The sequence below is a fragment of the Agrobacterium pusense genome, assembly GCF_900102105.1.
Lineage (GTDB): Bacteria > Pseudomonadota > Alphaproteobacteria > Rhizobiales > Rhizobiaceae > Agrobacterium > Agrobacterium pusense.
Genome location: NZ_FNBB01000003.1, coordinates 173,015 through 230,034, shown reverse-complemented (window position 1 = coordinate 230,034; position 57,020 = coordinate 173,015). Strand labels below are relative to the sequence as shown.

The 57,020-nt window shown below is 59.1% G+C and carries 54 protein-coding genes and 1 other RNA gene (2 of these 55 running past the window's edge); 30 read left to right on the top strand and 25 right to left on the bottom strand.

Going from position 1 to position 57,020, the window contains the following annotated elements:
• The 5 genes from BLU28_RS10065 to BLU28_RS10040 form a co-directional block, all read right to left on the bottom strand.
• On the bottom strand, nt 1-474 hold the 5' portion of the coding sequence (locus tag BLU28_RS10065; protein ID WP_022563048.1) for a 5-formyltetrahydrofolate cyclo-ligase. The gene continues 144 nt to the left of window position 1, outside the view; 474 of the gene's 618 nt are visible here — the first part of the coding sequence; its start codon is at nt 472-474; the stop codon falls past the left edge of the window.
• Entirely contained in the window at nt 474-1,736 is a 1,263-nt protein-coding gene (locus BLU28_RS10060; protein ID WP_004445761.1) for a hemolysin family protein, read from the bottom strand. The genes BLU28_RS10065 and BLU28_RS10060 overlap by 1 nt, the downstream gene beginning before the upstream one ends.
• Nucleotides 1,737-1,965: 229 nt before the next feature.
• Nucleotides 1,966-2,124, bottom strand: a non-coding RNA gene (gene ssrS / locus BLU28_RS10050) — 6S RNA.
• 75 nt (nt 2,125-2,199) lie between these two features.
• Nucleotides 2,200-2,577, bottom strand: a complete 378-nt coding sequence (locus BLU28_RS10045; RefSeq protein ID WP_004445763.1) for a cell division protein ZapA — start codon at nt 2,575-2,577, stop codon at nt 2,200-2,202.
• Between the two features lie 10 nt (nt 2,578-2,587).
• Nucleotides 2,588-2,860: a DUF4164 domain-containing protein gene (locus BLU28_RS10040; RefSeq protein ID WP_004445765.1), complete on the bottom strand. Its 273-nt coding sequence runs from the start codon at nt 2,858-2,860 to the stop codon at nt 2,588-2,590.
• 324 nt (nt 2,861-3,184) lie between these two features.
• Here BLU28_RS10040 and tkt point away from each other — a divergent pair, with 324 nt between their 5' ends.
• From tkt to BLU28_RS10015, 5 genes are all read left to right on the top strand, one after another.
• Nucleotides 3,185-5,167 carry a transketolase gene (gene tkt, locus BLU28_RS10035; protein WP_077985788.1) on the top strand — a complete coding sequence of 661 codons (1,983 nt, stop codon included), beginning with the start codon at nt 3,185-3,187 and terminating at the stop codon, nt 5,165-5,167.
• Between the two features lie 62 nt (nt 5,168-5,229).
• Entirely contained in the window at nt 5,230-6,240 is a 1,011-nt protein-coding gene (gene gap / locus BLU28_RS10030) for a type I glyceraldehyde-3-phosphate dehydrogenase (RefSeq protein WP_004445768.1), read from the top strand.
• Nucleotides 6,241-6,555: 315 nt separating this feature from the next.
• Nucleotides 6,556-8,421: a potassium/proton antiporter gene (locus tag BLU28_RS10025; RefSeq protein WP_077985923.1), complete on the top strand. Its 1,866-nt coding sequence runs from the start codon at nt 6,556-6,558 to the stop codon at nt 8,419-8,421.
• A 67-nt stretch (nt 8,422-8,488) separates the two neighbouring features.
• Nucleotides 8,489-9,691, top strand: coding sequence for a phosphoglycerate kinase (locus tag BLU28_RS10020; RefSeq protein ID WP_004445771.1), 1,203 nt, complete (start codon nt 8,489-8,491; stop codon nt 9,689-9,691).
• Between the two features lie 191 nt (nt 9,692-9,882).
• Nucleotides 9,883-10,908, top strand: a complete 1,026-nt coding sequence (locus BLU28_RS10015; protein ID WP_004445772.1) for a class I fructose-bisphosphate aldolase — start codon at nt 9,883-9,885, stop codon at nt 10,906-10,908.
• Between the two features lie 54 nt (nt 10,909-10,962).
• Here BLU28_RS10015 and BLU28_RS26305 read toward each other — a convergent pair whose 3' ends face one another.
• On the bottom strand, nt 10,963-11,118 hold the full coding sequence (locus BLU28_RS26305) for a hypothetical protein (RefSeq protein ID WP_004445774.1): 156 nt from the start codon (nt 11,116-11,118) through the stop codon (nt 10,963-10,965).
• A gap of 137 nt (nt 11,119-11,255) precedes the next feature.
• On the opposite strand from BLU28_RS26305, the gene BLU28_RS10010 reads away from it, so the two are divergent.
• The 3 genes from BLU28_RS10010 to rcdA all read left to right on the top strand — a co-directional run bounded on the left by BLU28_RS10010 (nt 11,256) and on the right by rcdA (nt 13,650).
• Nucleotides 11,256-12,545, top strand: a complete 1,290-nt coding sequence (locus BLU28_RS10010; protein WP_004445776.1) for an MFS transporter — start codon at nt 11,256-11,258, stop codon at nt 12,543-12,545.
• A complete protein-coding gene (locus BLU28_RS10005; RefSeq protein WP_004445779.1) occupies nt 12,542-12,733 on the top strand; it encodes a DUF1192 domain-containing protein in 192 nt (63 codons plus the stop codon). Before BLU28_RS10010 ends, BLU28_RS10005 begins: the two co-directional genes overlap by 4 nt.
• A gap of 401 nt (nt 12,734-13,134) precedes the next feature.
• Nucleotides 13,135-13,650: a protease adaptor protein RcdA gene (rcdA, locus tag BLU28_RS10000; RefSeq protein WP_003506184.1), complete on the top strand. Its 516-nt coding sequence runs from the start codon at nt 13,135-13,137 to the stop codon at nt 13,648-13,650.
• 152 nt (nt 13,651-13,802) lie between these two features.
• Here the strand turns inward: rcdA and rpmE are convergent, their stop codons facing one another.
• A complete protein-coding gene (gene rpmE, locus BLU28_RS09995) occupies nt 13,803-14,024 on the bottom strand; it encodes a 50S ribosomal protein L31 (protein ID WP_003497640.1) in 222 nt (73 codons plus the stop codon).
• A 260-nt stretch (nt 14,025-14,284) separates the two neighbouring features.
• Here rpmE and BLU28_RS09990 point away from each other — a divergent pair, with 260 nt between their 5' ends.
• A complete protein-coding gene (locus BLU28_RS09990) occupies nt 14,285-16,084 on the top strand; it encodes an ABC transporter transmembrane domain-containing protein (protein WP_077985924.1) in 1,800 nt (599 codons plus the stop codon).
• Between the two features lies 1 nt (nt 16,085).
• Here the strand turns inward: BLU28_RS09990 and BLU28_RS09985 are convergent, their stop codons facing one another.
• From BLU28_RS09985 to BLU28_RS09960, 6 genes are all read right to left on the bottom strand, one after another.
• A complete protein-coding gene (locus BLU28_RS09985; protein ID WP_077985789.1) occupies nt 16,086-17,732 on the bottom strand; it encodes an FAD-binding dehydrogenase in 1,647 nt (548 codons plus the stop codon).
• Nucleotides 17,733-17,821: 89 nt separating this feature from the next.
• Entirely contained in the window at nt 17,822-18,853 is a 1,032-nt protein-coding gene (locus BLU28_RS09980) for a peptidoglycan -binding protein (protein ID WP_004445789.1), read from the bottom strand.
• A gap of 2 nt (nt 18,854-18,855) precedes the next feature.
• Complete coding sequence (locus BLU28_RS09975) at nt 18,856-19,872, bottom strand: hypothetical protein (protein WP_004445790.1); 1,017 nt, start codon at nt 19,870-19,872, stop codon at nt 18,856-18,858.
• A gap of 202 nt (nt 19,873-20,074) precedes the next feature.
• Nucleotides 20,075-20,875, bottom strand: a complete 801-nt coding sequence (locus BLU28_RS09970) for an inositol monophosphatase family protein (protein ID WP_004445792.1) — start codon at nt 20,873-20,875, stop codon at nt 20,075-20,077.
• 164 nt (nt 20,876-21,039) lie between these two features.
• On the bottom strand, nt 21,040-22,140 hold the full coding sequence (locus BLU28_RS09965; RefSeq protein WP_022563054.1) for a tetratricopeptide repeat protein: 1,101 nt from the start codon (nt 22,138-22,140) through the stop codon (nt 21,040-21,042).
• 8 nt (nt 22,141-22,148) lie between these two features.
• The gene (locus tag BLU28_RS09960) at nt 22,149-22,802 is read right to left on the bottom strand and encodes a thiamine phosphate synthase (protein WP_034497636.1); all 654 of its coding nucleotides are present in this window, start codon (nt 22,800-22,802) and stop codon (nt 22,149-22,151) included.
• A 104-nt stretch (nt 22,803-22,906) separates the two neighbouring features.
• Here BLU28_RS09960 and BLU28_RS09955 point away from each other — a divergent pair, with 104 nt between their 5' ends.
• Nucleotides 22,907-23,671, top strand: coding sequence for a sulfite exporter TauE/SafE family protein (locus tag BLU28_RS09955; RefSeq protein ID WP_004445798.1), 765 nt, complete (start codon nt 22,907-22,909; stop codon nt 23,669-23,671).
• Nucleotides 23,672-23,773: 102 nt separating this feature from the next.
• Here the strand turns inward: BLU28_RS09955 and BLU28_RS09950 are convergent, their stop codons facing one another.
• Nucleotides 23,774-23,950 (bottom strand): YdcH family protein, encoded by a 177-nt coding sequence (locus tag BLU28_RS09950; RefSeq protein ID WP_003506164.1) that lies wholly within the window; start codon nt 23,948-23,950, stop codon nt 23,774-23,776.
• A gap of 234 nt (nt 23,951-24,184) precedes the next feature.
• On the opposite strand from BLU28_RS09950, the gene BLU28_RS09945 reads away from it, so the two are divergent.
• The 5 genes from BLU28_RS09945 to BLU28_RS09925 all read left to right on the top strand — a co-directional run bounded on the left by BLU28_RS09945 (nt 24,185) and on the right by BLU28_RS09925 (nt 26,985).
• Nucleotides 24,185-24,388 (top strand): YdcH family protein, encoded by a 204-nt coding sequence (locus BLU28_RS09945; protein ID WP_003497661.1) that lies wholly within the window; start codon nt 24,185-24,187, stop codon nt 24,386-24,388.
• A 48-nt stretch (nt 24,389-24,436) separates the two neighbouring features.
• Nucleotides 24,437-24,904: a 5-(carboxyamino)imidazole ribonucleotide mutase gene (gene purE / locus BLU28_RS09940; RefSeq protein WP_034497641.1), complete on the top strand. Its 468-nt coding sequence runs from the start codon at nt 24,437-24,439 to the stop codon at nt 24,902-24,904.
• A gap of 11 nt (nt 24,905-24,915) precedes the next feature.
• Nucleotides 24,916-25,992 carry a 5-(carboxyamino)imidazole ribonucleotide synthase gene (locus BLU28_RS09935; RefSeq protein WP_022563057.1) on the top strand — a complete coding sequence of 359 codons (1,077 nt, stop codon included), beginning with the start codon at nt 24,916-24,918 and terminating at the stop codon, nt 25,990-25,992.
• 146 nt (nt 25,993-26,138) lie between these two features.
• Entirely contained in the window at nt 26,139-26,264 is a 126-nt protein-coding gene (ykgO, locus tag BLU28_RS09930) for a type B 50S ribosomal protein L36 (protein ID WP_003497670.1), read from the top strand.
• Nucleotides 26,265-26,364: 100 nt separating this feature from the next.
• Nucleotides 26,365-26,985, top strand: coding sequence for a tetratricopeptide repeat protein (locus tag BLU28_RS09925; RefSeq protein WP_034497310.1), 621 nt, complete (start codon nt 26,365-26,367; stop codon nt 26,983-26,985).
• A 67-nt stretch (nt 26,986-27,052) separates the two neighbouring features.
• On the opposite strand, the gene BLU28_RS09920 is transcribed toward BLU28_RS09925, so the two are convergent.
• From BLU28_RS09920 to BLU28_RS09910, 3 genes are all read right to left on the bottom strand, one after another.
• Nucleotides 27,053-27,310 (bottom strand): DUF2312 domain-containing protein, encoded by a 258-nt coding sequence (locus BLU28_RS09920; RefSeq protein WP_006314683.1) that lies wholly within the window; start codon nt 27,308-27,310, stop codon nt 27,053-27,055.
• Between the two features lie 147 nt (nt 27,311-27,457).
• Nucleotides 27,458-27,763 carry a DUF1244 domain-containing protein gene (locus BLU28_RS09915; RefSeq protein ID WP_006697181.1) on the bottom strand — a complete coding sequence of 102 codons (306 nt, stop codon included), beginning with the start codon at nt 27,761-27,763 and terminating at the stop codon, nt 27,458-27,460.
• A 15-nt stretch (nt 27,764-27,778) separates the two neighbouring features.
• Complete coding sequence (locus BLU28_RS09910) at nt 27,779-28,567, bottom strand: N-formylglutamate amidohydrolase (protein WP_077985791.1); 789 nt, start codon at nt 28,565-28,567, stop codon at nt 27,779-27,781.
• Between the two features lie 196 nt (nt 28,568-28,763).
• On the opposite strand from BLU28_RS09910, the gene BLU28_RS09905 reads away from it, so the two are divergent.
• Nucleotides 28,764-29,246 carry a DUF1036 domain-containing protein gene (locus tag BLU28_RS09905; protein ID WP_175477679.1) on the top strand — a complete coding sequence of 161 codons (483 nt, stop codon included), beginning with the start codon at nt 28,764-28,766 and terminating at the stop codon, nt 29,244-29,246.
• Nucleotides 29,246-30,685, top strand: a complete 1,440-nt coding sequence (gene pyk, locus BLU28_RS09900; protein WP_004445813.1) for a pyruvate kinase — start codon at nt 29,246-29,248, stop codon at nt 30,683-30,685. The genes BLU28_RS09905 and pyk overlap by 1 nt, the downstream gene beginning before the upstream one ends.
• 82 nt (nt 30,686-30,767) lie before the next feature.
• Here pyk and BLU28_RS09895 read toward each other — a convergent pair whose 3' ends face one another.
• Both BLU28_RS09895 and BLU28_RS09890 read right to left on the bottom strand, forming a co-directional pair.
• Entirely contained in the window at nt 30,768-32,672 is a 1,905-nt protein-coding gene (locus BLU28_RS09895) for a peptidoglycan L,D-endopeptidase MepK (RefSeq protein WP_072493307.1), read from the bottom strand.
• 176 nt (nt 32,673-32,848) lie between these two features.
• Entirely contained in the window at nt 32,849-34,393 is a 1,545-nt protein-coding gene (locus BLU28_RS09890; RefSeq protein WP_006697184.1) for a sigma-54-dependent transcriptional regulator, read from the bottom strand.
• A 170-nt stretch (nt 34,394-34,563) separates the two neighbouring features.
• Here BLU28_RS09890 and BLU28_RS09885 point away from each other — a divergent pair, with 170 nt between their 5' ends.
• Together BLU28_RS09885 and BLU28_RS09880 are read left to right on the top strand one after the other, a co-directional pair.
• Nucleotides 34,564-36,414 carry a M3 family oligoendopeptidase gene (locus BLU28_RS09885; protein WP_077985793.1) on the top strand — a complete coding sequence of 617 codons (1,851 nt, stop codon included), beginning with the start codon at nt 34,564-34,566 and terminating at the stop codon, nt 36,412-36,414.
• 101 nt (nt 36,415-36,515) lie between these two features.
• Nucleotides 36,516-37,151, top strand: coding sequence for an aminotransferase class IV family protein (locus BLU28_RS09880; protein ID WP_037092115.1), 636 nt, complete (start codon nt 36,516-36,518; stop codon nt 37,149-37,151).
• Here the strand turns inward: BLU28_RS09880 and BLU28_RS09875 are convergent.
• Nucleotides 37,148-38,056, bottom strand: a complete 909-nt coding sequence (locus tag BLU28_RS09875) for a GGDEF domain-containing protein (RefSeq protein WP_077985794.1) — start codon at nt 38,054-38,056, stop codon at nt 37,148-37,150. The two genes, BLU28_RS09880 and BLU28_RS09875, sit on opposite strands and share 4 nt — an antisense overlap.
• 252 nt (nt 38,057-38,308) lie before the next feature.
• Between BLU28_RS09875 and BLU28_RS09870 the strand changes: the two genes are divergently transcribed.
• The 6 genes from BLU28_RS09870 (at nt 38,309) to BLU28_RS09845 (ending at nt 45,372) form a co-directional block, all read left to right on the top strand.
• A complete protein-coding gene (locus BLU28_RS09870; RefSeq protein WP_004445823.1) occupies nt 38,309-39,754 on the top strand; it encodes a homospermidine synthase in 1,446 nt (481 codons plus the stop codon).
• A gap of 146 nt (nt 39,755-39,900) precedes the next feature.
• Complete coding sequence (gene omp10 / locus BLU28_RS09865; protein WP_003506132.1) at nt 39,901-40,275, top strand: outer membrane lipoprotein Omp10; 375 nt, start codon at nt 39,901-39,903, stop codon at nt 40,273-40,275.
• A 217-nt stretch (nt 40,276-40,492) separates the two neighbouring features.
• Nucleotides 40,493-42,409: a 5'-nucleotidase C-terminal domain-containing protein gene (locus tag BLU28_RS09860; RefSeq protein WP_077985795.1), complete on the top strand. Its 1,917-nt coding sequence runs from the start codon at nt 40,493-40,495 to the stop codon at nt 42,407-42,409.
• Nucleotides 42,410-42,762: 353 nt separating this feature from the next.
• A complete protein-coding gene (gene hemH, locus BLU28_RS09855; RefSeq protein ID WP_077985796.1) occupies nt 42,763-43,797 on the top strand; it encodes a ferrochelatase in 1,035 nt (344 codons plus the stop codon).
• A gap of 58 nt (nt 43,798-43,855) precedes the next feature.
• Complete coding sequence (locus tag BLU28_RS09850) at nt 43,856-44,905, top strand: SPFH domain-containing protein (RefSeq protein WP_077985797.1); 1,050 nt, start codon at nt 43,856-43,858, stop codon at nt 44,903-44,905.
• 2 nt (nt 44,906-44,907) lie between these two features.
• Nucleotides 44,908-45,372 carry an NfeD family protein gene (locus BLU28_RS09845; RefSeq protein ID WP_004445832.1) on the top strand — a complete coding sequence of 155 codons (465 nt, stop codon included), beginning with the start codon at nt 44,908-44,910 and terminating at the stop codon, nt 45,370-45,372.
• Nucleotides 45,373-45,407: 35 nt separating this feature from the next.
• On the opposite strand, the gene BLU28_RS09840 is transcribed toward BLU28_RS09845, so the two are convergent.
• Together BLU28_RS09840 and BLU28_RS09835 are read right to left on the bottom strand one after the other, a co-directional pair.
• Entirely contained in the window at nt 45,408-46,403 is a 996-nt protein-coding gene (locus tag BLU28_RS09840; protein WP_004445833.1) for a KpsF/GutQ family sugar-phosphate isomerase, read from the bottom strand.
• Nucleotides 46,404-46,461: 58 nt separating this feature from the next.
• Nucleotides 46,462-46,827 (bottom strand): PAS domain-containing protein, encoded by a 366-nt coding sequence (locus tag BLU28_RS09835; RefSeq protein WP_022563069.1) that lies wholly within the window; start codon nt 46,825-46,827, stop codon nt 46,462-46,464.
• Nucleotides 46,828-47,240: 413 nt separating this feature from the next.
• Between BLU28_RS09835 and uppP the strand changes: the two genes are divergently transcribed.
• Nucleotides 47,241-48,734, top strand: a complete 1,494-nt coding sequence (gene uppP, locus BLU28_RS09830) for a polysaccharide biosynthesis protein UppP (RefSeq protein WP_022563070.1) — start codon at nt 47,241-47,243, stop codon at nt 48,732-48,734.
• A 58-nt stretch (nt 48,735-48,792) separates the two neighbouring features.
• On the opposite strand, the gene galU is transcribed toward uppP, so the two are convergent.
• Nucleotides 48,793-49,680, bottom strand: coding sequence for a UTP--glucose-1-phosphate uridylyltransferase GalU (gene galU, locus BLU28_RS09825; protein ID WP_077985798.1), 888 nt, complete (start codon nt 49,678-49,680; stop codon nt 48,793-48,795).
• A 195-nt stretch (nt 49,681-49,875) separates the two neighbouring features.
• On the opposite strand from galU, the gene BLU28_RS09820 reads away from it, so the two are divergent.
• From BLU28_RS09820 to BLU28_RS09805, 4 genes are all read left to right on the top strand, one after another.
• Nucleotides 49,876-51,099, top strand: coding sequence for a lytic murein transglycosylase (locus BLU28_RS09820; RefSeq protein ID WP_004445839.1), 1,224 nt, complete (start codon nt 49,876-49,878; stop codon nt 51,097-51,099).
• Between the two features lie 65 nt (nt 51,100-51,164).
• Nucleotides 51,165-52,400 (top strand): SGNH/GDSL hydrolase family protein, encoded by a 1,236-nt coding sequence (locus BLU28_RS09815; RefSeq protein ID WP_077985799.1) that lies wholly within the window; start codon nt 51,165-51,167, stop codon nt 52,398-52,400.
• 245 nt (nt 52,401-52,645) lie between these two features.
• Entirely contained in the window at nt 52,646-53,320 is a 675-nt protein-coding gene (locus tag BLU28_RS09810) for a response regulator transcription factor (protein ID WP_004445841.1), read from the top strand.
• Nucleotides 53,317-54,672 carry a sensor histidine kinase gene (locus tag BLU28_RS09805; protein WP_042935488.1) on the top strand — a complete coding sequence of 452 codons (1,356 nt, stop codon included), beginning with the start codon at nt 53,317-53,319 and terminating at the stop codon, nt 54,670-54,672. Before BLU28_RS09810 ends, BLU28_RS09805 begins: the two co-directional genes overlap by 4 nt.
• Before the next feature lie 82 nt (nt 54,673-54,754).
• Here the strand turns inward: BLU28_RS09805 and BLU28_RS09800 are convergent, their stop codons facing one another.
• Together BLU28_RS09800 and gltB are read right to left on the bottom strand one after the other, a co-directional pair.
• On the bottom strand, nt 54,755-56,209 hold the full coding sequence (locus BLU28_RS09800; protein ID WP_077985800.1) for a glutamate synthase subunit beta: 1,455 nt from the start codon (nt 56,207-56,209) through the stop codon (nt 54,755-54,757).
• A 179-nt stretch (nt 56,210-56,388) separates the two neighbouring features.
• Nucleotides 56,389-57,020 carry the final stretch of a glutamate synthase large subunit gene (gltB, locus tag BLU28_RS09795; protein WP_006697197.1) on the bottom strand. Its footprint extends 4,114 nt past the window's final position, so only the last 632 of its 4,746 coding nucleotides appear in the window; its start codon lies beyond the right edge, outside the window; its stop codon occupies nt 56,389-56,391.

Here is a 57,020-nt window from a genome sequence, read left to right as displayed (position 1 = left end):
GATGAGAACGGGCTGTTTGCCCTTCGCGTGCAACCGCGCGATGGCGCGGTCATAATGGCCTGCGCCATAACCAACCCGTTGCCCGTGTCCATCGAAGACGGACAGAGGTACGAGCAGTATATCGGGATCGAGAAGCTCCGCATCCTCACCCGGACCGGTCGTGCCGAAGCCGGTCTTCACCAGCGGCGTATCCCTCTCGAAAGCCCTGAAGACAATGGTTTCACGATCCAGCACAACGGGAAGGACGAGACGTCCACCCCTTGCCCGCAACGCTTCCATCAGCGGACGGGTATCCGCCTCCGAGCGGATCGGCATGAAGCCGGAGATGACGGTCCCCGGCACAAGGGGAATATCCGCGGCACCGTGGGCGGTAATGGACTGGCTCTTCTCGTGCCGTTCCGCCAGCGTCAGAGCATCTCGCGCGGCGAGCCGTTCGCCGCGCAACCTTGCTTTTTCGGCAACGTCACCGGGCATCAGGCGGCCCGGCTCACGAGAACCTTGTCGATGCGGTGACCATCAAGGTCGATGACCTCGAAACGCCAGCCGTTGCGGGTTACATGTTCACCCAGTTCCGGCAGGCGACGGAACTCGTCCAGGACAAGTCCGGCGACGGTCTCGAACTCGGCGTCCTCATTGATCTGGAAGCCCATGCGATAAGCGAACTCATCGGCAGGCATCCAGCCGGCAACGAGGAACGAACCGTCCTCGCGCTCGACCATGGCCGGCTCTTCGTCGTCATCTTCCTGAAAGGCACCGGTAATGGCCTCCAGCACGTCGCCGGAGCTGATGATACCTTCGAAATGGCCGTACTCGTCATAAACGAGGACCATGTGCACGGTGGAGCGACGCAGCGACTGAATGACGTCAACGGCGCTCGTCAGGTCGGACACGACGGGCACCTCGCGCAGAAGCTCACGAATGTTGAGCTCCTTGCCGGAGGCCAGCGCATCGAAGGCGTCCTTGGCGAAAAGCACGCCAAGAATTTCGTCGGACGCGCCGTTGCGCACCGGAAGACGCGAACGCTGCGTCCCGCGAAGCTGCTCGCGGATTTCTTCGGCGCTGTCTTCGATATCGACCACTTCCACGTCGCGACGCGGCGTCATCAGGCCGCGCGCGTTGCGGTCAGCAAGGCGCATGACGCTGGTGATCATCGCCGATTCTTCGGTCTCGATCACGCCGGCGCTATGGGCTTCGGCCAGAACGGTGCGAATTTCATCGTCGGTAACCGACGCGTTGGATTCGCCACTATGGCCGAGAAGCGCCAGAATGGCCTTACCCGACCGGTCGAGCAGCCACACCAGCGGCGCGCCGACCTTGGACAGTAGCATCATGGTAGGCGCAACACGCGCGGCAATCTTTTCAGGATCGCGCAACGCAATCTGCTTTGGCACCAGTTCGCCGACGATCAGTGACAGGTAAGTAATGGCGACGACGACCGAGCCGACGCCAATCGCATCGGCCGCACGGTCAGGAACACCCTGCTCCAGAAGCCACGCCGTAAAGCGGGCACCGAGCGTGGCGCCGGAAAATGCGCCCGAGAGAACGCCGACCAGCGTGATGCCGATCTGCACTGTAGAAAGAAAGCGTCCGGGGTTTTCGGAAAGGCTGAGCGCCTGTGTGGCGCCCTTGCTGCCTTGCGTGGCAAGCACCTTTAGCCTCGCCGGTCTGGAGGAGACAACGGCAAGCTCGGACATGGCAAGCACACCGTTCAATACGGTGAGCAGGACCACGATCATAATTTCAGTAAACAAGTTTAGCTCTTTGGGCTGTTGAACGGCACGTCGCGGTTTTGGCCGCAGCGCCCCTTTTTAAAGGGCATGACAGACATACCAATCCGGATAATAGGGAATTGTTCCGCCATTGCAATGACAGGAATATAAAAAAGCCGTGCCCGGCAGTTATGAAAAATGACTGTCGACTATATCGAGGGTACAGGGAAGCATCGGAATTGTCCCGAAACTTCAAGCGCGTTCCACGGCGACCGATGGAGATTTACGATCCTGGGTGCCTACAAAAGTAGGTGGGCACCGTGTGTCCAGCCCCACGGGACTGGCCAGGGACAGCTCCCTTTGGATCGAGTATGGCCCCAGGGATTGTGGTTCCTGTCGAGAAGCGCAGAACGCATTCAAGATATAGGACGGATCGGGAAAAACCGCCAGAGGCGCAGAGCGAAATTTTATCGCTTCGGATTCCGGACAATCAGTGTGCCGCCGGTTTTGGGCGGTCCAGCAATTTTTCGGTAATGCCGTTCAGCCGGTCGGCCAGATCGCCGATGGCAAGCGCCACCATCTCATCCGACTTCGCCTTGTGCTCGGCCATGCCATCGCGATTGCGGGAGAGGGATGCGACCTCACCTTCCAGCTTCTCGATCTTGCGGTTGAGCTCGGAAAGCTCGTCCATCACCATGATACCAGCCATCACCGTTAGCCTCAGGTCGCCGATTTCTCCGAACTGGCTCTTGAGATGCCCGACATACCGGTCGAAACGGGTGGCAAGGTCGGTCAGGTGGTCTTCCTGGCCTGCTTCGCACGCCATGCGATAGGCCTTTCCGTCGATCATAACAGTAACTTGCGCCATGATACCGCTCCTATCGATCCAGCACCGCGCGGATCGTCTCCATGGCCGTCACCAGCCGGCGCGAAACCTCGCGATTGACTTCTTCAAGACGGTTAGCGCGAAACTCGGCCTGGTCCAGTTCCTGCGCCAGTCTGGCGCGGTCGACATGGACGCGCTTCACCTCGTTATCGATCTCGCCGGTCTCTCTCTGCCGCTCGATACGCATATCGATGGCATTTTCGAGATTTGTGATGGCAGCATTCAGCTCCGTCAGCGCAGATTGTAAGGTCTTCTCAGCCGACATCGTTTTTTCCAACTCGCACGCCACCGGCCGAATCGTCCGGTTTCAGGCCATTTAAACGCTCGCGAGGTTATTACCCGATTTACCATCCCGTCAATCAAACCAGTGCATTGTGGCGTTTTGCTCTGTGGATGAACGAAGAAACCGGGCCGGGCGGGACACGAAATCCGTTCCAGCCCCCGCTTTGCGAAACGATTTTTATCGACCGCAGAACCGCAATTGCCCGTCGATTTATTGACTTGCCTGCCTCACCTGCTATGGATCAACCCGCTTTTTGGATAGTTGCGTAAAACTATCTCCTTTCACCCGGAAACAGACGGAAAAGCCATGATTTCTCGCGACAAACACAACCGGATGGCAAATGCGATCCGCTTTCTTGCCATGGATGCAGTGGAGAAGGCCAATTCAGGCCATCCCGGTCTGCCGATGGGCGCCGCTGATGTCGCCACCGTTCTCTTCACCCGTTATCTGAAATTCGATCCCAAGGCGCCGCTCTGGCCGGATCGCGACCGTTTCGTGCTGTCGGCAGGTCATGGTTCGATGCTTCTTTACTCGCTGCTCTATCTTACGGGCTACGAGGACATGACGATCGACGAGATCAAGCGTTTCCGTCAATTCGGTTCCAAGACCGCCGGCCATCCTGAATATGGCCACGCCACCGGCATCGAAACGACCACCGGTCCGCTCGGCCAGGGCATCGCCAACGCCGTGGGCATGGCAATCGCCGAACGCAAGCTGGAAGAGGAGTTCGGCTCCGACCTGCAGAGCCACTTCACTTATGTACTGTGCGGCGACGGCTGCCTCATGGAAGGCATCAGCCACGAAGCCATCGCGCTTGCCGGCCATTTGAAGCTTAACAAGCTCGTTCTCTTCTGGGATGACAACAACATCACCATCGACGGCGAAGTTGGCCTCTCCGACAGCACCGATCAGATTGCCCGTTTCCAGGCGGTTCACTGGAACACCATCCGTGTTGACGGCCATGATCCGGATGCGATCGCCGCTGCCATCGAAGCCGCGCAGAAATCGGACCGCCCGACCTTCATCGCCTGCAAGACCGTCATCGGTTTCGGCGCGCCCAACAAGCAGGGCACCCATAAGGTTCATGGCAACCCGCTCGGCGCAGAAGAAATCGCTGCGGCCCGCAAGAGCCTGAACTGGGAAGCCGAAGCTTTCGTCATTCCGGAAGACGTGCTGGATGCATGGCGTCTTGCCGGTCTGCGCTCCACCAAGACGCGTCAGGACTGGGAAGCCCGCCTAGAAGCCGCTGAGGCCGGCAAGAAAGCCGAGTTCAAGCGCCGCTTCGCCGGCGACCTGACGGGCAATTTCGATAGCTCGATCGATGCTTTCAAGAAGAAGATCATCGAGAACAACCCGACCGTTGCGACCCGCAAGGCCTCGGAAGACTCGCTCGAAGTCATTAACGGCGTGCTGCCGGAAATGATCGGCGGTTCTGCCGACCTGACGCCGTCCAACAACACCAAGACCAGCCAGATGAAGTCCATCACGCCGACGGACTTCTCCGGCCGTTACCTGCACTACGGCATCCGCGAACACGGCATGGCTGCTGCCATGAACGGCATCGCACTGCATGGCGGTCTCATTCCTTATGCGGGCGGCTTCCTGATCTTCTCGGACTACTGCCGTCCGTCGATCCGTCTTGCCGCGCTCATGGGCATCCGTGTCGTCCACGTTCTGACGCATGATTCCATCGGCGTTGGTGAAGACGGCCCGACCCACCAGCCGGTGGAGCAGATCGCTGCCCTTCGCGCCATTCCGAACCTGCTCGTCTTCCGCCCGGCGGATGAGACCGAGACGGCGGAATGCTGGCAGCTGGCGCTGGAACAGAAGCATCGTCCGTCTGCGCTGGCCCTAACCCGCCAGAACCTTGCACCTTCGCGCAAGGAATATGAAGAGAAGAACCTGTCTGCTTACGGCGCCTACGAACTCGTTTCCGCCAGCGACGCCAAGGTTTCGATCTTCGCTTCCGGTTCGGAGGTCGAAGTGGCTCTGAAAGCGGCCGCAACGCTGAAGGACAAGGGCGTATCCGCCCGCGTCGTTTCCGTTCCCTGCTTCGAACTCTTCAAGGAACAGCCGGAAACCTATCGCAACGCCATCATCGGCAAGGCTCCGGTCAAGGTCGCGGTGGAAGCCGCCATCCGCCAGGGCTGGGATTATTTCATCGGTAACGATGGCGCTTTCGTCGGCATGCACTCCTTTGGAGCGTCCGCCCCGGCGAAGGATCTCTTCAAGCACTTCGGTATCACGGCGGAAGCTGTCGTCGCCGCAGTCGAGGCAAAACTTGCGTAAGGGCTTCCCAAGCCCTCACCATTCAGCAAAGACCAAGCCCATTCTTGATCGGGAGACTGTAAATGACTGTAAAAGTTGCCATTAACGGCTTCGGCCGCATCGGCCGCAATGTTTTGCGCGCCATCGTCGAATCCGGCCGCACCGATATCGAAGTCGTCGCCATCAACGACCTCGGCCCGGTTGAAACCAACGCTCACCTGCTGCGCTACGATTCGATCCACGGCAAGTTCCCGGCCGACGTCAAGGTCGAAGGCGACACCATCATCGTTGGCGGTGGCAAGCCGATCAAGGTGACGGCCGTTCGCGACCCGGCAACGCTGCCGCACAAGGAACTGGGCGTCGATATCGCGCTTGAGTGCACCGGCATCTTCACAGCCCGCGACAAGGCTGCTGCCCATCTGACGGCCGGCGCAAAGCGCGTCATCGTTTCGGCTCCCGCTGACGGCGCCGACCTCACCGTCGTCTTCGGTGTCAACCATGACCAGCTGACGAAAGATCACCTCGTCATCTCCAACGCATCCTGCACCACCAACTGCCTCGTGCCGGTCGTGAAGGTTCTCGATGACGCCGTTGGCATCGATCATGGCTTCATGACCACGATCCACTCCTACACCGGCGACCAGCCGACGCTGGACACCATGCACAAGGATTTGTACCGCGCCCGCGCCGCAGCCCTGTCCATGATCCCGACCTCGACAGGCGCCGCAAAGGCTGTTGGCCTCGTCCTGCCACACCTCAAGGGCAAGCTTGACGGCACGTCGATCCGCGTTCCGACCCCGAATGTGTCGGTTGTCGACTTCAAGTTCGTGGCCAAGAAGAGCACGACCGTTGCCGAAATCAACGCAGCCATCAAGGCGGCTTCCGACGGCCAGCTGAAGGGCATCCTCGGCTATACCGACGAGCCGCTGGTTTCCCGCGATTTCAACCACGACAGCCACTCGTCGATCTTCGCCAATGACCAGACCAAGGTCATGGAAGGCAACTTCGTGCGCGTCCTGTCCTGGTACGACAACGAGTGGGGCTTCTCCAACCGCATGTCGGATACGGCTGTCGCCTTCGCGAAGACCATCTAACGAATACTCATCAGTCGATGCATTCCGGCGGGAGCGATCCCGCCGGATTTTTTATTCCCGGTTTTCCTCTACAGTGCCGCCATGTTTTCAATTTCCTGCCTTTGTCTGGTCCATTTTGAAACGGACAAGGGACGCAGGGATAACGGTCGTGCGCAATGCACTTCGGCCCTGCCGTATCTTTCGATACACCCCGCCTTGCGTTACCTTTCAACGCCGCCGACCGAGCGCTGACAGACCGCAACCCGTGGCGCATTGACTGCGAACGTGCAGAGCAATCATTGCGGTGGCCAGCGCGGCGTGAAAGAGGCGGTGGACGTGGAATCATTTTATCTGTTGTTGCTGGTGGCAACTGTTCTTGTCCTCGTCGCCGCCTTCTCGAGCCTCATCGCCTACCGCTTCGGCGCGCCGCTGCTGCTGCTTTTCCTTGTGATTGGACTTGCGGCGGGTGTGGACGGACTCGGTATCGAATTCACCAACAACCCTCTCGCCTATATGCTCGGTTCGCTGGTACTTGCCGTCATCCTGTTCGACTCCGGGTTTGGCACGTCGATCCAGTCATTCCGGCTTTCCGCGGCACCGGCAATGGCGCTTGCCACGGTCGGCGTTATTCTCACATCCGTCTTTTTCGCGGGCGCAGCCGCCCTCCTGCTCGGGCTCTCCTGGCTAGAGGGCCTGCTGCTCGGTGCCATCGTCGCCTCCACCGATGCGGCAGCGGTGTTTTTCCTGCTGCGCATCGGCGGCATCCACATCCGCGATCAGGTGCGCTCCACGCTGGAGGTCGAATCCGGCACCAACGATCCAATGGCCATCTTCCTCACAGTCGCCCTGGTCGAGATCATCGCCAAAGGACAGGGCCTGGCCGGTATCGACAGCGGTTTTCTGCTGCTTTTTGTTGAGGAAATGGGCCTCGGTGTGATCGTCGGCGTGCTGGGCGGTCTCATGATCGCCGCCGTGGTCAACCGTTTTGCCGCCGATCGCGGGCTGGCGCCGATCTTTGTGCTTGCGCTGGCGCTGCTCGTGTTTTCCTTCACCGGCACGATTGGCGGCAGCGGCTTTCTGGCGGTCTATGTCGCCGGCATTGTCGCCGGCAATCGCAGGATCTTCGCCAAGGAAACGATCCGTCGCTTCCACGAAGGGCTGACGTGGCTGGCACAGATCATCATGTTCCTGATGCTCGGCCTGCTTGCCACGCCGTCGCAGTTTCCTGCAATCGCAATTCCAGCCATCCTGCTGGCGCTGTTCCTGATCTTCGTCGCCCGTCCGCTCGCGGTCTGGCTCAGCCTCATGCCGTTTAACTACACCCAACAGGAAACCTCTTTCGTCGCCTGGGTGGGCCTGCGCGGCGCCGTCTCCATCCTGCTTGCCATCATGCCCATCCTCGGCGGACTTGATGACGCCCAGATATATTTCAATGCCGCCTTCATCATCGTGCTGGTATCGCTCCTCGTGCAGGGCTGGACCATCAAACCAGTGGCAACAAGGCTGGGGCTGATCGTGCCGCCGCGCATGGGCGATGTGGACAAGCTGGAGGTTGACCTTCCCGGCACGGCCAATCACGAACTGATTTCCTACCGCGTGGCAAAGGGCAGCGCCATCCTGCAGGGCGAACGCATTCCCCGCTGGGCGATGCCTTCGCTGGTGGTGCGTGACGGCAAATCGATTCGCTACCAATATGCCGGGCGGCTGCGTGAAAATGATCTTGTCTATCTCTTCATCGCCCCCGGTTATTCCCGCCTGATCGACCGGCTCTTCGCGAGCGCCCTGCCCGTCGCCGATGACGACGCCGATTTCTTCGGCACCTTCGCGATCTCTCCCGCCCGGCCGGCGAAGGAGCTTGATGCCGCCTATGGTCCCGGCCTGCTTGCGCCAGCAGAACATGCAATGAGCATCGCAGAACTCATCGAGACACGTCTTGCCGGACGGGCCGATTATGCCGACCGCGTGCGCCTCGGCTCCATCGTCCTGATCGTGCGAACTTTGGACGAACATGAGGCGATAGCGGGTGTCGGAATTTCGCTGGAGCCGGTCGAACCGGCTACCACCCTGCCGATCTTCATCAGCTTCTCGGAAATTTTCAAACGGGTGCGCGACTATCTGGCGCAGCGGCGTCAGTCGCGTTCCACCGCTACCGCACAAGACGTGGTCGCACCTTCAAACACCGTGAGAGAAAATGAAGCCTGACCGGCTTGCGTCGGCAATCAGGCATAGTATGGTCCCTGCCGAACTCGCAACAAATCAGGATCGACCTATGCCCGCTTTCAAGACCATCGATGACCTCAACGACATTGCCGGAAAGCGCGTTCTCGTCCGCGTTGATCTCAACGTGCCGGTCGCGGATGGCAAAGTTACGGACAAGACCCGTATCGAGCGGGTCGCGCCGACCATTCTGGAACTTTCCAAGAAGGGCGCAAAGGTCATTCTGCTTGCCCATTTTGGCCGTCCGAAGGGCGAACCCGTGGCTGACATGTCGCTTTCCCAGATCGTACCAGCAGTTGAGGAAGTGCTGGACCATGCCGTCTCCTTCGCGTCCGACTGCATCGGCGCGCCGGCGGCGGAAGCCGTTGCGAAACTGAATGACGGCGATATCCTGCTTCTGGAAAACACGCGCTTCCACAAGGGCGAGGAAAAGAACGATCCCACCTTCGTCGAGGCTCTGGCGGCCAATGGCGATATCTATGTCAATGACGCCTTCTCCGCCGCGCATCGCGCCCACGCCTCCACCGAGGGCCTCGCCCGCCACCTGCCCGCCTATGCCGGCCGCACCATGCAGGCCGAGCTTGAGGCTCTGGAAAAGGGCCTCGGCCAGCCGGTGCGTCCCGTCGTCGCCATCGTCGGCGGCGCGAAGGTTTCAAGCAAAATCGATCTTCTGATGAACCTCGTGAAGAAGGTCGATGCCCTCGTCATCGGCGGCGGCATGGCCAACACCTTCCTCGCCGCCCGTGGCGCCCAGGTTGGAAAATCGCTCTGCGAGCACGATCTGGCCGAAACCGCAAAGCAGATCATGATCGAGGCCGCGACTTCCGGCTGTGCCATCGTGCTGCCGGAAGACGGCGTCGTTGCCCGCGAATTCAAGGCCGGTGCGGCCAGTGAAACGGTCGACATCAATGCCATTCCCGCTGACGCCATGGTGCTTGATGTCGGCCCGAAATCGGTTGAAAGCATCAAGGCCTGGATTTCACGCGCGGAAACGCTGGTCTGGAACGGGCCGCTCGGCGCCTTCGAAATCGAACCCTTCGATGCAGCCACCGTGGCTGCCGCAAAACATGCCGCGGAATGCACGAAGGCCGGCAAGCTCGTCTCCGTCGCAGGCGGCGGCGACACCGTGGCCGCGCTCAACCATGCCGGCGTTTCCGAGGATTTCTCCTATGTTTCGACCGCCGGCGGCGCCTTCCTTGAATGGATGGAAGGCAAGGAACTGCCGGGCGTTGCCATCCTGACCGCCGCCAAGTAAACTTATCTCACTTGCCTGACACGAGGCCGGACAAGCGATGCTTGTCCGGCCTTGTTTTTTGGTAAGTGCACGCGGGAGGAAAAGTTTCAAACGATTGAAATCATTTCAATCGTTTCAATGAGTTAGCGTGCCATTTCCCTGCCCTGGAACTTCTGTTATCGGAAATTTATTGTGCCTTGGGAGAATAGCAAATGACCGAACGTCTCGAAGACATCGCAATCAAAATGGTCGCCGACGGCAAGGGCCTGCTCGCCGCCGACGAATCCACGGGAACGATCAAAAAGCGTTTCGACAGCATCAATCTGGAGTCCACCGAGACCGCCCGCCGCGACTATCGCGAGATGCTGTTCCGTTCCGACGACGCCATGAAGAAATATATCTCCGGCGTCATTCTCTATGAAGAGACCCTGTTCCAGAAGGCTGCCGACGGCACACCTTTCGTTGATATCATCAAGGCGGCTGGCAGCCTGCCGGGCATCAAGGTGGATATCGGCGCCAAGCCGATGGCCTTCCACCCGCATGAATTCATTACCGAAGGCCTCGACGGTCTTTATGAGCGCCTGCGCAAGTACCACGAAGCCGGTGCGCGCTTCGCTAAGTGGCGTGGCGTCATCACCATCGGTGAACAGCGCCCGAGCTGGGGTTCGATCAAGGCAAACTCCCAGTCGCTCGCCCGCTATGCCGCTCTCTGCCAGCAGGCGGATATCGTGCCGATCGTGGAGCCTGAAGTCCTGATGGACGGCGAGCCGGGCACGCATGACATCGACCGTTGCGCGGAAGTCACGCAATGGGTTCTGCAGACCGTCTTCGCGGACCTGTTCGACGCCCGCGTGAACCTCGAAGGCATGATCCTCAAGCCGAACATGATCATCGACGGCAAGAAGGCCCGCAAGGCTTCCGTCGAGGAAGTGGCGGAAAAGACCGTGAAGGTCCTGAAGGCGACCGTACCTTCCGCCGTTCCGGGCATTGCCTTCCTTTCCGGCGGCCAGTCCTCCGAAGAAGCAACGGCGCATCTCTCCGCCATGAATTCCGGCTATGACCTGCCCTGGTCTCTCACCTACTCCTACGGCCGCGCGCTTCAGGATACGGCCCTCAAGACATGGGGCGGCAAGCAGGAGAATGTCGCTGCCGGCCAGCGCGCCTTCACGCACCGCGCCGCCATGAACAGCCTGGCGGCCAAGGGCAACTGGAAGCAAGAACTCGAAAAGGCAGCCTGAGGCTTCGCTCCAGAGCTTTAGTGAATGAAAGCCGCCTCCCGGGGCGGCTTTTTCTTATGGGCGCAGAAGCAGCGTTACCGACCAGATGACAAAGGCGGCAACCGCTATCTTCCAGCAATCGCCCCGTTTCTTCAGCCCCGGCAGGCCGAGCGGCCGGATAATCTGGACGGCCATGGCCAGCAGTAAAAAAAGGCCGATCGCCTTCGTCATTTATTGAGCCTTTTCTTTATTTCTGCATCGTCACAGGCTGGACATTTTTACCGTTCACCAGAAGAGTGCAACTCATTCGGGTAACTCCCGTTGTATGACCTGTCCGACCGTCCGTCCGAACGCATGAGAGTGTTGTCATGAGCAGAAATCTTCTACCCGTATTCGCTCTTTTATCCAGCACTCTGTTTCTCTTTCTCGGCAACGGTCTTCAGGGCCTCGTGCTGCCAGTGCGTGGCTCGGCAGAGGGTTACTCCAACGAGATCCTTGGTTTCCTCGGAACCTCCTGGGCTGCGGGCTTCGTTGTTGGTTGTTTTGTCGCGCCGGCCATCGTGCGCCGTGCTGGCCATGTCCGGGCTTTTGCGTCCTTCGTCGCATTGGTATGCCTGACCGTGCTCATGACCGGTCTCATCGTTGATGACGTCTGGTGGATTACGCTACGTGCGCTTACCGGCTTCTGCACCGCCGGCACCTCAATGATCATCGAAAGCTGGCTGAACGAGCGCGCCACGAACGAAAGCCGCGGCATGATCTTTTCGCTCTATATCGCCATCACGCTTCTGGGCGTCGTGGCAGGACAGATGATCGTGCCGATGGGAGATATCAGCAATACCTCGCTGTTCATGATCTGCGGCATCATTTATTGCATCGCCATTCTGCCGGCAACGCTTTCAAAGGCGGCCAGTCCACAGCCCTTGCAGAAGGTGAAACTGGATTTGCCGGCGCTCTATCGCAACTCCCCGGTCTCCTTCGTCGGCATTTTGATGATCGGCATCGCCAACGGTGCTTACGGCACGCTCGGCGCGGTCTTCGGTGCCCGGGCAGGCCTGGATCCGACCATGATCGCCATCATGGTGTCCGTCACGATTTTCGTCGGCGCATTGGCGCAGTTCCCGGCGGGTCGCCTTTCGGACAGGATAGACCGTCGTTACGTGCTGGCCGGCCTCGCGGGGCTTGGCGCGGTCGCGGGACTTGCGGTCGCAGCCGTGCAGCCGCATCACGTCTACGTTCTGATTCCGATGATCGCCGTTTACGGTGCAGCCGCCAATGCGCTCTATCCCATAGCCGTGGCGCACGCCAACGACTTTGCGGCGTCCGAGGATTTCGTCAAGGTTTCAGGCGGGTTGCTGTTGCTTTACGGCGTCGGCACCATTATCGGACCGACGCTCGGCGGCGCTGTCATGACCTATTCCGGGCCCTATGCGCTTTTTCTGGTCACAGCCGTCGCCCATATTTTGATTACTGCCTATGCCATTATCAGAAGCCGCAGGCGCGCCGCGCTTTCAACCGACGAGAAGGACAATTTCTCGACGATGATGCCGACGACGCCTTCGCCGCTGGTGACACCGGAGAGTATTGCGCTTGACCCGCGCGCGCCGCAATATCCCGGCGAGGATGGGGACTACGTGGAAAAAGGAGCAGGCATATGAGCCTCTTTGACGACGACCGCCCGCAAAAACCCGCTGCACACCAGATTGGCAGCGATCTCAGCCTCCTCTCCGTGGACGAACTGGACAGCCGGATCGAGCTTCTCCAGGCCGAGATCACCCGACTCGAAGAGGAAAGAAAGCGGAAATCCGCGGGAAGACAGGCGGCGGAGAATCTTTTCCGATCCTGATGCGCGGTGACCAATAAACCCGGCCCGCACGTGCCTAACGGCAGACTCGGTTCAACGTGCGTTCCAAAACAAGAGGTTTTGGGTCAGTCTTTCGTTTACCATTAACCAAAAATTAAGCTTTCTGAGAGATTACTATACATATCCAGTTCTTCTGGATTTCAGGCATCTTCTCCATTCGGCGAATTGGTCTGATTTTTCTCCCTGTTTTACCTTGAGAGCCGCTTTCGCGGCTCTTTTTTTGCCGCCGCCGGCTTCGGTAAAACTGTGGGTATTAACCCTTCTTTAATAATTGCCTTGCGCATTTCAGGTAAAGATACCATCCTGAAAACACTAAAGGCCGGAACAAAATATCCGGATCGTCGTTGCCTGACAGTGTGGTGCGTGAGCAGGGATTTAAAGAAATGTCGGAACAGGTTTTAAATACCATAAGCTTTGCGGGGCGCGCGGCTGCTTCCAACCAGTTCAAGACCCTCTATACCGAAGGCATGACCCTGGTGGAGGAAACTGCAAGCTATCTCGACGGCGCCGGCCGGGCCGCCTCGAAAGTTTTGCCGCGCATGGCCTCAGTGCTTTATGCCGCGGAATCGATGCGCCTCACGACTCGCCTGATGCAGATGGCCTCCTGGCTGCTTCTCCAGCGCGCCGTCAACAACGGTGAAATGACCCGCGATCAGGTTTTGAGCGAGAAGAATAAGGTTCGCCTCGACAGCTTTAACGTCGACCGCAACGCGCCCGGCTGGAACGACCTGCCGGAGTCCTTCCGCGATCTTATCGAGCGCTCGCTGCGTCTCCAGAACCGCATCGCCCTGCTCGACCGCGAAATCTATCGCCCCTCCGAAGCCGCGAAGGTGCCGGACAATGAGAACAGCGTTCAGGCGCAGCTCAACCTACTGCGCACGGCTTTCTCGATCAACTGAGAAAACACCACATTGAGTGGACAATTTGAAAGCAGGCTCACCGGCCTGCTTTTTTGTTTCAGCGGTCATGCCGGGTAGATGCCATCGCCAAAACAGCGCAACAAAAAAGCCCGGTAAAACCGGGCTTTTTTAACAATCCGTCCGCAAGGGAATCAGAGGCCGAGGCCACCGAAACGCTTGTTGAACTTGGAAACGCGACCACCGCGGTCCATAAGCTGCTGGTTGCCGCCCGTCCATGCCGGATGGGACTTGGGGTCGATTTCAAGGTTCATGACGGCGCCTTCCGAACCCCAGGTAGAGCGGGTTTCGTATTCGGTGCCATCGGTCATGACCACCTTGATCGTGTGATAATCGGGATGGATATCAGCCTTCATGACAATCTTCCTGGTTAAGTGACGTGCGGTCCATTTGCCGCAATTGCGTCAACTGAGCCAATTCAATAAATGAAGCCATAGTCCAGATGGGCTATGGCTTCCCAATTCGATGCGGAGCCTATACATGAAGGTCGCCGAGATAACAAGAGCCTGCTATCCCCTTGTGAAAGGAGATGGCTGCCGGGCAGGAATTTTACCGCAGACCGGAAATTCGCCCGCAAAAGGCCGAAAAATGGCGAAGAACGAGGAGCATAGAGGACGTGGCAGACATCGAACAGCATAAAGCGGTGAAACAGAGAAGCCTGAAACCGCTCCTTGGCCTGTTTCCTTATCTCAGGCGTTATCGTGGCTTGATGGCTGCGGCTCTTTTTGCACTTGTTCTGTCTTCCGCCACGACTCTTGCCTTGCCGCTCGCCGTTCGCCGCATCATCGATCACGGTTTTCAGACGCCTGATGGCGGTATGATCAACAGCTACTTCGCCATGCTTTTAGCCATTGCGGTTGTTCTCGCACTCGCCAGCGCCATGCGTTATTATTACGTCATGACGATCGGCGAGAGGGTCGTCGCCGATCTTCGCCGCGATGTGTTCGCCCATCTCACCACGCTGTCACAGCAATTCTTCGATGCCAACCGCTCAGGCGAGCTCACCTCGCGACTGACGGCCGACACGGTGCAGATCCGCTCCGCATTCGGCTCATCTGCGTCGGTGGCGTTGCGCAACATCATCATGTGCTGCGGCGCCGTGGCGATGATGATCTATACCAGCCCCGGTCTTTCCGGACTCGCGCTGCTGGCCATTCCCTTTATCGTTTTTCCCCTGATTGCCTTCGGGCGCTCGGTTCGCGCCCGCTCCCGTACGACACAAGACACATTGGCCATTTCCGCCGCTTATGCTTCCGAGACGATTGCAGCGAGCCGCACCGTACAGTCCTTCAATGCCGAGACGCTGGCGAATGCCCGTTATGGCGCTTCAGTGGAAGCGGCCTATCAGGGCGCACGCGCCGCCATCGGCGCACGCTCCATCCTCACCGCCGTCGCCATTACGCTCGTCTTCGGCAGCGTTGTCGGCATTCTCTGGTATGGGGCGCAAAGCGTCCTGTCCGGTAGCATGACCGCGGGAACGCTCGGTCAGTTCGTGCTTTATTCGGTCATCGCGGCCAGCGGCCTTGGCCAGCTCTCGGAAGTCTGGGGAGAACTGGCGCAGGCCGGCGGCGCGGCGGAACGGCTGTCCGAACTGCTGGACGAGCGCTCGCCGGTTCTCGATCCCGTCGCGCCCGTCACTCTGCCCCAGCCACCGCGTGGCGAAGCCGCATTCGAGAATGTCGATTTTGTCTACCCGCTCGCGGCAGGACGGCCGATCGTCTCCGGCCTCTCCTTCAAAGTCAGCGCCGGCGAAACCGTCGCCATCGTCGGACCCTCCGGTGCGGGCAAGAGCACGGTCTTTTCGCTGCTGATGCGCTTTTACGATCCGCAGCAGGGCCGTATCACCATTGACGGCGCTGATATCCGCGACGTCAAGCTCGCCGATCTGCGGGCGCGCCTGTCCATCGTCCCGCAGGATGTAGCGATATTCGCCTCCTCCATCCATGACAATATCGCCTTTGGGCGGCCTGACGCGACACGGGAAGAAGTGCGCGCCGCCGCCATCGCCGCGCAGGCCGACAGCTTCATCGAACGCCTTACCGACGGATATGACACCCAGGTGGGAGAGCGCGGCGTGACGCTTTCCGGCGGGCAGCGCCAGCGCATCGCCATTGCCCGCGCCATCCTGCGCAACGCACCTATCCTGCTTTTGGACGAGGCCACCTCGGCGCTCGACGCGGAAAGCGAGACACTGGTACAGAAGGCTCTCGATGAGCTCATGAGCAGCCGCACCACCATTGTCATCGCCCACCGCCTTGCCACCGTTCTCAAAGCCGACCGCATTCTGGTGATGGATGAAGGCCGCATCATCGAGGAAGGCACGCATCAGAGTCTCATTCGCCAGAACGGTCTCTATGCCCGGCTCGCCCATCTGCAATTCCAGACTGGGCCCGAAGAACTGCGCGCACAGGCCTGAGTTACGTCAGCACACTGCGCCCCGCAATGCGCCCGGAAAACAGGCATCCTCCAAGGAAAGTGCCTTCAAGCGCGTTATATCCATGCATGCCGCCACCGCCGAAACCAGCCACCTCGCCAGCGGCATAAAGCCCCGGCACCGGCTCACCGCCGGCGTCCAGCACCCTCGCCTCAAGGTCGGTGTGCAGGCCACCCAGGGTCTTGCGCGTCAGCACATGCAAACGCACGGCAATCAAAGGCCCCATGGCAGGATCGAGCAGGCGATGCGGTTTCGCCGTTCGCATCAGCCGGTCACCGAGGTAACGGCGCGCACCGTGGATCGCCGTTACCTGCGTATCCTTGCTAAAGCCGTTTTCAATCTCACGGTCGCGCGCTTCGATCTGCCGGCGGATGTGGTTGGTGTCCAGGCGATCATTTCCGGCGATGGCGTTCATCGCAGGCACCAATTCTTCCAGCGTATCACGAACGGCGAAATCCTCGCCCCGTTCCATGAAAGCCCGCACGGGTCCAGGCGGCTCCTTTCCCAACCTTTTCAGCAACAGGCGCATATTCTTGCCCGTCAAATCAGGATTCTGCTCCGAACCTGAAAGCGCGAACTCCTTCTTGATGATCGCTTTGGTCAGAATGAACCAGCTGTAACCGCTGCCACGTTCACCCAGCATCTTCAGTGTGCCAAGCGTATCAAAGCCAGGCATGGCCGGCGCATGAAGCCGGTCACCATTCGCATCGCACCAGAAGGACGAAGGACCGGGCAGAATGCGGATGCCGTGACCTGGCCAGATCGGGTCGTGGTTTTTGACACCCTCGGTGTAATGCCACATGCGGTCACGGTTGATGACCCCGCCACCCGCCGCCTCAGTGATGGCGATCATGCGGCCGTCCACATGCGCCGGCACACCGCAAACCATGTTTTGCGGCGGCTGGCCCAGTCGTTCCACGGGCCAGTTGCGCCGCACCAGCTCCTGATTACCGCCGATGCCGCCGGAACTGACAATGACCGCAGCAGCGGAAAGACTGAATTCGCCCTGCTCTTCCCGGCTGCTCTCCTCTCCGCGTTGCACCGGATCGCTTGCAAGAACCGCGCCGGAAACGCCGGTCACCCGGCCATCGGCGATATCCAGCCGATCAACCCGGTGGCGGAAGCGGAAGGATAGCCGCCCATCCGCCGCGATCAGCTTTGCCTTTTTAACGAAGGGAGCAAGCACCCCGGGGCCTGTGCCCCAGGTGACATGGAAGCGTGGAACAGAATTGCCATGGCCATCGGCCAAACCGCCGCCACGCTCGGCCCAGCCGACAACGGGAAACCAGCGCATACCCATTCGGTGCAGCCATTCCCGCTTCTCACCGGCAGCAAAATCGAGATAGGCCTCTGCCCAGCGACACGGCCAGTGATCTTCCGGGCGATCAAAACCGGCCGAACCGAACCAGTCCTGCCTCGCAAGGTCGAGACTGTCTCGCACGCGCATCCGACGTTGTTCTGGGCTATCGATGAAAAACAGGCCGCCAAGCGACCAGAAGGCTTGTCCGCCCAGGTTCCGCTCACCCTCCTGATCAACCACGCAGACGCTGAGACCTCGCTCGGCAGCCTCCGTTGCCGCAACCAGCCCGGCAAGCCCCGCCCCGACAACGATCACATCATAGCGTTCCATCAGCCCCTCCCAGATATGACGGAATTACTTTTACGCGAACGTAAGTTTACTTTCGTCGGAAGGCAACCGCCCAGATGCGGTCCGCGATTTCAGCGCTCGGTCAGCTTGAGTTCGATACGGCGGTTCTGCTGCCGTGCCTCCGGTGAGTCACCTTCTGCAATCGGCTGATATTCTCCAAAGCCGGCGGCGACCAGACGGTTTGCCGGCACGCCCTTGGAGATCAGGAACTTCACAACCGAAGTGGCACGGGCCGAGGAGAGTTCCCAATTGTCGCGGTAGCGGCCGGAGCCAGAGAGCTGGACATTATCCGTATGGCCATCGACGCGCAGGACCCAGTTGATCTCCGCCGGGATTTCCTTTGCGAGATCAAGCAGCGCGGTTGCGAGCTTCGCCATTTCCGCTTGCCCTTCCGGATTGAGTTCATTGCCGCCGGAAGGGAAGAGCACTTCGGATTGGAAGACAAATCGGTCGCCGACGATGCGGATGTTTTCACGATCGGACAGAATTTCGCGCAACCGCCCGAAGAAGTCGGACCGATAGCGGTTCAGTTCCTGCACCCGCTGCGCCAGCGCGACATTGAGGCGGCGGCCGAGATCGGCGATCTTGACCTGAGAAGAGGCATCCTTGGCTTCCGAAGCCTGCAGCGCGGCTTCGACCGAGGCAATCTGCGCCCTCAGCGCCGCAATCTGCTGGTTGAGCAACTCGATCTGCGCGGAGGCGCGGGAATTGGCCTGCCGTTGCTCGTCCAGTTCGCCGGTGAGACTGCCGATACGGGCGTTGGCGCTGGCATTGTTGCCCGAGCCGGCGTCGAGCAGTGCCTGCAGCCGCGACCGTTCATTCTCAGACGCGGCAAGAGTGGATTGCAAGCTCGCCAAGGCGTCCTCCACATCCTGCTTGTTGCCCTTTTCCATGGCCAGAAGTTCGGTCAATTCGGCAATCTGGCTATTGAGACGCGTCAGCACCTCGTCCTTGCCGGTAATCTCACGCGATAGCACGAATTGCGCGAGCACGAAGACCGTCAGCAAAAACATGATGGCCATCAGCAGCGTCGACAGCGCATCGACGAAGCCCGGCCAATAATCCACACCCCTGTCGCGGCGGCGGTTGCGCGCAAGCGCCATGGCTATTCGCTCCCGTTATCGTGCCGGGTGCGTCCGGAAGACTTCGTATCGCTGTCAATCCGCGCCGAAAGCCGGTCGAGCGTGCGGCGGAGCGATTTGGATTCCTCCTGTTGCGCCTCGATCCAGTCGCGCAACATCTGCTGTTCGCTGCGCATGTTCTTGACCAGACCCTGAATGCCTTCGGCAAGACTGGTCATGGCCGCGAGCGAACGCTCGGTGCTCACCACGGCCCCTGCGTCGCCCCGTGACTCCCTTGGGGCGTCCGTCGTATCCGTCACCGAGGAAAGCCAGTTTTCGAGTTGGGTGTAGAAACGGTTCTGGGCGCGGCCGGCCTGAAGATCGAGAAAACCGAGAATAAGCGAACCGGAAAGACCGAGCAGTGACGAGGAAAAGGCCGTTCCCATACCCGCCAGCGGCGCGGTGAGACCGGCCTTGAGCGAACCGAGAATATCATTGCTGTCACCGGCGCTTGGGTCGAGAGACTGGATGACGTTGCTGATGGCGCCAATGGTGCCGATAAGGCCCCAGAAGGTGCCGAGCAGGCCGAGAAATACCAGCAAGCCGACGAGATAACGCGAAGTATCACGCGTCTCGTCGAGGCGCGTTGCGATGGAATCGAGGATCGTGCGTTGCGTAACGGCAGAAAGGCGGACTTCACCGCGCTTGCCGATCAGCGTGCTCATCGGCGCAAGCAGTTTGGGCGCGCGACCGACCTTTTCGACGCTGCCGGCGGCACGAAAGGCGTTGAACCAGCGGACTTCCGAACGCAGGCTCATCGTCTGCGTAAACACCAGAATGATGCCGATGGCGAGCACACCGAGAATGAAGCCGTTGAGCCCCGGATTGGTCATGAAGGCGGTGTGCGCCTGCCGATAGAGAATCGCTGCCAGAAAACCGACGAGGATCAGAAACAGAACCATCGTCCAGAGAAACGGTGTGGGGCTGGACAGCTTGTGGCTGTATTCCCGTGTGGTCACCGGTTTCTCGACGCCAAGATCGAGCAGCTCCGAATCCGCCATAACGTTCGCATTCCCTTTGGTCAGCTATCCAGCGGAAGCTATTTGAAAATTGCGACGATTTGAAGCGAAAAGCCGGTCTTTCGTCACAGGCTTTTCACGAAAGAAGGCATGGAGCCGAGCGAGGGAAAACAAAAACGCCCGGCGAACATTCGCCGGGCATCGAAAACTTGCAGAAAACGGCAGGTTTTCTGCTGAAAACCAATCAGCGGCCCGGAATAGGGCGGTTGGCCACCTCAACGAGCGCCTTGTGGATATATTCGTTGCCTGCAGCAACGGAACTGCTGCCGAAGATATCCGTGCCGCCCTTGATGTCGGAGGCGAAACCACCGGCTTCCCGAATCAGCACGAGGCCGGCCGCCATGTCCCACGGCGAAAGATCGGCTTCCCAGTAACCGTCGAGACGGCCAGCGGCAACGTAGGCGAGATCGAGCGACGCCGCACCCATGCGACGGATGCCTGCAGCCTCCCCCATAACGTGACGAAGCTCGACCAGGAACTTGCCGTGGTTGCCGCGGCCGAGATGCGGCACGCCGCAGCCGATGACGCAATCCGTCAGCGCCTTGCGCGCGGCAACGCGGATGCGGCGATCGTTGAGGAATGCGCCGCCGCCGCGCTCGGCGGTGTAGAGTTCATCGGTGGCCGGATTGAAGATTACGCCGGCGACAACTTCGCCGTTACGCTCCAGTGCGATGGAAACCGCAAAATGCGGAATGCCGTGCAGGAAGTTGGTTGTGCCATCGAGCGGATCGACGATCCAGCGATGTGCACCATCGGTTCCCTTTTCCTCGCCGCCTTCTTCACCCAGGAAATCATAGGTCGGGCGCGCCTTCATCAGCTCCTCGCGCACGATCTTCTCGGCCTTCAGATCCGCCTGCGAAACGAAGTCGCTCGGTCCCTTGACCGAGACCTGCAGGTTCTGCACTTCACCGAAGTCACGCGACAAAGACTTACCCGCCTTGATGGCGGCCTGAACCATGACATTGAGAAGGGCTGAACGGGCCATCGATGTTTTTTCCTGGAAAGCTTGCGAACCGCCCGGAAGCTCACCGGGCAGGCACGTCATTATTTTCTTGAATTGAAAGTTTGCGGTTCAAGACCACAAAACGCGCGGAAATTCAAGGTAAAAAGCCCATGGGTCAACCGCGGCCAGGGAACGCAACCCTTCCATCAGGTCGGACGGAAACGATTTGCGGCCTCGATCGCCTTCTTCTGCTGCTCGTCATTGATGCCGAGATAGAAGTCCTCGAGAGACGGATCCTTCAATCCGGCGCGGCGGGAAAGCACGTACCATTTGGCTGCCTCAACCGGATCAGGCCGGGTACCGAGTGCCTGAATATAGAGATGCGCAACCTTGTTCTGCGCCACGACATTACCGCGCTGTGCTGCGCCATAGAGCCAGCGGAAGCCTTCGTCGAGATTACGCTCGCCACCAAATCCGTTGACCAGCCAGATACCGAGATCGACCTGTGCAGTGTCATAGCCGGCCTTTGCGGCGCGCATCAACCAGTCGCGCGCCTTTGCCTTTTTCTCGGCCGGCACATCCTTCACGGACCAGTAAATTTGCGATACCGCATATTGCGCATCGGCAATGCCCTGTTCGGCGGATTTTTCATAGAAGGGCAAAGCCATCAGCAGACCCTTGGCGCCCGGATTTTCCGAAACCAATATCTGGCCCCAGTTGAACTGGGCAGAGGCGTTGCCGGCTTCCGCTGCACGACGCATGAAATCATCGGCCTTCGCCTTGTCGCGCGTAACGAATTTTCCTTCCATCAGGATAAGGGCAAATTTGAACATGGCGACGGGATCGCCGCCCTGTGCGGCCTGCTGATACCAGAACGCGGCTGTTTTCTCGTCACGTGCAATGCCAAGTCCGCGCGACATCATTTCCGCCACCAGCGTCTGGGCGGGTGCGTCACCGTTCTGCGCGCGGTTCAGTGCCTTATCAAGCGCCTGCACATATTCGCCGCGCTGGAAATGGCCATAGGCCTCATCCACCCGGCCCTTGAATTCCTTCTCAGGCGGCAGTGCCGGCAGATCCGCACCCATGCGCTGATAGACGTTCACGCCGGCTGAGGGCTGCAAGTCCTTCTGCTCTTCAGATTGCACCCTGCCCTGACGGGTCGGCTGAGCCTCATTTTCCAGCTGTCGGGAAAGCGCATTGTTTTCACTCTGCGGCCCGGATTGAGCAAGAGCGACACCCGCCGGCGCGGCGAAAGCAAACGCCAGCAGCGAAACAGAGAGGCAGAAATGAAGCGAGCGCATGATCATCGCCTGTATCAACCGTCAAACCGTGGCGCTTTTTCGTCAAGCAAAGCGTTGATTTCAGAAACGGCCTGGGCGGCGCCACCGACATTATCGAAAACGCCGCTGCGCATAGCCACGAACTCCACGCCCGTCTCCGCCACGGCAACCACGGACGAGAGGTCCGTGCCGCCCATGACGATGGCGGGGATTTCGATCATCGACGCCCACCACTCACCAAGCGCCAGGTTCTTGGGATGCGCCTCGGGCTTGATGTCGCCTTCGAGCTTCCCGAAAAACACGTAATCCGGATTGGCCTCGCCCTGCTCCAGCGCCTTGTGGCGGTCATCGGCATTTCCGCCGCCGACGATCAGTTTCGGGGTGAATTTTTCCACAGCCTCCGAAAGCGCCTCGGCGTTACCGACCACATGCAGCCCGTCCGCCTTCACCCGGCCGGCGACACGGCTGTCACCGGCAATGAGCGCTGCGGCACCCGACGCCTGCACGAGGGGTACGATCAGTTCGGCGCGTTTCTGGAAAGCGGCGTCATCCAGACCGTATTGCGGAATGATGACCGAAGCGACATCGCCTCCCCGCAGCGCGGCTTCCACATCTGCCGCCTGCTTTTGCGCATCGTCCGATTGCGGGACGATCAGGACAAGGCGGCAACGGTCTTCAACAATGCTCATCGTTTCGTCCATTTCAGGCAGACGACGCTTCCGACGCGATCTGCACTCGTTTTCATATGACAAATCCGATAAACCGGACCGGCGAAAGGATCAACCATACATCCATGCTGACCGATTTTCATTTTTATCTCGTCGCCATTCCCGCAGTTGTTCTCGTCGGCCTTTCCAAAGGGGGACTGGGCGGCGCGCTGGCGCTGATGGGCGTGCCACTGATGGCGCTTGCCGTATCGCCCGTGCAGGCGGCGGCGATATTCCTGCCGATCCTGATCGTCATGGATATTGTCGCGCTTTTCGCCTGGCGGCACTACAACCATCGCCAGACGCTCCTTGTCATGCTGCCGGGGGCAATCGCCGGCATTGCGCTCGGCTGGGCAACTTCGAGCATGATCTCCGCAGATGCCATGCGTCTCGTCGTCGCCTCGGTCACGATCCTGTTCGTGTTGCGTTACTTTTATGAGAGTTTCAAAAGCCGCAACGGTCAGGAAATTCCGGCAAAACCGCAAAGGCCGGCCGCCGCCACGCTCTGGTCCAGCCTGTCCGGTTATGCGAGTTTCGTGGCCCATGCGGGTGGACCGCCCTTCCAGATCTACGTTCTGCCGCTGAAACTCGACCCGAAGACCTATACCGGCATGAGCGTGCGCTTCTTCGCCATCATGAATGCGATCAAGCTCATACCCTATTTCGCACTTGGCGCGCTCGACGCCACCAACCTCAAGACATCGGCAAGTCTGCTGCCCGTCGCGATGCTGGCGACGCTGGCCGGTGCAAGAGTGGTGAAATACCTTAAACCATCCGTGTTTTACCCGCTGATGTATGCCATGGCGTTGATTGCGGCACTGAAACTGCTGTGGGACGGACTGCCGTTCTAATACGGCAATAAAAAAGCTCTGGCAGCAGGTTTTCGCCGCCAGAGCTCGAAAGGGTCAGACCGCCGACCCCTCATTCATCGAGGGCCAGCGATCTGCCATAAATCAATGTCTTGTGGAGGCTTTGAGCCTCTGGAGTTCATCCTTCAGGCGCAGTTTACGACGTTTAAGGTCCGCGATCTCTCTATCGTCAGACGACGGGGAAGCAAGAATACTTTCGAGCTCCTCCTCCAGAGCACCGTGTTTCTTTTCGAGCGATGCAATATGAGCCTGAATGGTCATGCGGCACGTCCTTCCTTTTTGAACCTACCTCCAGCTCTCCATCGCTGGAGTTTCAGGTTTGCGACGACAATGTGACACGGATCGGTCGGCTTGTCGAAGGCGAAATGAAGGCAATAAGTGGGCAATTTGGTCGCAAGGGATAACTTCCCGTTACCGCGATTTGATGATAGAGGCTCGTGAACGATCACATACGCGCCGGAGGCTATCCGGCTGGCATAAAATGGGGATGACAAGATGCCCGATCAGGACCAGGCGGACATCAGGCTCACGCTGGCGCGGCTGCGCCAGGAGCATGAGGATTATGACGCGGCGATCAATGCGATGATCCAGACCAGCTGCGACGCGCTGCGGATACAACGCATGAAAAAGAAGAAGCTGGCCGTCAAGGACAAGATGACCCAGCTGGAAGATCAGGTCATTCCCGATATCATCGCCTGAGCCCGGAGACATTACGTGACAGCAGAAACGCCCCCCGTCGCCATCATCATGGGCAGCCAGTCCGACTGGGAGACCATGAAGAACGCTGCCGACACGCTGGATGCGCTCGACATCGAGTACGAAGCCCGCATCATTTCCGCCCATCGCACCCCTGACCGGCTTTACGATTTCGCCAACGGCGCGAAAGACGAAGGCTTCAAGGTCATTATTGCGGGCGCCGGCGGCGCTGCCCATCTGCCGGGCATGACAGCTGCCATGACGCCGCTTCCGGTCTTCGGCGTTCCGGTCCAATCGAAGACCATGTCCGGTCAGGACAGCCTCTATTCCATCGTGCAGATGCCCGCCGGCATCCCTGTCGGCACGCTCGCGATCGGCAAGGCCGGCGCGATCAATGCGGCCCTTCTCGCGGCCGCGGTGCTGGCGCTTGGCGATGAAGACCTTGCCGATCGTTTGGACGCCTGGCGTGCGCGCCAGTCGGCGGCTGTCGCGGAATACCCCATGGACAGCGCCCAGTGACGACAAACGACATGGCAAAAACAACCAACCTCACCATCGGCATCATCGGTGGCGGGCAACTCGGCCGCATGCTGGCGATGGCCGCGGCGCGTCTCAACCACCGTACCATCGTGCTGGAGCCGCAGGCGGATTGTCCCGCGGCACAGGCCTGCAACGACCAGATCGTGGCAGCATATGATGACGAAAAAGCACTTGCGCAACTCGCAAGCCGCTGTGATGTCGTGACCTACGAATTCGAGAACGTGCCCGTCGCCGCGGCAGAAAAACTCAGCGCCTCGGTTCCCGTTTATCCGCCGGCACAGGCGCTCAGCGCCTCACAGGATCGCTTGACGGAAAAACGCTTCCTCAACGATTGCGGCATTCCAACCGCCGATTTCCACGCCGTGGATAGCCAGGAAGAGCTGGAAGCCGCGCTGGCCGCCTTTGGCGGCAAAGGTGTGCTGAAAACCCGTCGCATGGGTTATGACGGCAAGGGCCAGCGCCTCTTCCGGGGTGGCGAAGACCTCGCGGGCGCGTTTGCAGCGCTTGGCGGCGTGCCCCTGATTCTTGAAAGCTTCATCGCCTTCGAACGCGAAATTTCGATCATCGCCGCCCGTTTCCGGGACGGGACCGTAACCTGTTACGATCCGGCCGAGAACGTTCATCTGAACGGCATCCTGCACACATCTACCGTGCCGGCCGCACTTTCGGATGCCGCAAGGGGTATTGCCGTGCAATCGGCGGAAAAGCTCCTGGCCGCCCTGGAGTACGTCGGCGTTATCGGCATTGAGTTTTTCGTCCTGCCGGATGGATCGCTGGTCGCCAATGAAATGGCGCCCCGCGTGCACAATACTGGCCATTGGACGGAGGCGGCCTGTGTGATCTCGCAATTCGAACAGCATATCCGCGCCGTATCGGGCCTTAACCCCGGCAACACGGATCGCCATTCCGACTGCATCATGACCAATCTGATCGGCGACGACATCAACGATGTACCGGCATGGCTGTCGAAGAAAGATTGTCTCGTCCACCTCTACGGCAAGACGGAAGCACGGCCGGGCCGCAAGATGGGCCACGTGACGCAGCTTCTGCACACAGGAAAAGCCTAGTCTTTTAAGGCAAAGACGCGGGCAAGTGTTGACAGGCAGGGCTCAAACAGGTATCTGCCTGCCAACCGAAAAGAGCGCGCCCCGTTGCGCGCTTTTGATTGTTTGAATAGCACGGCATAAACCGTGCAAAACTGCGGACCAGTAAAATGAAGATCAAGAATTCGCTTAAAGCGCTTAAGGCCCGTCATCGCGATAACCGCCTGGTTCGCCGCAAGGGCCGCGTCTACATCATCAACAAGCAGAACCCGCGCTTCAAGGCTCGTCAGGGCTGATTGACTGCGACTGCGGTTCGCGATCAGATCGCGGATCACTTTGTTGACAGACCAGAAGTTTGCATTTGATATTGGGCGCAGTCGGGTTAAGCTTTAACCCATGCGCCCAAATCGTTTTTGCACCGCTCTCATTATTGCTCAGGGCTTCATGGTCTCAAGCCTCGCGTTTGCGGGAACGGCTGCTGTTGCCCAAGCGGCAGACGGAAAGCCAGCTGTTGCTGTCGAATCGGCGCCATCACCCGCCAAGACAATCGACACGCTTTTCGCTTCGCTGAAAAAGGAACGGAATGCGGTCAAGGCGCGCAGCATCGCCAACCAGATCGCCTCCGAATGGAATGATTCCGGCAGCGCAACGATCAATCTCCTGATGCAATGGGCAGGCGAAGCTGCCGACGAAAAGCGCAACGCCGCCGCTTACGATTTTCTCGACCAGGTTGTTTTGCTCGATCCCGACTATGTGCAGGCGCCCTATCGCCGCGCCATGGTCCATTTCGCCGATGGCGACACCCGCAAGGCAATGGCGGACATCAACCTGACGCTGGAAAAAGAGCCGCGCTATTTCCCTGCGCTTGCAAGCCTGGCCAACATCCTCGAAGCCTCCGGCCGCGACGAGCTGGCGCTGAAAGCCTGGGAGCGTTATCTGGCGCTTTATCCTGCAGACAAGGACGCCCGCAAGGAAGCCATCGACCTTTCAGAAAAGCTGGCTGGCACGCGCGGCTGATATCGAGGGCAGTCAAACAAAAATCGCCGCAGAAGCGGCGATTTTTCATTGAGGCATTTTCAGCCGATCATTCCATGCCGAGCGCGGCCATATAAGTCTGAAGAATCGTTTCTTCCTCGATGCGCTCGTTGGCATCCTTCTTGCGCAGGCGGATGATGGTGCGGATGGCCTTGGTATCGTACCCACGCCCCTTCGCTTCGCCCATGACATCCTTGATATCACCCTGAATAGCAGCCTTTTCTTCTTCGAGGCGCTCGACGCGCTCGATGAACTGACGCAGTTCGGCGGCGGCGACGGTTTCGGTGGTGCTGGTTTCGTCCATCATATCATCCTTCATTGGCGGCCCGCATGTGGGCCTTGTTCATTCAAACTGGCAAGGCGTTCGCCGGTCGCTGCCAGCAGGCAGCAAAATTCAGGCCTGTGAACTGCCCACTGAAAGGCGTCCCGTCAAGTCGATTCCGTCGGTGAAGACTTATTCCTTGGGCCGGTTCTGCTCGAAAGCGGCTTTCTGGTCGCCACTCGCTTCGCCCTGGTATTTCTCTTTCCAGTCCTCATAGGGCATGCCGTAGACGATTTCCCGGGATTTTTCCTTGCTGAGCGGAACACCCGCTTCCTCGGCCGCTTCACGGTACCAGTTGGAAAGGCAGTTGCGGCAGAAGCCCGCGAGATTCATCAGGTCGATGTTCTGCACATCGTGGCGTTCACGAAGATGTTTGACGAGACGCCGGAATGCGGCCGCCTCAAACTCGATCTGCCCGTTGTCGTTCTCATTTGTCATGGCGAAACTCCAGGCTCAATAAGGGCCGGTGCGGGAAGCGAACAGCTGATATTCATGCAGAACCGGATCGTCATTCATTGCGGCAAAAATGGGAGCGAGCCGGTCTGACCATTCGGCGATCCCCTCCTCGTTCCCGATCAGATCCTGCCTGACCTCCAGAAGTGCGTGCGGTATACCCTTCGCCATACAATGACGATACATGGTATCGCCCTTGAGTGCTCCGTCATAGGGTTCGTTGTCGCCGACGAGAATGTCGCCGGTAGCGCGCAGATGCGCCAGCAGCGGATCGACCGCGCGATGATCCGTATCCCACAGAACCGCCGCATGCCATGGCCTCGGCGTTTCCTTCCAGAACGGTGTATAGGAATGCAGTGACAGGACGAGCGGCGCTTCTTCCGAGGCCTCGGCCACACGGGTCAGCACGCTGTCCACGGCATTGTGATAAGGCCGGTGAAAAGTCTCGATCCGCTTTTGCCATTCCTCGTCGGAAATCGGATGGTTTCCGGGGATGACGGCTCCGTCCGAGATTTTCATGATGAGAGTTGGATCATCCTCACCACGATTCGGATCGATCAGCAGCCGCGAGAAACGCCCGAGCACCGCCGGCACGCCAAGGCGCACAGCCAGCGAGCGCGTTAGCCCCTCTATACCGATATCAAATGCGATGTGGCGATGAAAAGCGGTTTGCGGAAGACCAAGATTGCCGTAGTGTGCCGGCAGAAGGTTCATGGCGTGGTCTGCCAGCAGAACCATGCCTTTGTCATAATCGCCTTCTATGATTTCATAGGGTATGAAGTCGTTCATCGATGATTTTTCTGGGGCAGCATTGAGGAGAGAAACTTGATGGCATGGCTTGAGGCCGGGCGCAAGTTACGGCGGAAGAACAGCCATCTACCTTATCGCACTCACGATCCCACGAACAATATAATCGATTAAACTCGCGTTGACTTTCTTGGGCGGCCACGCCAAGAAGTGTGTTCATTATAACCATGGAATCCGGATGGAAGCCGTGACTCAGTCATCTCTCGCTCGTCCCCGCCACATCAGGCACCTCGCCCGTCTTTTTTCCATAGCGGCATTGTTTCTGACCCCTTTCATGATCGCGGGGCCCGCGTATGCGGATTTTCGCGTCTGCAACAGCACGCAGAATCTCGTGGGGGTCGCAATTGGCTATCGGGCACAGGAGGGCTGGGTCAGCGAAGGCTGGTGGCAGGTCCCCGCCTCGACCTGCGCGACGCTGATCGAAGGTGAACTGCAGTCACGTTATTATTATCTCTATGCCGAGGATGCCGCTCATGGCGGCCGCTGGACCGGTGACGTCAACATGTGCGTGGCGGAAAACGAGTTCAAGATCACCGGTGTGGATGATTGTTATGCCCGCAGCTTCCAGAGAATGGGTTTCAAGGAATATGACACGGGCAGACAGGGCAGCTGGATGGTCCAGCTTTCCGATACGCCAGGCACACAGGGAAATCAAAACTGATGAAGCGTAACCGCAAAGTCAAAATTCTTGCAACTCTCGGCCCTGCCTCCTCCGATGAGGCCATGATCGAAAAGCTGCATCTCGCCGGCGCGGATCTTTTCCGGATCAACATGAGCCATGCGAGCCACGACCTGATGCGGACGCTCATTCAGCGCATCCGTTCGGTCGAGAGCCGCAACGGCCGCCCCATCGGCATTCTGGCCGACCTGCAGGGTCCGAAGCTGCGCGTCGGAAAATTTGCGGAAGGCAAGGTCGAGCTCGTACCTGGCCAGACCTTCACCCTTGATAACAACGACGCACCTGGCGACAACACCCGCGTTTTCCTGCCGCACCCCGAAATTCTCGAGGCGGTCAAACCGGGCCATCGCCTGCTGATCGATGACGGCAAGCTGCATCTGCGCGCTGAAAAGAGCGACGGCAAGAGCATCGTCACCACGGTCATTTCCGGCACGCGCATTTCCGACCGCAAGGGTATCAGCCTGCCCGACACTCTGCTCGGCGTCGGCGTTCTCACCGACAAGGACCGCGTCGACCTCGATGCCGTGCTGGAAACCAACGAGGTAGACTGGGTCGCGCTTTCCTTCGTCCAGCGTCCTGAGGATCTGGCTGAAGTGCGCAAGATCGCACGCGGCCGCGTCGGCCTTATGTCCAAGATCGAAAAGCCGCAGGCGGTCGAGCGCATCGAAGAAATCATCGAGCTTTCTGACGCCCTGATGGTTGCCCGTGGCGACCTTGGCGTCGAAATGCCGCTGGAAGCCGTTCCCGGCATTCAGAAGCAGCTGACCCGCGCCTGCCGCCGCGCAGGCAAGCCGGTCGTGGTTGCCACGCAGATGCTCGAATCGATGATAACAGCGCCTGTACCGACCCGCGCTGAAGTGTCCGACGTCGCCACCGCCGTCTTCGAAGGCGCTGACGCGATCATGCTCTCTGCCGAGTCTGCCTCTGGCGATTATCCGGTCGAAGCCGTTTCCACCATGGCCTCCATCGCAAGCACCGTGGAACAGGATCCGCATTATTCCAACATCATCTACGCGCAGCGCGCCCAGCCGGAACCGACAGGCGCCGATGCGATTTCGCTGGCCGCCCGCCAGATTGCCGAAACCCTGAAGCTTGCGGCGATCGTCACCTACACATCTTCGGGCACGACAGGTCTGCGCGCCTCGCGTGAGCGGCCGCAGGTTCCGATCATCGCCCTCTCGCCGATCATCCAGACCGCACGCCGACTGTCGGTTGTCTGGGGTCTGCACTGCGTCGTCACCGGCGACGCCAGCGATCTGGACGACATGGTGAACCGCGCTTGTCGCATCGTCGTTTCCGAAGGCTTCGGCAAGCCGGGTGACCGTATCATCATCTCCGCCGGCGTTCCGCTCGGCACACCCGGCGCGACCAACATGGTGCGTATTGCCTATATCGGCTCGGACGGCCAGAGCGGCGTCTGACGGACAGATATCAGGAACAAAAAAACCCGCCGTCACCGGCGGGTTTTTTATTGGCCTCTCGGGCCGCATTGGCAATGAAGGCTCAGTGCATCTTGACCGGCGTGCTGAAGCGGCTCGATTCGATGGCGACCGCGCCCGGCTTGAAGCTTGCCGACGTCGCGGAAGCCGACATATCGTGGCTCAGCATGCGGTTGGCGACAACCCGCGGCGCCTTGACCGAACGCCCGGTCGTGCCCTTGTTCTGATTGAGCGCCCAATCCGAAATCAGGTCCTGTGTCAGACGCCCGCCGCCGACCATGGCCTGGTGGGAAACCGCAGCATCCTGCTTGCTCGGGCGTGCGCCCTTGGTCGGCAGGCCGGCAGTGAGACCACTATTGATGGCAGGTTTCAGATCAAAAGCGTCACCGAAGCCGGGCTGTGGTTCTGCCTTGGCCGTTTCAGCAGGTGCGACCGTGACCTTGTGATTGACGGCAGCCGGGAAAGGAGCGGCTGTCGGCGTGACGGCTGACTGAACCTGCGACCGGGCAGCCTGACCGCTCTGTTCCAGAGCTGCGACCACCGTTGGTGAAAGGGTGTCCTGCTGCGTCTCGGCGAGGTCGTCTTCACCCTCCGGATCGGCATTCGCGGCCGCCAGCAGGGCTTCCGCAACAGCCGGACGGTTGGCGGGGACCGGAACAGAGGCCAGTTCGCCCGTTGCTGCGGGCGTTGCGCCTTCAGCGGAAGCGGTGAGAACAGAACCCTCGGCATCCCCCTTCATGCCACGCGGCCCGAGAAGCGTCGGCACCGGAACTGAAACCTCGGCGAGATCGGCAAATTGCTGACGCTCGGCAGGCGCGGATGTGGGCGTCGGTGTGGTCGCTGCCTGCAGCGCATCCTGGGCTGCGTTACGCGCCGGCGAATAAAGCGCGGTCGCAAGGCCGGTATTGGCAGGCGGCTGGTTGCCGAATGCGGGACGGGCCGTGGGCAACGGGGCATCGGTCACACCCGGAAGTGCCTGGGCCGAAGCAACGGCGATTGTCGGTTCGGGCTCAGGAGCCGCCTGCTGCGGAGCTGCCGGGCGAGCAACCGCCGGACGTTCGGCGGGCTCGGGCGCTGCGATGCTATCGGGATCTTCATCCTCGTCACCGCCGCCAAACAGGGCCTGCAACAGGGTCTTGCGCTTGCCGCCGCCCGAAGAGGCCGGACCGGCACCGGCACTGGAAGCAACCTGAATGGAAGAGGAACTGACGCGCTTCTTGTAATCGGCAAGCGCCTGCTCATAACCGGGAAGCGGCTTACCATCGGAAGGAAGATGCAGCGTATTGCCATTCGGGAAGATGCGGACGAGTTCCTGGCGGCTCATGCGCGGCCAGGCACGAACGCCGCCGACATCCATATGCACGAAAGGAGATCCCGATGTCGGATAGAAACCGACGCCGCCGATCTGCATCTGCATGCCGATCTCGCGAAGACGGGAAAGTTTCACGCCGGGGATATAAAAGTCCATGGCCTTGCCCAGCATGTGCTGGCTCTTTTCTGCGACACCCTTGGTGCGCGTGCGCAGAAGACCATTGGTTTCAGGCGAGCGGAAAGCCGACACGACGTTGATATAATCGGTGGCACCGCTGCGGCGATAGACTTCCCAGACGAGATCGAAAAGGCGCGGGTCCATGCGTGTCGGCTGGTTGCGACGCCAGTCGCGCAGGAATCGGTTCAGCTCCTGCAGACCCTTCTGGTCATATTTTCCATTGCGCTTGAAGGTGATGACCGCCTTCTCGCGTGTGTGGATATAATACAGCTTGAGACTGCGCGTTTCGGCGGCGGCTTCCGTCGCCGAAACACCAACGAAAGGCATTGCGGCGAGCATCAGGCAGGCAAAGGTGACAGCGCGTGCCGACAGCTTCGTGCATATATCCTTGATCAAGCCGCGCGCCATCTTGCCTGAAAGCGCGTTATTCCGATGCAGATATGGCAATTCGATCCCCGCCTGGAAGACAATTTCTGTCACATTGCCTCAAATGAACGTCAAATACGGTGACACGATGGCAAAATTGCCACACACATACAACCTTCCTCTATATAGTGAATCAGCCACTAACAAGAGGTTTATAGACGGTAAGCGGATATCCTTGCTCAGAAGTTAACGAATTTTGCGATCTGCCCTCGAATAAGTGCTTCACGCGATCATGCGACGTCTCGAAGCGGATCATCGGGATCGATGCCGTAATCCTTCAGCTTGCGATAAAGTGTCGAGCGGCCGATGCCGAGCTTTCTGGCAACCTGGCTCATCTGCCCGCGATAGAAACGCAGGGCGAAACGAATAAGCTCTTCTTCGATCTCCGCCAGCTTGCGGATGTTGCCCGTCTCATCCGTGCTGGAGATCAGGCTTCCTCCCCGGTAGATGGTGGTGGAAACATCCGCCGGTTCATCCGTGACGACATGGTTTTCGACGGCTGGTGTTGGCGGCGAATAGGCTGCGAGCTTCAGTGACGATCCGGATGGCGAGCGGATGACATCCTCTGCGTCATCGCCTGTCGAGAATTCCGGCAGTTGCAGCGCGATCTGCGGAAAATCGGCATCCGACAGTTCCCCGCCCTGCGACAGCACGACGGCGCGGAAGACGGCATTTTCAAGCTGGCGAATATTGCCGGGCCAGTCATAAGCGGTCAGCAGCGCCAGCGCGCTGGCATCCAGGCCGACGGGATTGGGCAGCTTCTGCTCCGCGGAAAAACGTTCGGCAAACACCCGTGCGAGGTGGGGGATATCTTCCTTCCGGCGACGCAAGGCGGGAATGGTAATCGGAAAGACGTTGAGGCGATAATAAAGATCCTCGCGGAAGCGGCCTTCCTTGACCTCCTCGATGAGATTCTTGTTGGTGGCCGAGATCAGCCGCACATTTACTTTCTGCACCCGAGCGGAACCGACGGTTTCTATTTCGCCTTGCTGAACGGCGCGCAGCAGCTTGACCTGCACGTCCAGCGGCAGATCGCCGATCTCGTCCAGGAACAGCGTGCCACCATCCGCTTCCATGAATTTGCCGACGTGCTTTTCCGTCGCGCCGGTGAAGGCGCCCTTCTCGTGACCGAAGAGAATGCTTTCCACGAGATTATGGGGAATAGCGCCGCAATTGACTGTAATAAAGGGCTTGTTCGCCCGGTCGCCGGCGGACTGGATGGCCCGGGCGACCATTTCCTTGCCCACGCCCGACTCACCCTCAAGCACCACGGGAATGCTGGACTGGGCGGCGCGCTGCGCCAGTTCGATCACCCTCAGCATTGCGGGGCTTGCGGAAACGATATCGGTAAAATTCACTGCATTGCTCCGTCCGCGCCTGCCCGTGCGGGCCTTTGCCTCTCTTCTGTCGAGCTTGAGCGCATTGGAGATGGCGGCGCCGATCCTTTCCGGTGAGACCGGCTTGACGACGAAATCGAAGGCGCCGGCGCGCATTGCCTGCACCACCGTATCGATGCCGCCCTGCCCCGTCTGGACGATGACCGGAACGTCGACGCCCAGTTCACCAACGGCTTTCAGAAAACCGAGACCATCCATCTCCGGCATCATGAGATCGAGGACGACGACATTTATTTCACCGCTATATTGCTTGAGGAGCTCCAGGCCGGCCTTGCCGTTCTCGGCAAGCAGGGCCAGGTGCCCATAACGTTCCACCGCATTTTTGAGCAGGCGGCGCTGGACGGGATCGTCGTCTATCACAAGAACATGCGCGGTCATTTTTAGCTCCGGTTTCCGGTTTATGGACCTGCGTCATGCGGTCCCTTGTGCCGCACTCTGGCACGGGAGACTTGAACATCCAGTTTTGAGAATTGCTTGCATTTTATCCATTGCCGCGGGAAACAAAGGCCCCATATGCTGCGCAAAGCATAATCAGAAGGACATATCAGATGACCCTCAACCAACCCGTTCCGCAGCCTTTCTTCGCCCTCGCCGAAACAGCCGCCCCAGTGCTTGGCGACCTGCCCGGCTGGAAGCTATCGGACCTTTATCCGTTGGGAGATTCGGCCGAATACAGGGGTGACCTGGAGAAAGCGGCGTCGATGGCGGCTGCTTTCGAGCAGAAATGGAAGGGCAAGCTTGAGGCCGCCGCAAAGGCGACGGGCGAAAAGGGCATCGGCGCGGCGCTGAAGGAATATGAAGCGCTGGACGATCTTATCGGCCGCATCGGCTCTTTTGCCGGGCTCACCTATTTTTCCGACACATCCAATCCGGCAAACGGCAAACTCTACGGCGACGCCCAGGCGAAACTGACGGATATTTCCTCCCACCTTCTGTTCTTCACGCTCGAACTCAACCGCATCGACGACGCCACGATGGATGCCTGCATGGCGAATGATGCAGCTGCAGGGCATTACCGCCCCTGGCTCGTGGATTTGCGCAAGGACAAGCCGCACCAGCTCGATGATCAGCTCGAACAGCTTTTCCTCGAAAAATCGATGACCAGCGCGGCGGCGTTCAACCGCCTCTTCGACGAGACGATGGCAGATCTGCGTTTCGACATAGACGGCGCAAGCCTGCCGCTGGAAGTGACGCTCAACATGCTTCAGGAGCCGGAACCGGAAACCCGAAAGAAGGCGGCGGAAGCGCTGAGCGCCACCTTCAAGGCCAATCTGCGGGTCTTCACGCTCATCACCAACACGCTCGCCAAGGACAAGGATATTTCCGACCGCTGGCGCAAATTCGAGGATATTGCCGATAGCCGCCATCTGGCGAACCGCGTCGAGCGCGAGGTTGTTGATGCGCTGGCGGCGGCAGTCAAAAAAGCCTACCCGCGCCTTTCGCATCGCTATTACGCCATGAAGGCGAAGTGGCTGGACATGGAGCAGATGAATTATTGGGACCGCAACGCACCCCTTCCCGATACGTCGAACACGATCATTTCGTGGGATGAGGCAAAGGATACCGTACTTTCCGCCTATGGCGACTTCGCGCCGGAAATGGCCGATATTGCCCGCCGCTTCTTCGATGAAGAATGGATCGACGCCCCTGCCCGCCCCGGCAAGGCGCCGGGTGCCTTTGCACATCCCACCGTGCCCTCGGCCCATCCCTATGTGCTGGTCAACTATCTCGGCAAACCACGCGACGTGATGACGCTTGCCCATGAGCTTGGCCACGGCGTGCATCAGGTTCTGGCCGGCGAACAGGGGGCCCTGATGTGCGCAACGCCTCTCACTCTGGCTGAAACGGCCTCGGTGTTCGGGGAAATGCTGACCTTCCGCAAGCTGCTCGATGACACGAAGGATGTTCGGGAACGCAAGGCCATGCTCGCCCGCAAGGTCGAGGACATGATCAATACGGTCGTGCGCCAGATTGCTTTTTATGAATTCGAGCGCAAGCTTCACACCGCGCGAAAGCAGGGTGAACTGACCTCCGAGCAGATCGGCGACTTGTGGCTTTCGGTTCAGGCCGAGAGCCTGGGTCCGGCGATCCGGATTTCCGAAGGCTATGAAACCTGGTGGACCTACATCCCCCATTTCATCCACTCGCCCTTCTATGTGTACGCCTATGCCTTTGGCGATTGCCTGGTAAACTCGCTTTATGCGGCTTACCAGAAGGCCGAGTCGGGCTTTCAGGAGAAGTATTTCGAGCTTCTGAGGGCGGGCGGCACCAAGCACCATTCGGAACTCCTGAAGCCCTTCGGCCTTGATGCGACCGATCCCTCCTTCTGGGACAAGGGGCTTTCGATGATCGAGGGGCTGATCGACGAGCTGGAAGCGCTGGATAACAGGCAGGCTTAATCTCATCAACCGGCAGGGCTATCCTGTTCCGGACAAGCTTTGCCGGTTGATAGTGCCGGCACAGGATGCCGGTCATCAATTTCGGGCGACGAGCACAGGCCATGAAACGCAAACCCGCCGATCTGACCTTGAGGGAAACGCTGCGCTGGGAGCCACAGACCGGCTTTCAGCGCATTGACCAGCATATCCGCCGGCTGCTGCGCTCTGCCGACGCGCTCGGTTTCCGTGCCCCGGCCAATGCGGTTCAGGCGCTGGAAAAGGCGGTGGGCGGCGACAAGCCGCTCTGCGTCAGGCTGGTGATGAACTACAAGGGGGAACTGGACATCGAAACCACCGAGTTCAAGCCCCTGCGACAGGATACGGTCTGGCGGGTTCGTATCGCCCGGAACGTCACACTCGATTCCACTGATACCTTCTATCGCCATAAGTCCTCGCGCCGCGAACCCTATGACGCCGCCCGTGCTGAATTTTCAGCCGGAGAGGCCGACGAGGTGCTGCTGCTCAACGAACGCGGCGAATTGTGCGAGGGATCATCGACCAGCATTTTCCTGGAAATGCCCGATGGGCAATTGCTGACGCCGCCGCTCGACAGCGGCATTCTGCCGGGCGTGCTGCGCGCCGATCTGATCCGCGAACGCAAGGCGCGTGGCCAGGCGCTGAAGCCGGAAGACATTGCCGGCCGCAGGCTCTTCGTCGGCAATTCGCTGCATGGGCTGGTTGCGGCGGAACTCATCTAGACCGTTACCGCCAGAAGCCGGTCGCGGCCCTTCTCCTTGGCCGCATAAAGGGCCTGATCGGCACGCGTGAAAATATCGTCCGCGCTTTCCGCCGTCCGATAGGCCGTCATGCCGGCCGAGCAGCTGTAGGAGAAATCCGGAAAATCCGCGAGAGGTCGCGAAAGCCGAACTCGCTGCAGCAGCCGCTCGACAATGTCCCGCCCCTCGGCAAGAGACGTTCTCGGCAGGACGAGCATGAACTCTTCACCACCGATCCTGCCGAAACAATCGACCCTGCGGATGACGGAATGGGCGACGCCGACAAAATCGCGCAGCACCGCGTCACCGCACTTATGACCGAAACGATCATTGATCTGCTTGAAAAAATCGATATCGAGCGTGCAAAGGCAAAAAGAGGCTTCCAGCCCCTTTGAGACCTGCTCGACCTGCAATGCCAGCTTGGCGAAGACGAAGCGGCGGTTCGCCGTTCCCGTGAGTTCGTCCGTCTGGGAGGCGCGTACGGCCAGATCCCTGTCCTGCCTCAGCGTTCTGTAACCCTGGCGCAATTCGGTGACATCGCTTGCAACGCAAAGCATCCAGCCATCCTGCTGCACCGTTTCCGTCATCCAGAACCAGCGGCCGTCATACATGTCCATCTCGAAGGCGCGGTAAGGCAGCTTGCCGCGACGGGACTGCGCCGACAGCAGCCATCCCTCGAAATCATTGTTGCGAATGACGACACCGGTCCGCAGCCGGTGGTTCAGCCGCATGATATCCGCCCAGGTCGGAAAATCATCTTCGGCAAGCCTGAAGCTCTCCCGAAACGACGGATTGGCATGCCGCAACCGATCGTCGGAATCATAGAGGGCGATCAAAACGGGGGTGGCACTCTGAAGCACTGTTACACGCGCGAAAAGATCACTCAACAGGCAACTCCTGTGATGGAGAAATCCCTCCTCCATCATCCCGTCAAGCCCTCCCCGAGCCTTGGTCGATGGCGAAAAGAAGAGTTCAATTATAAACGCGCCCTCCAAAATGCGAAGAGGCAGAATGAAGGGAAGAGAAGCTGAACCGACCTTGCGGGCAGCACCGTCATATGTCCGTCGTCTGCCTGCCCTTTATTGTGGCACGCTTTTGTGATCTAGCTTACTTATTGGCTGAAAAAGGAAAATTGACGAATGACGGACGCAAACCACCCGATTTATGGCGATATCGATGGCCCAATCATCATGATCGGCTTCGGCTCCATCGGGCGTGGCACTCTTCCGTTGATCGAACGTCATTTCAATTTCGACCGGACCCGCCTCGTGGTCATCGATCCGCGCGCAGACATCGCCCCGTTTCTGGCCGAGAAGGGCATCCGTCATATCCAGACACACCTGACAAAGGAGAACTATAAGGAGGTTCTCAAGCCGCTTCTTAAAGGCGTGCGGGGTCAAGGTTTCTGCGTCAACCTTTCCGTGGATGCCGCATCCGTCGATCTCATGCGTATCTGCCGTAAACACGGCATGCTCTACATCGACACCGTCGTGGAGCCATGGCCCGGCTTTTATTTCGATGCCGATGCCGACAATGCCGCGAGAACGAATTATTCGCTGCGCGAGACCATGCTCAAGGAAAAGGCGCGCAGACCCGGCGGCACGACGGCCGTTTCGACCTGCGGCGCCAATCCGGGCATGGTCTCGTGGTTCGTGAAACAGGCACTCGTCAATCTCGCAAAGGATATCGGCGTCGACATCGAGGAGCCGCAGTCCCATGACCGGGAGGGCTGGGCGAAACTGATGGAGCGGCTTGGCGTCAAGGGTGTTCACGTGGCTGAACGCGACACCCAGCGGGCGAAAGAACCCAAGCCCTTCGGCGCTTTCTGGAACACGTGGTCCGTCGAAGGTTTTATCGCGGAAGGTTTTCAGCCGGCCGAGCTCGGCTGGGGAACGCATGAGAACTGGATGCCGAAAAACGCAAAAAAACAGAAGAAGGGCAGCAAGGCAGCGATCTATCTCGATCAGCCGGGCGCCAACACAAGAGTACGCACATGGTGCCCGGGCCTTGGGCCGCAATATGGATTTCTCGTCACGCACAATGAGGCGATTTCGATTTCGGATTATTTCACTGTCCGCAACGATGGTGGCGACGTGACATACCGACCCACCTGTCATTATGCCTACCATCCCTGCAACGACGCGATTCTCTCCCTGCATGAACTCTTCGGCAATGGCGGCATTCCCCAGCCGGTTCAGCATGTGCTGGGCGAAGACGAGCTTGTCGATGGCGCCGACGAGCTGGGCGTCCTGCTCTATGGTCACGAAAAAAACGCCTATTGGTATGGCTCCCGGCTCAGCCTGCAAGAGGCGCGGTCGCTTGCCCCGAACCAGAACGCGACCGGACTGCAGGTCAGTTCGGCGGTGCTGGCCGGCATGGTCTGGGCGCTCGAAAATCCTCAGGTCGGCATCGTCGAAGCCGACGAGATGGACTATCGCCGCTGCCTTGAAGTGCAGCGCCCCTATCTCGGCCCGGTCGAGGGTCATTATACCGACTGGACACCGCTTGATGGTCGTCCCGGCCTGTTCCCCGAAAATCTCGACAAGTCCGATCCCTGGCAGTTCCGCAACATCCTCGTGCGCTGATGGAAGAGTCTCATATTTGCCACGCCGGGACTTTCCTGAATGACCTCAGGAACCGGGGAGAGCGAACAACGTTGCCTTGAAATAAAGAACGCTTCACGGCATGGTCGAAGCAAGAAGCTTTTATCGAATCGCAGGAGAACAGGCTCATGAACTTCAAGACAAGCGCGGCTTTGCTTTCAGCCGCCATCGCGGTGTCTTCATGCGTCGCGCCGGGTCCATCGCAGCAAACCTCGATGGCGCCGTCCCTGTCCCGCGGGCCGGCTGTCGACGGCCGCTGGATCGACCGCAACGGCATCGTATCGACCTTCCAGAACGGCGCCTTCTCCACCCGGTCAACCGACACCAACACGCTGCTGGCCTCCGGCACCTATGTCACCATTTCGCCGACACTTTACGAAATCAATATGACGTCGCTGGTGCGCAACACGCAGTCGCGCGTCAACTGCGCCCTCGTCTCCCCGTCACAATTGAACTGCACGACGGACACAAACAGCCAGTTCTCGCTCACGCGTCAGGGCTGATAATATCACCTATTCAATAAGATAAACCCCTCGGACGCACGCCTTTGGCGTGCGTTTTTCTTTATTGCCTACCTGTCATAATTTCGCTTGCGGCGACTGCCGCTAAATGGAAACATCCGGTTTTCGAAAGACTGACATGTTTTCGGACTAAAGAATGAGCGCGGTCGGAGAATGATCAACCGGCCAGGGCTTCCGCTTTGAACAGGAGAGAGGGACCATGAAGAAAATTTTGGGACTGGGCATGCTGAGCGTTTCGGCGATAACGCTTTCCGCCAGCGCGGCTCTGGCCGATTACGAGCTCAACATTCTTCACATCAATGATTTTCACTCCCGTATCGAATCGATCAACAAATTCGACTCGACCTGCTCTGCGGAAGAGGAAGGCAAGAATGAATGCTTCGGCGGTGCCGCGCGCCTGCTGACAGCGATCAACCAGACAAGGGATGCCCTGAAGGCCGGAGGAAAAAACGTCCTGCTGCTCAATGCCGGCGATAATTTCCAGGGCTCACTGTTCTACACCACCTACAAGGGCACGGTGGAAGCGGAAATGCTGAATGCCATGAAGTTCGACGCGATGACCGTCGGCAACCATGAATTCGACGATAGCGAGGACGGGCTCGCCGGCTTCCTCGACAAGGTTCAATTCCCCGTCGTAACCGCCAACGTGGTGGCCACCGCCGCCTCTAAAATCGGCGACCGGGTAAAGCCGTCCATCGTGCTCGAGGTCGGCGGACAGAAAATCGGTATCGTCGGCGCCGTTGCCAACGATACGGCCGAACTGGCAACACCTGGTCCCAACATCACCATTGCCGAAGATGTCGCGAAAATTAGCGAACAGGTACAGAAGCTGAAGCAGGACGGCGTCGATAAGATCGTCGCGCTCACCCATGTCGGCTACCCGCGCGATCTGGAATTCATCGCCAAAATTCCCGATGTCGATGTTGTGGTTGGCGGCCATTCGCATACGCTGCTGTCGAACACCGACCAGAAAGCCGAAGGCCCTTATCCGACGCTCGTTGACAATCCCGGCGGCTACAAGGTTCCTGTCGTGCAGGCCGGCCAGTACAGCAAATATCTTGGCGACCTCAAAGTCGTCTTCGACGACAACGGCGTGGTTAAGGAAAGCAAGGGAGACCCGATCCTCGTCGATTCCTCCTTCAAGCCCGATGAAGCCACGCTGAAGCGTATCGATGAACTGAAGGCGCCGATCGAAGCCCTGAAAGCCAAGGTGGTCGGCACTTCTGAGGGCCCGATCGAGGGCGACCGCAAGATTTGCCGCGTGAAGGAATGCTCGATGGGCAATCTGGTGGCCGACGCAACGCTGGCCCGCGTCAAGGATCAGGGCGTCACCATCGCTTTTGCAAATAGCGGCGGCCTGCGTTCCTCCATCGATGGCGGCGATGTCTCCATGGGTGAAGTGCTGACGGTTCTGCCGTTCCAGAACACCGTCGCAACCTTCCAGCTCAAGGGCGAGGATATTCGTGCCGCCCTCGAAAACGGCGTCAGCCAGATTGATGACGGTGCGGGCCGCTTCATGCAGGTTTCCGGCATGAAATATTCCTTCGACCGCTCGAAGCCGGCCGGCAGCCGCGTCGTTTCCGTCGAAGTCAAGGAAGGCGATGCCTTCGTGCCTCTCGATCCCGCCAAGACCTATATCGTTGCGGCCAATAACTACGTGCGGACCGGGGGTGACGGCTTCAAGGTTTTTGCGACCAAAGCCATCAACGCTTATGATTTCGGCCCCAATCTCGAGGAGGCCGTCGCGGCCTATATTACCGCCAACAGCCCCTATAAGCCCTATACGGATGGCCGCATCGCCGAAGTGACGCCCGCAGGTTACGTCGCCCCGGCGAAGCCCGCAGCACCCGCGCCGGCAGCGACGACAGCCGCTCCGGCCGCCACACCGGCACCCGCGCCTGCAGCCCCTGCCACCCCCGCACCTCCCACAACGACGCCTGCTGCAGCTGCTGCAGCCGCCAGCAAATATGTGGTGGAAAAAGGCGATTCGCTCTGGAAAATTGCTGCGGAGAAATATGGCGACGGCGCGCTCTGGCAGAGAATTGCCAAGGCAAACACGCTGAAGCATCCGAACCACATCGAAATCGGCGAGGAGCTGGAACTGCCGGCTCAATAAGCGGGGCTACAGCAGACAGGGCAATATGCCGCAGACACGAAGCCGGCCCTCGAATTTCTGGGCCGGCTTCTTTTTTCTAATTAAAAACAGATACTTACGGTAATAATTTTGCCGCCTGAAGGCATGTGCCTGCCGGAATGGCGGAAATAGCCGGTGGCGGTGGTTTAATCCTGAAGAATTTCGTCTAGAACACGATGAACAAAGTAACGCCACGGGCGTATAGCTCGTGCACTTCCGGCCAAACTTCATTGCGGTTTGCGTTGGGGTCAATAAACAGACGATGGAGCGTTTCCAGCCTTTATCCGAGGCGGAGCGTCCCTCGCACAACCAGTTCGAGTTTCAGGGTATCATTCATGGTGACAGAATTATCCGCACTCCCCGCGAACCATCCCCGTGTCGCATTTGGCAAGGTGGGCGTGCTGCTCGTCAATCTCGGCACGCCCGATGGTACGGATTATTGGCCGATGCGCCGTTATCTGGCGGAGTTCCTGAGCGACAAGCGCGTTATCGAATGGTCGCGCCTCTACTGGTATCCGATCCTTTACGGCATCGTCCTCAACAAGCGCCCGCAGAAGGTTGGCAAGGCCTACGAGGAAATCTGGAACCACGAGCGCAACGAAAGCTACCTGCGCACATATACGCGCAGCCAGGGCGAGTTGATGGCGCAGGCATTGAAGGATTTGCCCAACGTGGTTGTTGACTGGGCAATGCGTTACGGGCAGCCTTCCATCACCTCGAAGATCGACGCGCTTAAAGAACAGGGCTGCGAAAAAATCCTGCTTTTTCCGCTTTATCCGCAATATGCCGCGTCCACCACGGCGACCGTGAACGACAAGGCGTTTGAACATCTGATGAAACTGCGCTGGCAGCCAGCGATCCGCACCGTGCCGCCCTATCATGACGATCCCGCTTATATCGAGGCGCTCGCCGCCTCCGTCAAAAACCATCTGGCGACGCTGGACTGGGAGCCGGAGATGCTGATCACCTCCTTCCACGGCATTCCGCAATCCTATTTCAAAAAGGGCGACCCCTATTATTGCCATTGCCAGAAAACCGCTCGTCTGCTGCGGGAGGCTCTGGGCTTGACCGACAAGAACTTCATGATCACGTTCCAGTCCCGTTTCGGACCGGAAGAGTGGCTCCAGCCCTATACTGACAAGACCGTGGAAAAACTTGCCTCGGAAGGCATCAAACGTATAGCCGTGATGAATCCCGGCTTCGTATCGGATTGTCTTGAGACCCTGGAAGAAATTGCCGGTGAAGCCGGAGAAATCTTCCTGCATAATGGCGGCGAGAAATTCGCCCACATCCCATGCCTGAATGACAGTGCCGAGGGCATGACCGTTCTCGAAAAGGTTGTGCGGCGGGAGTTGCAAGGCTGGGTGTAATCTTGCCATAACGATACGGGGGTAAAACCCTGATCATGATGTGCTGGAGGGTAAAGTGATGATCGCATTGGGCGGTTTCGACATCGTCGTCTTGGCAGCCGTGGTTCTGGTCATTCTGGTGCTGTTTGCCGGCATCAAGACCGTGCCGCAGGGATACCGCTATACGGTGGAACGTTTCGGGCGCTATACGCGCACGCTCGAGCCTGGCCTGAACCTCATCGTACCCTTCTTCGAGCGCATTGGTGCCCGCATGAACGTGATGGAGCAGGTGCTCGACATCGCCACCCAGGAAGTCATCACCCGCGACAATGCCAGCGTTTCCGCCGATGCGGTGGCGTTTTATCAGGTTCTGAATGCAGCGCAGGCTGCCTATCAGATCGCCAATCTGGAAAACGCCATCCAGAACCTTACCATGACCAATATCCGCTCGGTCATGGGGTCGATGGACCTCGATGAATTGCTGTCGAACCGCGACGCCATCAACGACCGCCTTCTGCGCGTGGTGGATGAGGCCGTGGGACCTTGGGGCATCAAGGTCACCCGCATTGAAATCAAGGATATCGCGCCGCCGAAGGATCTCGTCGATTCCATGGCGCGGCAGATGAAGGCGGAGCGCGAAAAACGCGCGCAGGTGCTGGAGGCGGAAGGCGCCCGCAATGCCCAGATTTTGCGCGCGGAGGGCGCAAAACAATCCGCTATTCTGGAAGCGGAAGGCCAGCGCGAAGCAGCGTTCCGCGACGCCGAAGCGCGCGAACGTCTCGCCGAGGCCGAAGCCAACGCCACCCGGATGGTGTCGGAAGCCATTGCTGCTGGCAATGTCCATGCCATCAACTATTTCGTTGCTCAGAAATACACCGAAGCACTTGCCGAGATCGGCACAGCCAAGAATGCCAAGATCGTGCTGATGCCGATGGAGGCCTCGGCGCTGATCGGCTCTCTCGGCGGTATCGGCACGATTGCGAAAGAGGTCTTCGGCAACAACGGAGACGCGCCCACTGCTCCCGCCGCACCCGCATCCTCCCGCTCCGTGCCGCCGACACGGGCTTCGGGCCAGACGATTAACGTCACGGCTCCCGGCAATCCCTTCGGTTCTTCCTCGGAGAAGTGACGATGCTGCAAGGGCTTGCCACGGAACTTGGACCATGGAGTTGGTGGATCGTCGCTTTCGTGCTGCTCGCTGCCGAACTCATCGCCCCCGGCGTCTTTCTGATCTGGATCGGCCTTGCCGCACTGGTCATCGGTGCGCTCTCGCTGCTCCTTTGGCAAACAGCGTTTTGGGCGTGGCAATTGCAGTTAGTGATGTTTGCCGCGCTCTCCGTCGTTTTCGCTCTGCTCGGCCGGAAATACTTCGGCAGAAACCGGGCGACAAGCGACGAGCCCTTCCTCAACCAGCGAGAGGCAAGCCTTGTCGGCCGCACGGCGACGCTTCAGGAACCGATTGTCGAAGGGCGGGGCCGTATCAGGCTGGACGATACCTGGTGGCCGGTCAACGGTGAAGACCTGCCGGCGGGAACCCGGGTGAAGATCGCTTCCGCCCGGGGACGAACGCTGACAGTCGAGCCGTTAGAGCGATAGGTTTTCAGGATCAGCCTTCTCAGGATCGGCGGGCCTCAGGCCACGCCGATTCTCAGCAGATCGTGGAAATGCACCAGCCCTATCGGCCGGTTATCGTCATCAACCACGATCAATGCGCCGATGTGGAATTTTTCGAGCGTTGCCAGCGCACCCGTTGCCAGGACCGATTTTTTGACCGTCTTGGGCGTCCGGGTCATGATATCGTCCACGGTCAATTCGGCAAGATTGCGCGACAGGTTGCGCGCCATGTCCCCCTCGGTGACGATGCCGCACAGACGCCCGTCCTCATCGAGAACGCCGACGCAGCCGAAATGCTTGCGGGAGAGAACACCCACGGCTTCCGGCATGGCCGTTCCCCTGTTCACCAGCGGCACACGATCACCGGTATGCATTATGTCGCTGACCAGCGTGAGACTGGCGCCCAGCTTGCCGCCGGGGTGAAATACCTTGAAATCGCCCGCCGTAAAATTGCGCGCTTCCAGCAGCGCAACAGCAAGGGCATCACCAAGCGCAAGCTGCATCAATGTGGAGGTTGTGGGCGCAAGGCCAAGCGGGCAGGCTTCCTGCTCGTTGGGAACCAGCAATACGATATCGGAAGCCTTCGCCAGCGATGATGTCTCGGAACAAGTCAGCGCGATCAGCGGAATGGAAAAGCGGCGCGAATAATTGATAATGCTGCGCAATTCGGCACTTTCCCCACCCTTGGAGATGGCCAGAACCACGTCGTCGCCGCCGATCATGCCCAGATCGCCGTGATTGGCCTCCGCCGCATGGACAAAAAATGCCGGCGTTCCAGTGGACGCAAAGGTGGCCGCCAGCTTCGCACCTATATGCCCGCTTTTGCCCACACCGGTTATGATGAGACGGCCGTTCGACTGGCCGATTGTTTCGATCGCCTTGCAGAAGGGGACCGAGAGACCGTCTCGCAGAGCCGTCTCGAGGGCGGCAAGGCCCGCCCGCTCCATCGAAATCGTCCGTACGGCGGATTCGATGGCATTGTCTTCGACCAAGTTGACGGCGCGCGTAATCATGGCCGACTGTTACTCTTTCAGCCGGAATAAGTCCACTCCCTGCCGGGAGCCGCCTGCTTTAGTGGCGCAGATCCGGCGGAGAAATTTCCTCCATGGTTCCCAGCCGCTTAAAGGGAATGTTTTCTTCATCGACGAGATATCGGCCAGCGGTCCTCACCCAGGAAACCGAACCGTCGGTGCGGCGCACGGCATATTCCTGACTGTAGAAGCTTGCGTCCTTCAGGGTGTTCAAGGCGGTCTCTATCACCCGATTCCGATGATCCAGATCCACTTTTTCGAGTATCTGGAAAATACTGATGCCCTGCATTGCCTGTCTTAGTGGAATTCCGAGTAGTTCAGCGCACACTTCATCCAAATAGAAGCGGTCATTGGTAATATCCCAACAATAGAAACCGACCTGTTTGATATTCAAAACGGCTTTCATGAAACGACACTGTCACACAAAATAAAATTCAATACGATTTGCCGGGCAATGGAAGGTCAACTTTCGTTAATCATAGGGCGATTCCGTGCCAAATTGAAACGTTTTAATCTTTTCATATTAGGAATATTTTGCATTTGCGAACAGCCCCGCTGCCGCCAGCTCTGACCGGTGCGCGCAGGTAACGGGAGTGGACGGCACTCCAGGACGCCTCCCCGTGACATCAGGAAATTCCCGCGATCTTTATCAACTGTTAACCATAAAAAACCTATTGTTAAAGCGATGTTAAAACTTGCGTCGACTGTTTGGTCCCTGGTTTGTCCATGTCGTTTCGTCGGCCTTTCTGACTGGGGCCTGCGGCAATGTATTGGCGGACTGTCGGTCCGGCATTCGGCCCATTCGCCGGGTGAAAAGGAATGACTGTGAAGGGCACCGCCACACGTCTGCCGACGTCGCGGAAAGCAGCAACCCTGCTGCTCGCCTGCACGCTTTTTTACCACCACGAAGATGCTTCCGCACAGACGGCGACTGCCGCCCCGGCAATGCCGGGCGCCGCTGCCACGGCCGATGGCATTGGCTCCGCCGCTCCCGCGCCGACCCCCGGGACAATGGCGGGTACGGCCCAGGCCACAACGGCACCTGTCCCCACGCCCCAACTCTGGCGTCCCTCAAATAATCCCGGTGACGCGATTTCCGAGCAGCAGGACGAAGCGGGGCAGCCCTATGCCGACGCAGACAACCCCTATGAGCCGACCGTGGACGGGGGCGAAAACCCACGCGTTGTTACCGAACCCGGACAGACTCCGGGAATTCGGCTGGGCACCCTTCTGCTCCGGCCTTCGATCAGTCAGACCATCAACACGGAAAAACAGAGGAATACGGGTGGTCCCTCGCGACGAAACTATCTGACGACGGGCATACGCGGAACGCTCACCAGCGACTGGTCCCGCCATGCTTTGACCGTCACCGGAGACGGCGCGTGGGAGAAAAACTTCGGTGATAAGGATGGAGAAGAACCAAGGGCGCGGATAGAGGCCGATCTGCGTCTTGACCTCGGATCAGAAACAACCGCCAACCTCAAGGCCGGTTACGAATTCAGCCGTGAAGACACGACCGATCCCAATGCCTTGACCGGCGCAGCCGTGCAGGGTGGCGAACACCGTTTCAGCGCCGGAGCATCGATAGAGCGGGATTTCGGCAAGCTGCGAGGTCTGGCCGCGCTTGACCTGTCCCGTACGGTGTATACCGACGCGAAGGGTCTCGATGGCCGGCCGATAAGCCTCAGTGACCGTGACCAGAATGGTGCGAATCTGCGCGGACGCCTCGGCTATGAGCTGTCACCAGCGCTGATCCCCTTCCTCGAACTGAACGCCGGCACAACGAAATATGACAGCCGCCTCGACAATTCCGGTTATGCCCGTTCATCCAATGCCTATGGGGCGAAGATTGGGGCAGAGGTCGATCTCGGCGAAAAGACCCGTGGCGAAGCCGCGATCGGTTATCTGCGCAAACAATATGACGATGATCGCCTTGCGTCGATCGGCGCGTTGACGCTGGACGGCGAACTTAACTGGTCACCCCAGCGCGGCACGAATGTCAATCTTGGCCTGCGCACGACAATAGAGGATTTCGCCGGCGGCCCGCAGGGCGGATGGGTTTCCTATCGCCTGGATGCCGGGCTGACCCACGAATTGCGCAGCAATCTGGTAGCGCGATTGACCGGCCAAATCGTGCATCGCACATTCCCCTCCTCCGACACGGAGGACGCCGTGGAATATACGGCGGGAGCCGGCCTGACCTGGGGTCTCAACCGTTATCTCGATCTGACTGCCGATGTCAGCTACCAGTGGACACCGGTTTATGACAGCAGCGAACTTCGCGTCGGTGCAGGGCTTGTCCTGAAGCGATAAGCGCCAAATAAAAATCCCGGCGCGAAGGCCGGGATTTTGTCATCTATTCTCTGGTCTCTCACTTCAGCCCGTCGATCAGGGCCTTGATCGGCTCTTCGATTGCCGGACGGATATCGCCGCGCTCGAGAGCGAAAGCGACATTGGCCAGAATGAAGCCATCCTTGGCACCGCAATCGAAGGTCTGACCGCGGAAATGATAGCCAGCAAACTCCTGCGACTTGGCAAGCGTCAGCATGCCGTCCGTCAACTGGATTTCATTACCGGCGCCACGCTCCTGATTTTCGAGAATATCGAAAATCTCGGGCTGAAGAATATAGCGGCCGTTAATGTAGAAATTCGAAGGCGCTGTACCCTTTGCAGGCTTTTCAACCATTTCCGTGATCTTGAAACCCTCACCCACGGTCTCGCCCACGCCGACGATACCATATTTATGCGTCTGGTCGGGAGCGCATTCCTGCACGGCGATGACGTTGCCCTGGGTCTGTTCGTAAAGTTCGACCATGCCCTTCAGGCAGCTTTTCTGTGAATGCATGATCATGTCAGGCAAAAGCACGGCGAAAGGCTCGTCGCCGACGATATCACGGGCGCACCAGACCGCATGGCCCAGGCCGAGCGGCACCTGCTGGCGCGTGAAGCTTGCGGTACCTGCCTTGGGCAGAAGGCCGGCCAGCAGTGTCAGCTCGGCATTCTTGTTGCGCTCGCGCAGCATCTGTTCAAGTTCAAATTGAATATCAAAATAATCTTCGATCACCGCCTTGCCGCGGCCGGTGACAAATACAAAATGCTCGATACCCGCTTCTGCCGCTTCATCGACGACGTACTGAATAACCGGCTTATCTACGACGGTGAGCATTTCCTTTGGAACTGCCTTGGTTGCGGGCAGAAAGCGCGTGCCGAGACCTGCGACGGGAAATACGGCCTTCCGAATTTTCTTATGTTCTACCACATATTCCTCCTGAGAGATAACACTTGATCACAATCCCCGCACGCTGTTGTTATTTCAAAAACAACAACGTTTTGTAAAGGGTGACGCTACCATCTATTAATGGTAAAGAATTTGTTGACGTTCTTTTGTTATCCATGATGACGCCCGATGCGTTTTCGCAATCGAAATGACATTCGAGAGAACGAAAGACAGACGATGACAAAGATGATCCTTTCAGATGTCCGCAAATTCGGCTGCATGGTGGCTGCTGGCCTCGTAATCTCGCTGGCGCCGGTTTCGGCCCGCGCCGATGCGGGATTCCGTCAGTGGATCAACCAGTTCTATGCAACAGCCGCGAAAGAAGGCATTAGCAAGGCGACCTATCAGAAAGCCTTTGCCGGCGTTAGCGAGCCGGATCCCGACGCGTTGCGCAAGGCCACTTTCCAACCGGAATTCACAACGCAAATCTGGGATTATCTCGACTCCCGCGTCAATCCGTACACGGTGCGGATTGGCCGCGAAATGAAGATGAAGCACGCGACGACCCTCAACTGGATCGAGCGCAACTTCAACGTCGACAAGCACATCATTCTCGCCATCTGGTCGATGGAATCGAATTACGGCGCGGTTCTCGAAAAGCCGGAGCGTCTGCACAACATCCCGCAGGCACTGGCAACGCTCGCCTATTCCGATCCCAAGCGCGCCAAATTCGCGCGTACGCAATTGATTGCCGCGCTCAGGATCCTTCAGGCGGGTGACGTCACCCCCAAACAGCTGACGGGCTCCTGGGCCGGCGCGATGGGCCATACCCAGTTCATCCCGACAAGCTACCTGCTTTACGCGGTAGATGCGGATGGCAATGGCAAACGGGACATCTGGCATTCCGTCCCGGACGCTCTCGCAACTGCCGCCAATCTTCTCGCGAAAAACGGCTGGGAGCCCGGCCGGACATGGGGTTACGAAACCGCCGTTCCGCGTGGCGGCGCGCGGTATGAAGGCCAGACGAAGACCATCGCGGAATGGGCAAAGCTTGGCTTCACCCGCCCCAACGGCAAGAATTTCACCCGTGGTTCCGACCGCGCGATGCTGAAACTACAGGGTGGGGCAAACGGCCCGGGCTTCCTGATGATGAAGAACTTCTTCACCATCAAGAAATACAACGCCTCCGACAGCTATGCGCTCGCCGTCGGACTGCTCGCGGATGAAATCGCCGGTTACGGCGGCATGCAGCAGAAGTGGCCGCGTCCGGACGGTACGCTGGATATTCGCGAAAAATTCGAACTCCAGACCCGCATGAAGGAACTCGGCTATTATGACGGTGAAGTCGACGGCAACTTCGGCTCCGGTTCCAAGGCCGCCATCAGTGCCATCCAGTCACGCATGGGGATGGACGCGGACGGCCAGCCGTCGCAGCGGTTGCTGAGAGCCCTTCGCAACTGATAATGTGCCGGCGAGTTCGGCGGCAGTTTCGAAACGCCGCCGAAATATCCGGAAGGGCCGATGTCATGAGTACGAAACCTGCGGAAAAAACTGGAAGAACCGGCTGGCGTTTCTGCGCTGTCCTTCTTTCCGCTGTTCTTGCCATGCCGCTCGTTCCCTCCGAGAGCTTGGCACAGGAACAGCGGCGCACCCTGTTTGAAATGCTGTTCGGCAGGCCGGTGGGCCGCGATGGCGGATCAGGCCGCGAATACCAGCCCCGCAACCGGCGCGATTTTCCATCCGCGCCGCGTGAAAGATCGGTTACCCGCCCGCAACCAGCAAGGAAAGCGCCTTCGGTGGTGCAGATGCGAACCGCTAAGCCGGAGCCTGCCGCCAAGCTTGAAAATGCCAGGCGCGTCCTTGTTATCGGTGATTTCCTCGCCGGCGGAATGGGGGAAGAGCTGGTCAATGCCTTTGCCAGCTCGCCGGCAATCGCGGTAGATGTGCGTGCCAATGGCTCTTCCGGCCTGGTGCGCACCGATTATTACGACTGGTTCAAAAACCTGCCGCAGTTCATAAGCGAGACCAACCCCGCCACCATCGTCATCATGATGGGCTCGAACGATCGCCAGCAGATGCAGATCGGCGATATCAAGGAAAAATTCGGCACGGAGGTCTGGCTCAAGGAATATGAGAGGCGGATCGATGAGCTTCTCACCCTCGCCGGCCGCCCGAAAGTGCCGCTATTATGGGTGGGTTTGCCCGCCTTCCAGTCTCCCTCGCTTTCTGCGGATCTCGTTGGGTTCAACCGGCTTTACCGCAGCCATGTGGAAAAATTCGGCGGCGAGTTCGTGGATGTCTGGGACGGTTTTGTCGACGAAGCCGGCAAATTCGTCATCACCGGTTACGACATGAACGGTCAGCAGGCCCGCCTGCGTGAGGCCGACGGTATCGGCATGACGCAGGCCGGAAAGCGCAAGCTTGCCTTTTACGTCGAGAAATTCGTCCGCCGGCACCTCGACGGCGCCGGACCGGACCTTGTGAAACTGGACGGCAGCAATCTGCCGGCACTCACCTCCCTGCCGGCACTTGGCATCGATGCGGGACAGGTGCGCACCCAGCCGATCAGCCTTACCGATCCTGCTCTCGATGGCGGCGACAAACTGCTCGGTGATGTCCCTCTTTCGGCCGCACCAACACGCGTCTCCGTCGTGGAATCCCCGCGCGTAAGGCTGACCAAGCGTGGCGAAATGGCCGATGCGCCGGCAGGCCGCATCGATGACTATCGGATGACGCCCGATACCACGCAGGCAAAGCAATAGAAGCTTGCCCGCCGTCTGCCGCCCAGTCGGTCGGCGTAATGTTCAGGCAATCCCACGATGACAGGATAGCTGCAGCTTTGCAGGAATGCGGAGATCGGTCACAAACCTCCGCCGCTCCACCGATTTCGCACGGCGAATGTATTCGACGGCGACGCGTCGCTTGCCATGAGCGTCAACGGCACCGTCGTTTTTGACTCCATGTGTACGCTTCACCCTAAGCGTGCCGACAATGCCGAGACGAATTCATGCGCCTGCTGCTTGTTGAAGACGAACGTGAGATGGCAGCGGCCCTGTCTGCCGCGCTCCATCGGTTCGATATTATCGTGGATACGGTCGGAACACTGGATCTCGCTCGACACGCCATCATGGATGGTGTCCACGATCTCGTTGTGCTGGACCGGCAACTGCCCGATGGTGACGGCATCGAACTGATAGAAAATCTGCGTCTGCTGCCAGTCACCCCACCCGTCATAGTGTTGACGGCCCAGGGCGGGCTCGTGGATCGGGTGAAGGGCCTGAACCTCGGTGCAGATGACTATATGGCCAAGCCTTTCGCTGTCGAGGAGCTACTTGCCCGCATTCGCGCCCTGATGCGCCGACCCGCCGGAACCGTGGCGATGACGGCGAAACTCGGCAGGCTGGAGTTTTGTTTCGAGACGCGCGAAGTGCGTATCAACGGCGCGTTTCTTCCGCTGACGAGACGGGAGTTGCTGATTCTCGAAGCCTTGCTGCGACGACAGGGCAGAACAGTGCTGCGCTCGCTGCTCGAAGAGGCCGTCTATAACTTTGACGATGAAATCCAGTCCAATGCGCTCGATTCCCACATTTCCCGCTTGCGGCGCAAATTGCAGGCCGCGGACGCCGCCGTGGAGGTGCATGGCATTCGCGGCGTGGGATATCTTTTGAGGGCGACGGGATGAGATTGTCAAAGAGAAAGTCACTGAAGCGGCGATTGACCATTCAACTGCTCCTCTTCCAGATCGGCAGTCTGTTGATCGTCAGCGTCGTGTTCTTTGCCTATCTGTTGAGCGACGGCGTCGGCAGCGCTCTTCTTAGCTCGGAGGCGGCGCAGATAACTGCAAACGCTTTGATCCGCGATACGGATGGGAAGCTTACGTTGAACGAGACGGCCGAATATGCCAAACTCCGGGAAAAAATGCCCGATTTCTGGTTTGTTGCGCTGAGCGACAAGGATGAGCTCATCCAGAGTGGCCCTGTTCCCGAGGCCTACAGCAACATGGAGAAGGAGTTAAACGACATCAAGATTTCGAACATTCGCGAAGCCGGGATGTCCTACTCCTATTTTGCCGTTCTTTACCTTGCGGTTGTTCGCCGTGCATCCGGGCCAGCCGGAGAGTTCGTGATGGTCGGAAAAGGCGATCTTTTCAGCATGACGCTCCCTGTTCTGCTGTTTTCCAACATCATGATTTTCCCGGTCCTCGTCCTCATCTCCATTGCGACCACGATAGCAATTCCCTTGATCATCCGCAGGGAATTTCGGGCACTCTCGACGATTGCCAAAACCGCGGAAGCGATCGATATCGACAGACGCGGATATCGCTTGCCCGACAATGATATTCCACGGGAAGTGCAGCCGCTGGTGCATGCCGTCAATGGTGCACTCAAGCGCCTGGACGATGGCTATGAACGGCACAAGCGCTTCATTCTCGACGCCGCGCACGAATTGCGCACGCCGGTCGCCATTCTACAGACGCGTGTCGAAACTCTGCTGGAAGGGCCCGCACGCAGCCGGATTTTGGCGGATGCCAACCGTATCGGCGTGCTGGCCGAACAATTGCTCGATCTGCAGCGTCTCGGCGGCCAGAAGGCGCCATTGGTGCCGCTCGATCTGGTCAATCTCTGCAGATCGGTTGTTGCCGATATGGCACCGCTTGCCATCTCGCAGGGTTATGAGCTCTCATTTGAACCGGAGGAAGAACCGATCCTTGCACTTGCGGACGACCCTTCCCTGCGGCGAGCCCTGATGAATATCGTGCAAAACGCCATAGAACACGGCGGCAACCGCGGAACCATAACGATGACAGTGGCGGCCAATCGGGTGATAGAGATCGCCGACGAAGGCAACGGCATTCCTGAAAAGGAGCGGGAACTCGTCTTTGATGCCTTTCATCGCCTGCAACCCAGAGACCGGGGCACGGGCCTCGGGCTTAATCTCGTGCAGGAAATCGTGCGGTATCACGGCGGAGATATTACTATCGGCGATTCATCCAGCGGTGGGGCCTGCTTCCGGATTACGCTTCCCTATTGCTGAAAAAGGAGCGCTCGTTTTCTGACATCAAAAAAAGGCCTGTTGCGGGTGCGACAGGCCTTTCCATTTTTATCCATTTGCCGGCTTAGCGCGGAAGAACGGTCGCGCCCATCAGCGCTTCATCGATAGCACGCGCCGCCTGACGGCCTTCGCGGATCGCCCAGACCACCAGCGACTGGCCACGGCGCACATCGCCCGCCGCCCAGAGTTTGTCGACAGAGGTCCTGTAATCCGTCTCGTTGGCGACGACATTTGTGGAGCCACGGCGGTCCGTGTTGAGTGTCAACTTGCCGTCCATTTCCTTCAGAACGCTGTCCGTGAAGGGACCGGAAAAGCCGATGGCGATGAAGGCGAGATCGGCCTTGATGATGAACTCCGTGCCGGCAATGGGCTTGCGTCGGTCATCCACCTGGCAGCACTTCACACCTGTCAGCACGCCGTCTTCGCCAACGAATTCGAGGGTCGCCACCTGGAACTCGCGGATGGCGCCTTCGGCCTGCGAAGACGAGGTGCGCATTTTGGTTGCCCAGAAAGGCCAAACCGCCAGCTTGTCTTCCTTTTCCGGCGGCATCGGGCGTATGTCGAGCTGGGTGACTTTAACAGCACCCTGGCGGAACGCCGTGCCAACGCAGTCGGATGCAGTATCGCCACCGCCCACAACGACGACATGCTTGCCGCCCGCGAGGATCGGATCGGCCGGCCAACCAACGCTGTCAATGTTTTCACGACCGACGCGCCGGTTCTGCTGCACTAGATAGGGCATGGCATCATGAACGCCATGCAGATCCGCACCGCCGATGCCGGCCGGGCGCGGGGTTTCCGAGCCGCCGCAATAAAGCACGGCATCGTGGTCGGCGAGAAGCGCCTCCACCGTCACATCGACGCCGACATTGACGCCACAATGGAAGGTAACACCTTCGCCCTTGATCTGCTCGACACGGCGGTCGATGAAGTTCTTTTCCATCTTGAAATCGGGGATGCCGTAACGCAGCAGGCCGCCGGGCTTGGATTCGCGCTCATAGACGTGAACCTCGTGGCCGGCGCGGCCAAGCTGTTGCGCCGCCGCCATGCCCGAGGGACCGGAACCGATGATGGCGACCTTCTTGCCGGTGTGGATCGTCGCCGGCTTCGGTACGATGAAGCCCAGCTCATAGGCCTTGTCGGCAATAGCCTGTTCGACGGTCTTGATCGCAACCGGCGCATCCTCAAGATTCAGCGTGCAGGCCTCCTCGCAAGGGGCGGGACAGACGCGACCGGTGAATTCCGGGAAGTTGTTGGTGGAATGGAGGTTACGGATCGCCTCCTCCCAGTTGTTATTATAGACCAGATCGTTCCAGTCGGGGATCTGGTTGTGCACGGGACAGCCTGTCGGGCCGTGGCAATAGGGAATGCCGCAATCCATACAGCGCGCCGCCTGCTTCTGCACCTCGGCATCCGACATCGGAATGGTGAATTCGCGGAAGTGGCGGATACGATCCGATGCGGGCTGATACTTGCCCACCTGCCGGTCGATCTCCAGAAAACCTGTAACCTTGCCCACGTTTATGTCCTCACATCAAAGCGGAGCGCCTGTCGGGCCCCAGTACCAGGTGGCGAAACCCAAAGCCGCCCCAGCACGATGAACTCAAATCCGGTCTCGCCGCCCGTCCAATTGGTCGCCACGAATGGCGACCGCTGTTATCAGCGAGATCAGGTGGTGTAGTGTCCTCACGCGGCGGATTACTCCGCCGCCACGCCCATGCGCATGCGCTCCATTTCCTCAAGCGCACGACGGTATTCAACCGGCATGACCTTGCGGAACTTCGGACGGAACTCGCTCCAGCGATCGAGTATATCCTTGGCACGCGACGAGTTCGTGTAATGGAAGTGGTTGGAGATCAGCTGGTAAAGGCGCTCCTCGTCGTGGCGAGTCATGTCTTCGGAAACGTCGACACGTCCCTTGTGCATGAGGTCGCCGCCGTGATGGTGCAGCTTTTCCAGCATGTCGTCTTCTTCCGGAACTGGCTCCAGCTCAACCATGGCCATGTTGCAACGCGTGGCGAAATCGCCCTTCTCGTCGAGAACATAAGCCACGCCGCCGGACATGCCGGCCGCGAAGTTGCGGCCGGTCTCGCCAAGAACGACCACGATGCCGCCGGTCATATATTCGCAGCCGTGGTCGCCGACACCTTCGACAACCGCAACCGCGCCGGAGTTACGCACCGCGAAACGCTCGCCAGCCACGCCACGGAAATAGCACTCGCCGGTTATGGCGCCGTACAGCACGGTGTTGCCGACGATGATCGAGTTTTCCGCGACGATACGGGCGTTTTCCGGCGGGCGCACAATGATGCGGCCACCCGAAAGACCCT

Bases quoted from the DNA above. Each gene is read 5' to 3' on its own strand.
- BLU28_RS09970 (WP_004445792.1), bottom strand. From the start codon at position 20,875: ATGGCCCGTTCAGCCCTTCTCAATGTCATGGTTCAGGCCGCCATCAAG.
- omp10 (WP_003506132.1), top strand. From the start codon at position 39,901: ATGAACTTCAAGACAAGCGCGGCTTTGCTTTCAGCCGCCATCGCGGTG.
- rcdA (WP_003506184.1), top strand. From the start codon at position 13,135: ATGTCGGAACAGGTTTTAAATACCATAAGCTTTGCGGGGCGCGCGGCT.
- BLU28_RS10005 (WP_004445779.1), top strand. From the start codon at position 12,542: ATGAGCCTCTTTGACGACGACCGCCCGCAAAAACCCGCTGCACACCAG.
- BLU28_RS09840 (WP_004445833.1), bottom strand. From the start codon at position 46,403: ATGATTACGCGCGCCGTCAACTTGGTCGAAGACAATGCCATCGAATCC.
- BLU28_RS09925 (WP_034497310.1), top strand. From the start codon at position 26,365: ATGCGCCCAAATCGTTTTTGCACCGCTCTCATTATTGCTCAGGGCTTC.
- BLU28_RS09965 (WP_022563054.1), bottom strand. From the start codon at position 22,140: ATGATCATGCGCTCGCTTCATTTCTGCCTCTCTGTTTCGCTGCTGGCG.
- BLU28_RS09880 (WP_037092115.1), top strand. From the start codon at position 36,516: ATGAAACGCAAACCCGCCGATCTGACCTTGAGGGAAACGCTGCGCTGG.
- gap (WP_004445768.1), top strand. From the start codon at position 5,230: ATGACTGTAAAAGTTGCCATTAACGGCTTCGGCCGCATCGGCCGCAAT.
- BLU28_RS26305 (WP_004445774.1), bottom strand. From the start codon at position 11,118: ATGACGAAGGCGATCGGCCTTTTTTTACTGCTGGCCATGGCCGTCCAG.
- BLU28_RS10015 (WP_004445772.1), top strand. From the start codon at position 9,883: ATGACCGAACGTCTCGAAGACATCGCAATCAAAATGGTCGCCGACGGC.
- BLU28_RS09955 (WP_004445798.1), top strand. From the start codon at position 22,907: ATGCTGACCGATTTTCATTTTTATCTCGTCGCCATTCCCGCAGTTGTT.
- hemH (WP_077985796.1), top strand. From the start codon at position 42,763: ATGGTGACAGAATTATCCGCACTCCCCGCGAACCATCCCCGTGTCGCA.
- BLU28_RS09805 (WP_042935488.1), top strand. From the start codon at position 53,317: ATGAGATTGTCAAAGAGAAAGTCACTGAAGCGGCGATTGACCATTCAA.
- BLU28_RS09945 (WP_003497661.1), top strand. From the start codon at position 24,185: ATGCCCGATCAGGACCAGGCGGACATCAGGCTCACGCTGGCGCGGCTG.
- BLU28_RS09905 (WP_175477679.1), top strand. From the start codon at position 28,764: ATGGAAGCCGTGACTCAGTCATCTCTCGCTCGTCCCCGCCACATCAGG.
- BLU28_RS09860 (WP_077985795.1), top strand. From the start codon at position 40,493: ATGAAGAAAATTTTGGGACTGGGCATGCTGAGCGTTTCGGCGATAACG.
- BLU28_RS09810 (WP_004445841.1), top strand. From the start codon at position 52,646: ATGCGCCTGCTGCTTGTTGAAGACGAACGTGAGATGGCAGCGGCCCTG.
- BLU28_RS10045 (WP_004445763.1), bottom strand. From the start codon at position 2,577: ATGGCGCAAGTTACTGTTATGATCGACGGAAAGGCCTATCGCATGGCG.
- BLU28_RS09870 (WP_004445823.1), top strand. From the start codon at position 38,309: ATGACGGACGCAAACCACCCGATTTATGGCGATATCGATGGCCCAATC.
- BLU28_RS09885 (WP_077985793.1), top strand. From the start codon at position 34,564: ATGACCCTCAACCAACCCGTTCCGCAGCCTTTCTTCGCCCTCGCCGAA.
- BLU28_RS09935 (WP_022563057.1), top strand. From the start codon at position 24,916: ATGGCAAAAACAACCAACCTCACCATCGGCATCATCGGTGGCGGGCAA.
- rpmE (WP_003497640.1), bottom strand. From the start codon at position 14,024: ATGAAGGCTGATATCCATCCCGATTATCACACGATCAAGGTGGTCATG.
- BLU28_RS09850 (WP_077985797.1), top strand. From the start codon at position 43,856: ATGATCGCATTGGGCGGTTTCGACATCGTCGTCTTGGCAGCCGTGGTT.
- ykgO (WP_003497670.1), top strand. From the start codon at position 26,139: ATGAAGATCAAGAATTCGCTTAAAGCGCTTAAGGCCCGTCATCGCGAT.
- BLU28_RS09985 (WP_077985789.1), bottom strand. From the start codon at position 17,732: ATGGAACGCTATGATGTGATCGTTGTCGGGGCGGGGCTTGCCGGGCTG.
- BLU28_RS09835 (WP_022563069.1), bottom strand. From the start codon at position 46,827: ATGAAAGCCGTTTTGAATATCAAACAGGTCGGTTTCTATTGTTGGGAT.
- BLU28_RS09845 (WP_004445832.1), top strand. From the start codon at position 44,908: ATGCTGCAAGGGCTTGCCACGGAACTTGGACCATGGAGTTGGTGGATC.
- BLU28_RS10060 (WP_004445761.1), bottom strand. From the start codon at position 1,736: ATGATCGTGGTCCTGCTCACCGTATTGAACGGTGTGCTTGCCATGTCC.
- BLU28_RS09920 (WP_006314683.1), bottom strand. From the start codon at position 27,310: ATGATGGACGAAACCAGCACCACCGAAACCGTCGCCGCCGCCGAACTG.
- BLU28_RS09890 (WP_006697184.1), bottom strand. From the start codon at position 34,393: ATGACCGCGCATGTTCTTGTGATAGACGACGATCCCGTCCAGCGCCGC.
- BLU28_RS09820 (WP_004445839.1), top strand. From the start codon at position 49,876: ATGACAAAGATGATCCTTTCAGATGTCCGCAAATTCGGCTGCATGGTG.
- BLU28_RS09815 (WP_077985799.1), top strand. From the start codon at position 51,165: ATGAGTACGAAACCTGCGGAAAAAACTGGAAGAACCGGCTGGCGTTTC.
- uppP (WP_022563070.1), top strand. From the start codon at position 47,241: ATGACTGTGAAGGGCACCGCCACACGTCTGCCGACGTCGCGGAAAGCA.
- BLU28_RS09910 (WP_077985791.1), bottom strand. From the start codon at position 28,567: ATGAACGACTTCATACCCTATGAAATCATAGAAGGCGATTATGACAAA.
- tkt (WP_077985788.1), top strand. From the start codon at position 3,185: ATGATTTCTCGCGACAAACACAACCGGATGGCAAATGCGATCCGCTTT.
- BLU28_RS09960 (WP_034497636.1), bottom strand. From the start codon at position 22,802: ATGAGCATTGTTGAAGACCGTTGCCGCCTTGTCCTGATCGTCCCGCAA.
- BLU28_RS10040 (WP_004445765.1), bottom strand. From the start codon at position 2,860: ATGTCGGCTGAGAAGACCTTACAATCTGCGCTGACGGAGCTGAATGCT.
- BLU28_RS09950 (WP_003506164.1), bottom strand. From the start codon at position 23,950: ATGACCATTCAGGCTCATATTGCATCGCTCGAAAAGAAACACGGTGCT.
- BLU28_RS10010 (WP_004445776.1), top strand. From the start codon at position 11,256: ATGAGCAGAAATCTTCTACCCGTATTCGCTCTTTTATCCAGCACTCTG.
- purE (WP_034497641.1), top strand. From the start codon at position 24,437: ATGGGCAGCCAGTCCGACTGGGAGACCATGAAGAACGCTGCCGACACG.
- BLU28_RS10020 (WP_004445771.1), top strand. From the start codon at position 8,489: ATGCCCGCTTTCAAGACCATCGATGACCTCAACGACATTGCCGGAAAG.
- BLU28_RS09975 (WP_004445790.1), bottom strand. From the start codon at position 19,872: ATGGCGGATTCGGAGCTGCTCGATCTTGGCGTCGAGAAACCGGTGACC.
- BLU28_RS09980 (WP_004445789.1), bottom strand. From the start codon at position 18,853: ATGGCGCTTGCGCGCAACCGCCGCCGCGACAGGGGTGTGGATTATTGG.
- BLU28_RS09915 (WP_006697181.1), bottom strand. From the start codon at position 27,763: ATGACAAATGAGAACGACAACGGGCAGATCGAGTTTGAGGCGGCCGCA.
- pyk (WP_004445813.1), top strand. From the start codon at position 29,246: ATGAAGCGTAACCGCAAAGTCAAAATTCTTGCAACTCTCGGCCCTGCC.